This window comes from Bradyrhizobium sp. C9, from assembly GCF_002532045.1.
Lineage (GTDB): Bacteria > Pseudomonadota > Alphaproteobacteria > Rhizobiales > Xanthobacteraceae > Bradyrhizobium.
This window is the reverse complement of the sequence record NZ_NWTG01000005.1, coordinates 110,404-167,796: the sequence shown is the minus strand read 5'-3', so window position 1 is coordinate 167,796 and position 57,393 is coordinate 110,404. Positions and strand designations below refer to the sequence as shown.

The window sequence follows — 57,393 nt, the reverse complement described above, 5'->3', positions numbered from 1 at the left end:
TGAAGAAGCGGCCACCTCGGGGTGCTGGCGTTGAGCGGATCCGCTGGAGGATTTCGGCCGGGCTCACTCGATCGCGTCTAACGCGCGGCGGATCGCTGCGAAGATCGCCTCGATCTGGTCCTCGGTGATGATCAGGGGCGGGGAGATCATCAATGTATCGGCGGCGGCGCGGATCAGGATGCCGTCCTCATCGTAGCATCGCCGGGCGCATTCGGGACCGCGCACGCCGGTCGCGCCGTCTCGCGGCTTCAGATCGATCGCCGCCAGCAGGCCGATGTTCCTGATATCGATGACATGCGGCGCGTCCCTCAACGCATGCGCGGCCGCCTCCCAGAGCGGGGCGATCTGCCGGGCGCGGTCGAACAGGCCGAGGTCCTGATAGACGTCGAGCGCGGCGAGCCCGGCCGCGCAGGCGAGCGGATGCGCCGAATAAGTATAGCCGTGGAACAGCTCGACGGTGTTTTCCGGGCCGTTCATCAGCGCGGAGTAGACCTTGTCGCTGACGATGACGCCGCCCATCGGGACGGCGGCATTGGTCATGCCCTTGGCGCAGGTGATGAGATCGGGTGTCACGCCGAGCGCATTGGCCGCAAACGGCGCGCCGAGCCGTCCGAAGCCGGTGATCACCTCGTCGAAGATCAGCAGGATACCGTGCTGGTCGCAGATCTTGCGCAGCCGCTCGAGATAGCCTGATGGAGGCGGGTAGACGCCGCCCGAGCCAGTCACCGTCTCGACGATCACGGCCGCGACGGTCGAGGGATCGTGGATCAGCAGGAGCTTGTCCAGCTCGTCGGCGAAATGCGCGCCCCATGCCGGCTGCCCGCGCGAGAATGCGGTGTGCTCGGGATCGTGAGGCAGCGCCAGATGGTCGACCTCGGGCAGCAGCGGGCCGAAATCGCGGCGGTGACGGTACAGGCCGCCCACCGATAATCCACCCCAGCCCATGCCGTGATAGGCCTTGGCGCGCGAGATGAAGCGGATGCGGCTGGCTTCGCCGCGGGCGCGGTGATAGCCGCGCGCGATCTTGAGCGCGGTGTCGACCGATTCCGATCCGGAATTGGTGAAGAACACATGGTCGAGACCTTCAGGCGTGATCTCGGTGATGCGTCCGGCGAGCTCGAACGCGGCCGGATGGCTCATCTGGAACGAGGAGACGAAATCGAGCTTTGCGGCCTGCGCCTGGATCGCCTCGACGATCCGCTTCTGACCGTGCCCGGCATTGACGCACCAGAGGCCTGCCATGCCGTCGAGAATGCGCCGGCCGTCCTGGGTGATGTAGTGCATGCCCTCGGCGCCGGTGAACAGCCGCGGGTTGGATTTGAACTGGCGATTGGGCGTCATCGGCATCCAGAACGGCTCCATCGCCTCGCGGGTGAGGGGCGTGTTGGTTGCCGCGGCGTGCGGTGAATGCATGGAGGCCTCCTGCTACTTGCGGGTGTTGATGCGGCCGTCGGCCGGGTCGTCAGTGACGCGCTTGACCTTTGAGGCGCCTTCGAGATGCCTGCGCATCAGCGCGGCCGCGGCCTCGCGCTCGCCGGCCTCGAGCCGGTCGAGGATCGCAAGATGCTCGCGGCAATTCACCAGCACGCGCTCGTAGCCGAAGGTCCAGTCGTAGTTCGCAAAGCTGCGCAGCCGGTTCTGCTGCTGCACGGCAACCAGCAGGAAGCGGTTGCCGGAGGCCGCCGCCAATCCCTCGTGGAAGGCCGCGTTCATCTCGAAGAAGGCGATGCTCGCAGTATCGCTCCAGGTCTGCTTCATCGCATCCTGATGACGCCGGCGCATCTCGGCGACCCAGGCTGGATCGAGCTGAAAACCCGGCTCCAGCAGGGCGGCCGGCTCGATCAGGATCCGGTAGCGGTAGCTTTCAGCGCGTGCCTGCGCATCGGCAATGATCGGCTGAAATCGCCAGCCATGCCCGGGCTTGCGCTGCACCGCTGCGACCTCCGCAAGCTTGGCCAGCACGCGTTGCACCACCGGACGCGATGCGCCGTAGCGCTGCATCAGGTCGCGCTCGGAGACGTCGGCTGGAAGGCGGCCGCTGCGCCGGTCGCGTGCGATCGCAACGAACAGCCGGTCGGTATCTGCAGGTGTCGGCTTGCCGGCAGTCTTAGGCGCCGGCGGCACCGTGTCCGTCACGAAGTAGCCGCGGCTTGCGCCGACCCGGATCAGGCGGCGGCCTGCCAATAATTTCAGCGCCGCGCGCACCGGCGTGCGCGAAACCTGCAGCCGTTCCGCCAGCGCCACCTCCGCAAGTCGCGTGCCCGGCGCGAGTTTTTCCGCCCGGATCAGTTCCAGGATGCCCGCGGACAGTTCGCGCTGCAGGCGGCTCGGGGCTGCCTTCGCAATGGGCGCAGATTTTTGTTTCATGTACTCACAAAATACATTAGCCTTTGCGGAAACGCAAAAGGAAGTTGGCGCAAACGATGGTCGAACCCTTTCCCCTGATCGAGATTTCCGGCCCGCCGCATGAGCGCGGCAAGCAGTATGGCCGCCAGGCGGCCGATCGCATCCGCAAGGGCACCTCGCACTACTTCTCGCAGCTCAAGGAGCTGTCGCTCGATGCCGCCGGCGTGGCGGGACTGGTCCGCGACTATCTTCCGGTCATCGAGGCGTTCGAGCCGACCTATATCGAGGAGATGCACGGCATTGCCGAGGGCGCCGGCGTTCCGTTCGAGGATATCGTGCTGCTCAACGCCCGCACCGAAATCCTCAAGCTCGCCGAGCCGTCGGTTCGGGCGCGGCTGAAGACGCCGGACGAGCCCGACGGCTGCACCGGCGTCGTCGTGCTGCCGCAAGCGACCGCGTCGGGGCGGCTGATCCACGCCCAGAACTGGGACTGGAAGCGGGAATGCGCCGAGACGGCCGTCGTGCTGAAGGTGCGCCGCGACGACGGTCCCGATCTCATGACGTTTACCGAAGCCGGCGCGCTCGGCCGCTGCGGCTTCAACGCGGCCGGCATTGCCATCACCGCGAACTATCTGCAGTGCGACCGCGACTATCGCCAGATCGGCGCGCCGCTGGCGCTGATCCGGCGCAAGGTGCTGGAGAGCGACCATGTCGCGCTGTCGATGCGCACGGTCTATTGCACCAAGAAATCCGCCGCCAACAACATGATCGTCAGCCACCGCGACGGCGTCGCGATCGACTTCGAGTGTGCGCCGGACGAGACCTTCCAGGTGCACCCTGATCGCGGCCTGCTGGTGCACGCCAATCACTTCGTCAGCCCGGTTGCGCTCGGCAAGCTGAAGGACACCGGCATCGCCAGCACGCCCGACAGCCTCTACCGCGATATCCGGGTTCGCGATTTGCTGCAGCCGCATCTCGGTGCCATCAGCTTCGAGACCGTGAAGTCGGCGCTGTTCGACGATTTCGCCTATCCGTGGTCGGTGTGCCGGCCGCCGCGCCGCAATCTCGGCAACAATCTCAGCGCCACCGTCGCAATGATCCTGATGGAGCCGGCGAGCGGGCTGATGGAAGTCGCGCCGCTGCCGGCGCTGAATCGGCAGTTCACCTCCTATCGACTCGAGGTCACGGCCAGCCCGCGCAATGAGGCCGCGCCGTCGGCGACCGCGAGGACGTCCTGATGGCCCTGAGTCGGCCATCGCGTGCGATGATGGTCGGCCTGCTGGCACTGTCGGCGATGCTGACGGTGGCGCCGCTGCGCGCGGATGCCGAGACGCTGCTGCGGACGCGGCTCAACGCCGACATCCGCTCCACCGATCCCGGCACCAACCGCGACGCCAACACCGACGGCGTGATGGCGCATATCGTCGAGGGCCTGGTCGCGTTCCGCGACGATACCTCGATCGGGCCGATGCTGGCGGACAGCTGGACCGTCTCGGACGACGGCAAGACCTACACCTTCCACCTCCGGCAAGGCGTCAAGTTCCACAACGGCGCCGGCATGACCGCGGATGACGTCATCTGGTCGCTGAAGCGCTGGCTCGATCCGGCCACGCAATGGCGCTGCCTGTCCGAGTTCAGCGCAACCGGCATCGCCCAGATCCAGAAGATCGAGGCGCCTGACGCGCAGACCGTCGCGATCACGCTGGACAGGCCGACGGCGTTGTTCCTGTCGACATTGGCGCGGCCCGATTGCGGGCAGACCGCCGTCATCCACCGCGACTCGGTCGGACCTGACGGCAAGTGGATCGCGCCTGTCGGAACCGGACCGTTCAAGCTCGGTGAATGGAAACGCGGCCAGTACGTCGATCTGGTGCGCTTCGACGGCTACGCCCCGCGCAGCGAGCCGCGCACCGGCTATACCGGTGCCAAGATCGCGCAAGTCGACCGCATCAGGTTCAACATTGTTCCCGACGGCTCGGCGGCCAAGGCGGGCCTGTTGTCCGGTTCGCTCGATGCGATCAGCAATCTTGCGATCCCCGATGTCGAGGACCTCAAAACGCGGTCCGGCGTGCAGCTCAGCATCACGCCGGCGCTCGGTCTCACCGGCATTCTGTTCCAGACCCGCGACCCCTTGCTCAAGGACGTGCGGATCCGGCGGGCGATCGCGCTCAGCCTCGACACCCCGCAGATCATCGAGGCTGTCATGGAGGGCATCGCACGCGCCAACAATTCGGCGCTGCCGATCGGAAGTCCGTTCTATGGCGAGGTCGAGGCCCAAGGCTACACGCAGAATATCGCGGAGGCCAAGAAGCTGCTCGCGCAGGCCGGCTATCACGGCCAGCCGATCAAGATGGTCGCCAACAAGCGCTACAGCTACGTGTTCGATTCCGCCGTGCTGGTGCAGGCGATGGCGCAGGCCGCGGGCATCAATATCGAGATCGAGGTGCTGGACTGGGCTGCTCAGCTCGATCGCTACAACCGCGGCGACTATCAGTCGATGGCCTTCGTCTACTCGCCGCGGCTCGATCCGTCGCTCTCCTTCGAGATGCTGATGGGGCCGAAGGCTGCGCAGCCGCGCAAGGTCTGGGACGATCCGGAGGCGCAGCGGATGCTGCAGCAGTCGATGATGATCGACGACAAGGCGAAGCGCCAGCTTCTGTTCGACGAGCTGCACCGCCGCTTCATCGACGATGTGCCGATGATCGTCCTGTTCAACGGCGCCGAGATCGCCGCCTTGCGCAACAACGTCAAGGGATTTGCCGGCTGGCTGTTCGGACAGCCGCGCTTCTGGGGCGTGAGCCTGCAGTAGGGGAGGGACGCGGCGATGCTGGGCTACCTCGCACGACGGCTGGCCATGACGATCCCGACGCTGCTGCTGGTGGCGGTTGCGGTGTTCACGCTGGTGCGTCTGATCCCGGGCGATCCGGTGCAGGTGATGCTCGGCGACAACGCCGATCCGGCGCAGGCCGCGCAATTGCGCACGCAGCTCGGGCTCGACCAACCTGTGCCGCTGCAATTCCTGTACTGGCTCGGCAAAGTTGCGACCGGCGACCTCGGCCATTCCATCACCAACAATCTTCCGGTGCTGCCGCTGATCCTGGAGCGCTTCCAGGTCTCGGCCACCATCGTGCTGGTGGCGGTCGGCCTTGCCGCCTGCATTGCCGTCGTGGCGGGTCTGATCGCGGCGTGGAAGCAGAACAGCGCGCTCGATCTGGCGATCGTCGGCGGCGCCACGCTCCTGCTGTCGATCCCGAGCTTCTGGCTCGGCCTGCTGCTGCTCTTGCTGTTCGGGTTGAAGCTGAAATGGCTACCGGTGATCGGTTACGTGCCGTTCTCGGAGAATGTCTGGCAGGCGACGCTGTTCATGGTGCTGCCGATCGTGACCCTGACCGCGGTCGAGATCGGCGTGCTGACGCGGATGGCGCGGGCCGCCTCGATCGAGGTGCTGCGGCTCGAATACGTCACGCACGCGCGCGCCAAGGGTGTGCCGGAATGGCTGGTGCTCGGCCGCCACGTGCTGCCGAACGCCTTCGCCCCGACCTGGACCCTGATCGGCCTCGTGCTCGGCCATCTGCTCGGCGGCATCGCCGTGATCGAGACCGTGTTCACGCTGCCGGGACTCGGACGGCTGCTGGTCGATTCGATCTTCGCGCGCGACTACCCGGTGGTGCAGGGCTGCCTGCTGTTCACCGCGGTAATCTATGTCGTCGTCAATCTGATCGTCGATCTCTGCTATCCGCTGTTCGACCCAAGAGTGGCCGTGGCATGAAAAGGGTGGTTGTTGCATGAAATGGCGCATCAACACCGTGATCGGCGGCGCGCTGATCGCCCTGCTGCTCGGCACCGCCGTGACAGCCGCATTGTGGACGCCGTTCGATCCGCTGCGCATTAACCTGAAGGCGCGGCTGCAGGCGCCGTCCGCGCTGCACTGGTTCGGCACCGATGAATTCGGCCGCGACGTGCTGAGCCGGCTGATGGCGGGGGCAGCCGCCAGTGTCGTGGTGGCGCTCGCCACCGTCCTGATCGCCGTCAGCATCGGCGTGCTGGTCGGCGGTGTCGCCGGCTATCTACGCGGCTGGACCGATCGCATCATCATGGCCGTCAACGACGCGCTGCTGGCGTTTCCCGGCATCCTGCTGGCGCTGGCCGTGATGATCGTGATCGGCGCCAACAAGACCGGCCTCGTGCTGGCGCTGGGGCTCGCCTACATCCCGTCGATCGCGCGCGTGGTCCGCGGCACCGTGCTGTCGATCCGCGAGAAGGAGTATATCGAGGCCTCGCGGGTGATCGGCAACTCCGAACTTTATTCAATGCTCCGCCACGTGCTGCCCAACGCGATCGCGCCGGTTGCGGTGCTCGCCACCAGCATGTTCGGCTGGGTGCTGCTGGCCGAGAGCGCGCTGAGCTTCCTCGGTCTCGGCGTGCCGCCGCCGGCGCCGACCTGGGGCAACATGCTGGCGGCGAGCCGGCCGTATATGGAGACCGCAGCCTGGCTCAGCATCGCACCGGGACTGTGCATCGCGCTGACGCTGCTCGGCATCAATCTGCTCGGCGATTCCCTGCGCGATCGCCTCGATCCCAGGATGGCGCACGGATGACCGCGCCGCTGCTGACCGTCGATCATCTGCGCATCGAGGCCGCCAGGACCGGCGCTGTCGTCGTCGACGATGTGTCGTTTGCGATCGAGCGTGGCGAATTCCTCGCCGTGGTCGGCGAGTCCGGCAGCGGCAAGACCGCCGCGGCGCGCGCCATTCTCGGCCTGCTGCCGCCGGGCCTGAGGCGGGTCGGCGGTGCGATCCAGCTCGACGGCGAGGACCTCGCCGATATCGCGCCACGGCGGATGCGCGCGCTGCGCGGCCGCTCGGTCGGCATGGTGTTCCAGGAGCCGATGGTGTCGCTCAATCCGGCGATCAGCGTCGGCGTACAGATGGCCGAGGGCCTTGCCCTGCATGAGAAGCTCACGCGGGCCGAGATCAGGCAGCGCTGCCTCGACATGCTGGTGCGGGTGCAGATCCGCGATCCCGCGCGCACCTTCGATGCCTATCCGCATGAATTCTCCGGCGGGATGCGCCAGCGCATCATGCTGGCCTCGGTGATGCTGTTGAAGCCGAAGCTGCTGCTCGCCGACGAGCCGACCACCGCGCTCGACACGCTGAGCCAGCGCGAAGTGCTCGACTTGATGGTCGAACTGGCGCGCGATCACGGCACCGCGGTGATGCTGATCACCCACAATCTCGGCCTGGTGTCGCGCTACGCGCAGCGCGCGGTGGTGCTGCGCCAGGGCAAACTGGTGGAGACCGGCAGCGTCCGGCAGATCCTCTCTGCGCCGCGCGAGGCCTACACAAGGCAACTCGTCGATGCGCTGCCGCGGCGGAGTGCTGCGAGCGGACGCCGCGTGGCCGGCGACCCGCTGATCAGCGTGCGTGGCTTGAAGGTTTCGTTCGGCGGGCGGCAGCGGCTGTTCCGCAGGGATGCTGATGTTGCGGCGGTCAATGGTGTCGACCTCGAGATCGGCGCGGGAGAGACCGTCGCCGTGGTCGGCGGCAGTGGCTCGGGCAAGACCACGCTCGGCCGCGCCATGCTGCGGCTGATTCCGGCGGCCGCAGGTGAGATTCGCTTTCAGGGCAGGGACGTGATCGCGACGCGCGACCGCGCGTTTCGTCTGGCCTCGCAGCTCGTGTTCCAGGATCCGTATTCGTCGCTCGACCCGCGCATGCGGGTCGGCGAGATTGTCGCCGAGCCGCTGCGGCATGTCCCGGAGCTGTCGTCGAGCGAGCGAGACCGGCGCGTTGCCGGCATGCTCGACGAGGTCGGGCTTGGCGGCTTCGCCCACCGTTGGCCGCATGAGCTCTCCGGCGGTCAGCGCCAGCGCATCGCGATCGCGCGCGCGATCGTACGGCATCCGTCCTTCGTGGTCGCCGACGAGCCGGTCTCCGCGCTCGACATGACGATCCAGGCCCAGGTCCTGAAGCTGTTCGAACGGCTGCAGGCGCAATACGGCTTCGCCTGCCTGTTCATCAGCCACGATCTCGCCGCGGTCGAGCAGGTCGCCGACCGCGTGGTGGTGATGCAGGGCGGCCGTATCGTCGAGCAGGGTTCGCGCGACGACGTGTTCGACCGCCCGCAGCACGAATACACAAGGGCGCTGCTCGCGGCGACGCCGGTGCTGGATCTTGCCGGGCAAGCTGCCGCGCGTGCGTCGGGCTGACGAAAAGTCAAGATCGATGCGGCTATAGTGCGCGGGCGCGCAGCCTGCTACACTTGCTCGCTCCGATAGAAGCAACATACGCCGCACCCAAACGGCGCAATCGGGGGAACTCCAATGCGAAATCCACGAACGGGCGCGCGATGGATGGTCGCGGCCATTGTCGCGATCGGCGTCGCGGCGTCAGCTCCTGGCCGCGCCGCGTCGGTTGCGCCGGTCGCCGCCGAGAACGGCATGGTGGTATCCGCGCAGCATCTCGCGACGCAGGTCGGCATCGAGGTGTTGAAGCGGGGCGGCAACGCGGTCGACGCCGCGGTTGCGGTCGGCTTCGCGCTCGCGGTGGCATATCCCGCCGCCGGCAATCTCGGTGGCGGCGGGTTCATGACCATCCAGCTTGCCGACGGCCGCAAGACCTTCCTGGACTTCCGCGAGACGGCGCCGAAGGGCGCCACCGCCAACATGTATCTCGACAAGGACGGCAACGTCATTCCCGGCTTGTCGACCAAGGGGCATCTCGCGGTCGGCGTGCCGGGCTCGGTGGCCGGCATGGAATATGCGCGCGAGAAATACGGCACGATGAAACGCGCCGACGTCATCGCGCCGGCGCTGCAACTCGCCGAGGACGGCTTCGTGCTGGACCAGGGCGACGTCAGCATGCTGGAGACCTCGACCAAGGATTTTCAGGACGATCCGGCCTCGGGCGCGATCTTCCTCAACAACGGCAAGCCGTTCAAGGTCGGCGAACGGCTGACGCAGCACGAGCTCGCCGAAACGCTGCGCGAGATCAGCAAGCGCGGCACCGACGGCTTCTACAAGGGCTGGGTGGGCGCGGCGATCGTCGCCTCGAGCCAGGCCGGCAAGGGCCTGCTCACGCAGGAGGATCTCGACAACTACAAGGTTCGTGAGCTCGCGCCGGTCGAATGCGACTATCGCGGCTACCACGTGGTTTCGGCGCCGCCGCCAAGTTCGGGTGGCGTTGTGATCTGCGAGATATTGAACATCCTCGAGGGCTATCCGCTGAAGGAGCTCGGCTACCATTCCGCGCAGGCGGTGCACTACCAGATCGAGGCGATGCGCCACGCCTATGTCGATCGCAACAGCTATCTCGGCGACCCCGATTTCGTGAAGAATCCGCTCGAGCGGTTGCTTGACAAGAATTACGCGGCGAAGATCCGCGCCGTGATCGACCCGGCCAAGGCCGGCGTGTCCAAGGACATCAAGCCCGGCGTTCCGCCGCACGAGGGCAGCAACACCACGCACTATTCGATCGCCGACAAGGACGGCAACGCGGTGTCGGTCACCTACACGCTCAACGACTGGTTCGGCGCCAAGGTGACCGCGGCCAAGACCGGCGTGCTCCTGAACGACGAGATGGACGACTTCACCGCCAAGGTCGGCGTGCCGAACCTCTACGGCCTGGTGCAGGGGGAGGCGAATTCCATCGTCCCCGGCAAGCGCCCGCTGTCCTCGATGAGCCCGACCATCGTCACCAGGGACGGCAAGCCGGTCATGGTGGTCGGAACTCCGGGCGGCAGCCGCATCATCACCGCCGTGCTGCTGACGATGATCAACGCCATCGATTACGGCATGAACGCGCAGGAAGCCGTGGACATGCCGCGCTTCCACCAGCAATGGCTTCCGGATCTGACCAACCTCGAGGACTACACGCTCTCGCCGGACACGCGGAAGATCTTGGAAGGCATGGGCCAAAAGTTCGGGCCGCCGCAGCCGGCCAATCACCTCGCGGTCATCATCATCGGGGCGCCGTCGCTGGGCGGCAAGCCGGTCGGCGATAACCGCTTCTATGGCGCGAACGATCCGCGCCGCAATTCGGGGCTAGCCGGCGGCTACTGATTGCCGTCGTCCGATGGCGTGGTGGCGGCTGGGCGAGGACGCCGCGCCTTGCGAGATCGATCTCGCGTCAGGCGACAGCCGTCGACCTGGCGTCGTCGTGCCCGCTCGTCAGCAGCAGACGCCGGCGGATCGCATCCTCGACCAGGGCCAGCGACTGCTTCGCTTCACGCGCCTCGGCTTCGGCGGCCTGGGCCCGGAATTCGGCCGCGTCGAGCTGCTCCTGCTGGGACTCGATGCGCCGTCGGGCCTCCTCGAGCGCCCGGGACGCGTCCCTCAGCTTGCGCTCGGTGGCGGCGATGATTTCGAGCTGCGCCTGCTCGGCGGCCTCGGCGCGCGCTTCGCCGGCGCGGGCCCGGTCCTCGATGCTGCGGAACAGGTCCGCCGCCTGATAGACGAGATCCAATGCTTCGGTGCCCATCGCCGATGCGGGAGGTCTCGGAAATCCGAGGACGTTCGGGTCGGCCGCAAAAGGCCGTCTAAATCCGCGCAGTGCCATGCAAACCAGCCCTCGCGAGTCGCGTGTATGACAACAACTTGCGGTAGTTATGCTTAATAAACCATTAATCCCGTCGACCCGCCGGCACTGTCCACCGGTTTCTGACGACACGGTGCCTGGAACGGCAGCCGGGTAGTGAAACCGCTCGGTCCGGCCTGCGCTTTTCTTTCGCAACCGGCTCGCCGCGCAAGCGCGGCGATTGGAGACCGGCGTGCCGTCTGCCGGGCGCGCGCCGGCGAATCGGAGGACGAAGGGCTCGAGGTCGATGCGGTCCCGCGGAGCGTCCGAACAGCGGGGAGGGCCTGATTTGGCCGCGCGCACGAGCCGGGCTCTATGGCATAAGTTTGACGCCTGGCGCGCTTTAATTCTCCTGTGTTGAATTGCAGGTCCATGGTGCGACCGATATACCGGGCGACCTAAGTGGCACGCAGCGCACTCAGAACGAGCGACGTATTCGCCACGGAAAATCTGGTCGATGAAATTTCTGTTGCGGTTCTTCGGGTTCCTGTTCACCGCAGGAACCATCCTGTTCCTGGCTGGTCTCGCCGCGGTCGCAGGGCTGTTCTGGCATTTTTCCAAGGACCTGCCCGACTATTCGCAGCTCCAGAACTACGAGCCGCCGGTGATGACCCGCGTGCACGCGGCCGACGGATCGCTGCTGGGCGAATTCGCCAAGGAGCGCCGGCTCTATCTGCCGATCCAGGCCGTGCCGAAGCTCGTGATCAACGCGTTCCTCGCGGCCGAGGACAAGAATTTCTACGAGCACGGCGGCATCGACTATACCGGCATGGCGCGCGCCGGCGTCTCCTACATCCAGAACTTCGGTTCCAACCGCCGTCCGCAGGGTGCTTCCACGATCACCCAGCAGGTCGCCAAGAACTTCCTGTTGACAAACGAGGTGTCGTTCACCCGCAAGATCAAGGAAGCCCTGCTGGCGATGCGAATCGAGCGGGCCTATTCCAAGGACAAGATCCTCGAGCTCTATCTCAACGAAATCTACCTCGGCCTCGGTGCCTACGGCATCGCGGCGGCCTCGCTGGTCTATTTCGACAAGTCCGTCAATGAACTGACGGTCGCGGAAGCGGCCTATCTGGCGGCGCTGCCGAAAATGCCGGCCAGCCTGCATCCGGTGCGCAACCGTGCGCGCGCCATCGAGCGGCGCAACTACGTGATCGACCGCCTGCAGGAGAACGGCTGGATCACCGCTGCCGACGCCGACAAGGCGCGCAAGGACCCGCTGACGGTCACCAACCGCAGCAACGGCGCGCACACCTTCGCCGGTGAATATTTCTCCGAAGAGGTCCGTCGCGACATCTTCGAGCGCTACGGCGAGAAGAAGCTCTACGAGGGCGGCCTGTCGGTACGCACCACGCTCGATCCCAAGGTCCAGGTGATGGCGCGCAAGGCCATGGTGGCGGGGCTCGTGAACTATGACGAGCAGCAGGGCTATCGCGGCGCGATCCAGAAGCTCGACCTCACCAGCGACTGGGGCGTTCCGCTCGCGGAGATCAAGTCGCTCTCGGACATCTCGCCGTGGCGGATGGCGGTGGTGCTGGAGAGCAACGACCAGTCGGCGCGGATCGGCTTCCAGCCCGGCCGCGAGCTCGGCGGCGCCATCAGCAAGCAGCGCGAGACCGGCATCATCACGATGGACGGCGTGCGCTGGGCCAGGACCAAGGGCAAGACGCCGACCGCGGTCTCGCAGGTGCTGCAGCCGGGCGACGTGATCTACGCCGATCCGCTGTTCAAGGACGGCAAGGCGGTCGAAGGCCAGTACCGGCTGCGCCAGATTCCCGAACTGTCGGGTGCGATGGTGGCGATGGATCCGCACACCGGCCGCGTGCTCGCGATGGTCGGCGGCTTCTCGTTCGACCAGAGCCAGTTCAACCGCGCGACGCAGGCCTATCGGCAGCCCGGCTCGACCTTCAAGCCGATCGTCTATTCGACCGCGCTCGACAATGGCTACACCGGATCGACCGTGATGATCGACGGGCCGATCGAGATCGACCAGGGGCAGGGCAACATCTGGCGGCCGGAGAACTTCTCCACCGGCAAGTATCAAGGCCAGGTCACGCTGCGTAACGCGCTGCGCCTGTCGCTCAACACCGTGACGGTGCGGCTGGCGCAGGAAATCGGCATGCCTGTAATCGGCGAGTATGCCAAGCGCTTCGGCGTCTATGACGAGCTGCCGAACTATCTCGCCTATGCGCTCGGCGCCGGCGAGACCACGGTAATGCGGATGGCCACGGCCTATTCGATGATCGCCAATGGCGGCGTCCGCGTGAAGCCGACCCTGATCGACCGCATCCAGGACCGCTACGGCCACACCATCTTCAGGCACGACCAGCGCGAATGCCGCGGCTGCGACGCGCCGGAAGGTTGGAAGAACCAGCCCGAGCCGCAGCTCGTCGACCGCCGAGAGCGGGTGCTCGACGCGATGACCGCCTACCAGATCACCTCGCTGATGGAGGGCGTGATCCAGGCCGGCACCGGCACCGCGCTGAAGGAGGTCGGCAAGCCGCTCGCCGGCAAGACCGGCACCTCGAACGAGGCCAAGGACCTCTGGTTCGTCGGCTTCTCGCCGGACCTCGTGGTCGGCCTCTATGTCGGCTACGACAAGCCGCGCTCGCTCGGCCGCAACGCCCAGGCCGGCCATACCGCCGCGCCGATCGCGCGCGACTTCCTGAAGCTCGCGCTGGCTGACAAGCCCGCCACCCCGTTCAAGCAGCCGGTCGGCATCCGCCTGGTGCTGGTCGATGCCAAGACCGGCCTGCGCGCCTCGTCTGGTCAGAACCGGGGCGTGGTGCTCGAAGCCTTCAAGCCGGGCCAGGCGCCGCCATACTATGATCCGACGTTGGTCGCCGGCACCGATGTGATCGACGGGACCCAACAGGCAATCCCGCCGGACGCGGGCCGTGCGGTCATGCAGTCAAGTCCGAGCGGGCTGTACTGAGGCCCGGCCGCAAGCGACTAAATCAATTCAGTCTCGTGCAAAGCCGCGACAACGTGGCGGTGCGGCGCTTTGTCCGAGCGCATCACGCCGCCGTGGTTGAACGCGTCGCGCGCGGCGCCGACCCAAAATAGAGTCCTCGACCGGAGAACCCCAGAAACGCGGCGCGTCTCCATTCGCGTCCGCGGGTGTCGAGGCGTGGATCTCGATGGTCAAGGCGTTCCTTGTCACAGTACGGCTGATCTGGACCGTTCTCGTGGTTGGGGCGGCCACCTTGGTGGGCGCGGTCCTTGGATGGGAATGGCACGGCTGGATTGGTGCCATCGCGCTCGGCACCGTAGGATTTGGCCTTGGAGCCCTGCTTGCAGCCTGCCCCGAAGTGCTGCTTGAACTGCTCGCTGAAATGTAAACCTCTGGCCGACGCTGATCGCACGTCACGGCCGTGATTTTCACGCCTAATCCCCGCCATCAATGCTTGCCAAGCGTGGGACCAAGCAGGTAGAAGGTCGCACTCGCGCGGGCGCTGATTTGGCAGGCGAACCCGCTGTACCGAGATGTCCAGTCATCCAGCTAAGCTGTTGATACCACGGACAATTCTTGGGGAATGGTGTAACGGTAGCACAACAGACTCTGACTCTGTTTGTCTTGGTTCGAATCCAGGTTCCCCAGCCAATCTGCCTCAATGGCGCGATCATCCTCCAAATCCCGACGACTTTGCCGGGCGCGGCTAGCGCCTGAAGCGGGACCGATCGTGATGCGATGCGCGCCATCACGGCATCGAGGGTGGATTAGCCCGGCGCAATCCACCATGGTCCCGCGCGTGCAGCCTGTTGCGACAGAGGTTTGAGGTGATGGACGAAATTCTTTATGCCCGCGAGCCGTCGATCGGCGTCGACGAGTACATCGAGGTGCTGCGCCAGTCGGGCCTCGGCGACCGGCGGCCGCTGGCGGATGCCGACCGCATGGCGCGCATGATCGCCAATGCGAACCTGATCGTGACGGCACGCAAGGCGCACCGGCTCGTCGGCGTCTCGCGCGCGCTGACCGATTTCGCCTATTGCTGCTATTTGTCGGACCTTGCGGTCGATCGGGCGTATCAGGGGCACGGCATCGGCAAGCGCCTGATCGCGGAAACGCGGCGCCACGCCGGACCTGAATCGATGTGCCTGTTGCTGTCGGCGCCCGACTCGATCGGGTTCTACAAGACCATCGGCATGCCGCAGCCGGACAACGCGTTTCTCTACAAGCGCGAGCGCTAGCGGCGGGCAAAGCCCTGCCACGCGCTATCTGATCTCCGCCTTCAGCAGCAGCGCGAGGCAATCGGCCAGCCGTTGCTCGATCTCCCTGTCGCGCAGCGACAGCGGGCCGGGATCGTTGAGGATCGCGTTGACGAGCGTGCCCAGCACGACCTGGAAGCCGAAGGCGATGGCGCGGGTCTTCGCCGCCTTGCGGCCCTTGCCCATCGCAGGCAGCAGCAGCGGTGTGGCGTGCTCGGTGGTCTCGCGCGCAAGGCCTTTGAATGTCGTCCACTTGTCCGGCCTGGTGTCGTCGTGCTGGAGCGCGGCGCGCAGCACGCCTTCATGGGCGCGGATCCAGCCGATGATACCAGACACGACGCGGCGGCAGAGCTCATCGAGCGCGAGCTCGCTAGCGGGGCTGTCCATCCGGGAGAGACGCCGCGCGCCATCCTGCGCCGCCAGCGCAATCAGCGCGTTGAAGTAGGCTTCCTTGCTCTCGAAGCGGCTGTAGAACGCGCCGACGGTGGCGCCGACCTTGCCGCACAAGGCTTCGATCGACAGCTCCGCCAGGCTCCGTGTCCGCAACAGCTCGGCGCCGGCTTCGAGCAGCGCCAGCGTCGTCTCGCGGCTGCGCTTCTGCCGCGAGGGCGTCACGCCGGGGAGGTCGAACTGGGCTGAAAGCCGCGGCATTTGCGCTTGCGTCTCCTGATTTTCATAATCATAATTCGGATTATTATTTGAAGCAATCCGGCCGCATCGTGCCGGAACGGGCCGCGGGTCAACCGCGGCGAGGACAGGGAGAGCACGATGAACGGGCATCGGAAGCCGCCGTTCGGCGGCAGCATCGGCAAGACGGTTGCGGCCTCCAAGCCTTGGTGGCCCGACACGCGCCAGCCGCCGGCCGGCGCGCCGAACATCCTGGTCGTGCTGTTCGACGACGTCGGCTTCTCCGATTTCGGCTGCTACGGCTCGCCGATCCGGACGCCGACCATCGACGCCCTCGCCGCCGGGGGCCTGCGCTACAGTGGCTTCCACACCACCGCGATGTGCTCGACCACGCGCGCCGCGCTGCTCACCGGGCGCAACCATCATTCGGTCGGCGTCGGCTGCCTCGCCAATTTCGATTCCGGTTATCCCGGCTATCGCGGCAAGATCGCGCGCGAGGCGGGGACGCTTGCCGAGATGCTGCGGCAGCACGGCTATCGCAACTACATGGTCGGCAAATGGCACGTCACGCCGTTGACCGAGAGCGGGGCCACCGGTCCGTTCGACGGCTGGCCGCTCGGCCGCGGCTTCGACCGCTTCTACGGCTTCCTCGACGCGGAGACGGATCAATATGCGCCGGAGCTGGTATCCGACAACACGCAGATCGATCCGCCGGGGACTTACGAGAGCGGCTATCATCTGACATCCGATCTGGTCGACCAGTCGATCCGCTTCATCGCCGACCACGTGGCCGATCGTCCCGATCTGCCGTGGCTGACCTGGCTTGCGCTCGGCGCCTGCCACGCGCCGCATCAGGCACCCGCTGACATCATCAGGAGCTACGACGCGACCTTTGCCCACGGCTGGGACGTCGAGCGCGAACAGCGGATGGCGCGGCAGAAGGCGATGGGGCTGGTGCCGGAAGCCACCAAGATGCCGGCGCGAAACGACGGCGTGAAGGCGTGGGATGCGCACTCCGCCGACGAGCAGCGCGTGTTCACGCGGTTGCAGGCGGCCTATGCCGCCATGCTCGACCATGCCGACCGGCATCTGGCGCGGCTGATCGCGTTCCTCGACAGGGCCGGCATCCGCGACAACACGCTGGTCATCGTGATGTCCGACAATGGCGCGAGCCAGGAGGGCGGGCCGCTCGGCTTCGTCAATGCGATGGGGCCGTATAATTTTCGGCCCGAGCCGATGCCGGTGAAGTTGCAGCGGATCGACGACATCGGCGGACCGGACACGCACTCCAACTTTCCGCATGGCTGGGCGATGGCCTCCAACACTCCGCTGCGGCGCTACAAGCAGAACACCCATGGCGGCGGTATCCGCGATCCCTTCGTGATGAGCTGGCCGAAGCGCATCAAGGCCAAAGGCGAGCTGCGCCATCAGTTCGTGCACGCCTGCGACCTGACGCCGACGCTGCTCGATTTGATCGGAATTTCAGCCCCGGCGGAGATCGCCGGCTGTCCGCAGATGCCGCTCGAGGGCGAAAGCTTTGCGCCCTCGATCGACGACGCCTCGGCGCCGTCGAAGTCATCGGCGCAGTATTTCGAGATGTTCGGCCATCGCGGCCTCTGGAAGGACGGCTGGAAGGCGGTGTCGTTTCATCCCTCCGGCACACCGTTCGAGAACGATACGTGGGAGCTGTATCATCTCGATCGGGACTTCTCAGAGGTCGACGACCTTGCAGCGAAGCAACCCGAGCGTCTGGAGCAGATGACGAAACTGTGGTGGAGCGAGGCCGAGGCGCACAATGTGTTGCCGCTCGACGACCGCTTCGGGCCGCGCTTTGCCGAGAATGCGGCGCGCTTTCATGGTGCGCGGACCAGGTTCACCTTTCATGCCGGCATGGGCCACGTGCCGACCGACGTCGCGCCTGACGTCCGCAGCCGCAGCTACACCATCGAGGCGCATGCCGAGATCGCCGAGGACGCGAGCGGTGTGCTGATCGCGCATGGCGACGCCACCTCGGGCTACAGCCTCTACATCAAGGATGGCGTTCTGGTGCACGATCTGAATGTCGGCGGCGGCCATGAGATCGTCACCTCCAGCCGCAAGGTGCCTGCGGGTGCCCACCGGCTCGGCGTGCATGTCGAGCGGCTCGTGCGCAAGGAGCCGCCGGCCAAGGGCGCGCGGACCGGCGTCACCGAATACACGCTGACGATCGACGGCGAGCCGGTGGGGTCGATGCAGACCCAGCTCGGCTTCCACAATTTCATCTCATGGTCCGGGCTCGACATCGGCCGCGATCGCGGCAGCCCGGTCTCGCACTATGTGGCGCCGTTCGAATTCACCGGCAGGCTGTTGCAGGTGACGGTCGTGATGCATGACGACCAGAAGCTCGATGGCGACGGCGTCGGGAATGCGCAGATGGCGCGGCAGTAGGCGAACGCCTGCGTCGCAGGCGTAGGGTGGATTAGCGAAGCGTAATCCACCATTCTTCCGTGAGGGTAGACGGCGGGTTACGCTTCGCTGACCCGCCCTACAGTTCCGCGCTCTACTTGATCTTGTCGTACACCGTCGCGAAGTCCGCGAGCGGCATCGGGATGCTGATGGTTTCTTTGCCGAGATTCTGGAACGACACCTTGAGCTGCTTGCCGGTCTTCAGCTGGTTCAGCACGTCGGCCGCGATCGGCGCATTGATGTAGCAGCCGCGCGCCTCGCAGGTCTGGATCGGCACGTCGACGGCCTTGCCGTCGTCGACCTGCAGCTTGGCACCGACGGGCAGGTTCAGGCCCAGCGGAAGCTGGATCAGCGCAACCGGCGTGCGGGTGTCGCCGGGGACGCGGAGATTGACCAGCACGATGAGCTGGCCGGTCTTGGTGAGAACCGCGCTCTGCTCCATCGCGCATTCGAGCGGTGCGTCGCGGCTCGCGCTGGTGCAGCGCGCGACCCAGCCGGTGTTGTTGGGGGGTGCGGCCTCACCTTGCGCCGCGGCGGGCGCCGCTGCCGGAGCCGGAGCCGGAGCTGGCGCATTCTTGGCCTTGGGGGTCTGGGCGTGGCCGAGACCAGTGCCAAGACCAATGCCTGCGATGACGAACACGGTGAACAGGACCACAAGCGACTTTGCGACAATCTTCACGATACCGGCTCCGAAATGAACATCCTTCGGGTGTGCCGGTATACGGGCAAAAGTCAAGTCACTCGGCGGCCTGCTTGACCGATCCGTCCTCGCCATCGTCGACATCATGGTCGGCGCGCGGCGAGCGGCCCCAGTTCGCAAACGCGTTGGAGAGCCGGTCGAGATAGAGATAAACCACAGGCGTCGTGAACAATGTCAGCGCCTGGCTGACGATCAGGCCACCGACCATCGCGTAGCCGAGCGGCTGGCGGATTTCGGAGCCGGTGCCGGTCCCTAACATCAGCGGCACGCCGCCGAGCATCGCGGCCATCGTGGTCATCATGATCGGGCGGAACCGGAGAAGGGCCGCCTGGCGGATCGCCGCCACCGGCTCCATGTGCTGATCGCGCTCGGCGGCGATCGCGAAGTCGACCATCATGATGCCGTTCTTCTTCACGATGCCGATCAGCAGGATGATGCCGATCAGCGCGATCAGCGAGAAGTCGAAGCCCGCGGCCATCAGGATCGCCAGCGCGCCGACGCCGGCCGAGGGCAGCGTCGACAGAATGGTGATCGGATGGATGTAGCTCTCGTAGAGAATGCCGAGGATCAGGTAGACGACCACGAGCGCCGCCAGGATCAGCAGTGGCACGGTCGACAGCGATTGCTGGAACGCCTGCGCGGTGCCCTGGAAGCTTGAGCTCAGGGTCGGCGGCGCGCCAAGGTCGATCATCGCCTTCTGCACCGCGTCCGTCGCCTGGCCGAGCGCGACACCCTGCGCGAGGTTGAACGAGATGGTGATCGCGGGAAACTGGCCCTGGTGGCTGATCGACAGCGGCCGCACCGGAACGGTGGTCCACTTCGCAAAGGTCGACAGCGGCACCTGTTCGCCGGTCAGCGGCGACTTGATGTAGATGTTGTTCAGCGTGTCGATCGAGCCCTGCAGCTCCGGCAGCACCTCGAGGATGACGTGGTAGCTGTTGAGCTGGGTGAAGTATTGCGTGACCTGGCGCTGGCCGAACGCGTCGTAGAGCGTGTCGTCGATCAGCTGCGGCTGAATGCCGTAGCGCGAGGCGGTGTCGCGGTTGATCTTCAGCTCGACCGTGGTGCCGTTGGTCTGCTGGTCGGTGGCGACGTCGCGGAGCTGCGGCAGCGTCTGCATCTTGCCGAGGATCTTCGGCGCCCATTCGTTCAGCTCGGCGAGGTTGGCGTCCTGCAGGGTGAACTCGAACTGGGTGCGGGTCGGGCGACCGCCGAGGCGGACGTCCTGCGCGGCCTGCATGAACAGCCGGGCACCGAGCACCTTCTCCAGCTTCGGCCGCAACCGGCCGATGATCTGCTGCGCGTTGGCATCGCGCTGGTTCAGCGGCTTGAGTGTGATGAACATGTTGCCGTTGTTGCCGGCCCGGCCGCTGCCGCCGATCGCCATCGCCACCGTCGCCACGCCGGGATCCTGCATGACGATCTTGCTGAGCTCCTCCTGCTTGCCCTTCATCTCGGCGAACGAGATGTCCTGGCTGGCCTCCGAGGTCGCGGTGATCAAGCCGACGTCCTGCTGCGGGAAGAAGCCCTTCGGGATGATGACGAACATGTAGATCGACAGCGCCAGCGTCGCAAAGAAGATCATCAGGGTCGTGAACTTCCAGCGCAGCGCGAGGTCGAGCCCGCTCTGGTAGCCGCGCAGCATGGCGTCGAAGCCGCGCTCGCTGAGCTTGTAGAGACGACCGTGCCGTTCCTCATTGTGGGCGCGCAGAAAGCGCGAGGCCATCATCGGCGTCAGCGTCAGCGACACGAACATCGAGACGAAGATGGTCATCGCCAGCACGACCGCGAATTCGCGGAACAGCCGGCCGATGATGCCGCCCATCAGCAGCAGCGGGATCAAAACCGCGACCAGCGAGATGCTGATCGAGACGATGGTGAAGCCGATCTCCTTGGAACCCTTGAAGGCGGCGGCCATCGGCCGCTCGCCTTCCTCGATGTAGCGGCTGATGTTCTCCAGCATCACGATGGCGTCGTCGACCACGAAGCCGACCGCGATGGTCAGCGCCATCAGCGACAGATTGTCGAGCGTGTAGCCGAAGATCCACATCAGCGCGCAGGCGCCCAGCAACGCCAGCGGCACGGTCACGGCCGGGATGACGGTGGCCCAGAAGCTGCGCAGGAAGGCGAAGATCACCATCACGACCAGGAAGATGGTCAACAGCAGGGTGAACTGGACGTCCTCCACCGCGGCGCGGATCGTGGTGGTGCGGTCGCTGATGACCTCGATCTTGACCGCCGGCGGGATGGCCGCGACCAGCCGGGGCAGGGCCGCCTTGATCTTGTCGACGGTGTCGATGACGTTGGCGCCCGGCTGCTTGAAGATGACGAGAAAGACGCCGCGCTTGCCGTTGGCCCAGGCGGCCTGCTTGGCGTCCTCAGGTCCTGTCACCGCCTGGCCGATGTCGCGGATGCGCAGCGGCCCGCCATTGCGGTAGGCGATGATGACGTCGTTCCACGGGTCCGCCGTCAGCAACTGGTCGTTGGCATAGATGGTGTAGGCACGGGTGGCGCCGTCGATATTGCCCTTCGGGCTGTCGACGGTTGCGATGTTGATCGCGGCGCGGACGTCCTCCAGCGACAGACCTTTCGCCACCAGCTTGGCCGGGTCGATCTGGACGCGAACCGACGGCTTCTGCTGGCCGCCGATGATGACCTGCGCGACGCCGGAAATCTGGCTGATCTGCTGGGCAAGCTGGGCGTCGACGGAATCGCTGACCGTGGTCAGCGGCAGCGTGTCCGATGTCGCCGACAGCAGCATGATCGGCGCGTCGGCCGGATTGACCTTGCGATAGGTCGGCGGCGAGGGAAGGTTCTTCGGCAACTGGCCGCTGGCGGCGTTGATGGCGGCCTGCACGTCGTTGGCGGCGCCGTCGATCGAGCGGTTGAGGTCGAACTGGATGGTGACCGACGCGGTGCCCAGATAGCTCGTCGAGGTCATCTGCGCGATGCCGGGGATCTGCGCGAACTGGCGCTCCAGCGGCTGGGCGACCGAACTCGCCATCGTCTCCGGGCTGCCGCCCGGCAGCGTCGCGGTGATCTGGATGGTCGGGAAGTCGACTTGCGGCAGTGGCGCGACCGGCAGCAGGGGATAGGCGACGAGGCCGACGAACAGGATGCCGGCCATCAGCAGCGAGGTGCCGATCGGGAAGCGAATGAATGGTGCGGAAATTCCGTCGCTCATTCCTGCGTAACCTTCGACTGGGACGGGTCCGTGCTCGCTACCGCCGTCGTCACCAGGGTTCCCGGTGAGACCTTGTACTGGCCCGCGGTGATCACCTGCTGTCCCGGCGACAGGCCATCCTCGATCACCGACTTGCCGTCGATCGACTGGCTGACCTTGAGCTTGCGAAGCTCGGCCTTGTTCTCCTGATTGACTGAATACGCGTACAGGCCCTCGGTGCCATGCTGCACCGCGTCATCCGGGACGACGGTGGCATCCTTCAAGGTTCGGACCAGAAGCCGCGTCGAGACCGACTGACCCGGCCACAGCGCATGGTCCTTGTTATCAAACACCGCCTTCAGCCGGACAGTCCCGCTGGTCGTGTCGACCTGATTGTTGATCAGCGCGAGGGTTCCGGTGGACAGCACCCGCTTGCCGTCGGTGGTCAGGGCAATGGTCTTCGGCGGCGCCACCGCCAGTGCCGCCTTGATATCGGGCAGCTGGTCTTCCGGCGCGGTGAAGATCACCGTGATCGGCTCGATCTGGGTGATCGTCACGATGCCGGTCTGGGCCGAGGCGTTGACGATGTTGCCGATATCGACCAGTCGCAGGCCGACGATGCCGTCGATCGGGGACTTCACGGTGGCGTAGTCGAGCTGGGTCTGAGCGTTGAAGATGGCGGCGTCGTCGGCCGCGATCTGGGCCGTGAGCTGGGCCACGGTGGAGCGCTGGGTGTCGAGCTGCTGGCGCGTCGCGAACTCGCCGAGCTTGGTGTAGCGCTGCAGGTCGAGATTGGCGTTGGCGAGGTTGGCCTCGTCCTGGGCCTTCTTGGCCTTGGCCTGGTCGAGCGTCGCCTGATAAGGCCGCGGATCGATCTCCACCAGCGTGTCGCCGGCCTTGACGAACTGGCCTTCCTTGAAGGCGATCCTGGTGATCTGGCCGTCGACCCGGGTGCGAACCTGGACGGTGTTGAACGCCTGCACCGTGCCGAGACCGGTCAGGTAGACCGGAAAGTCGGCCTTCTCGACCGGCGAAATCTTGACCGGAACGGCCGGACGTTGCTGGGCGGCACGCTTCTGCGCGGCCTCAGCCGCCAGCTTGTTGTCGGAGTATTTTTGCCAGCCGAAATAACCGGCGGCGCCAACCGCAGCGATCACTAAAACCCAACCGATGGTGCGTGACTTTGACATGCGGACTCTTGGGCTCGACGTAACAATAAAGGGTGATCGAAACGGTTCACAGAGCTTGCGGATATAATATGCGTGCACTTAATGTGTAAACACACCAAGGCTTGAGAATCCTAAACATTTGGAAAGGTTTAGGCCAGAAACGAGCAGAAACATTCCGACCGGGAAACGCTCCGAGGACCACCATGTCGCGCGATCTCAAACGCCAGTTCATTGCGCAGCTCGTCGAGAGTTCCAGGCTGCTGCGCAACTATATCGATCATCGCGCCAAGGCGCGAGGCACCACGCGCGCACAATGGATTGTACTGTTCCGCCTGCGCGAGCAGGAGGGGCTGTCCCAGGTCGATCTCGCCGACGTGCTCGAGTTGCAGCCGATCTCGCTGGTGCGGCTGCTTGACCGTCTCGTCGAACATGGCCTGCTCGAACGCCGTCCCGATCCCAGGGATCGCCGCGCCAATCGGCTGTTCCTGACGAAGAGCGGGCGCCGCCTCGTCGACGATCTCGACAGTCTGCGCGATGAGATCGCCGGCGACGTGCTCCGCGACGTATCGGACAAGCATGTCGAGAGCGGACTGGCCACGCTGCGCGAGGTCAAGGATCGCATCAAGGCGCTCGGTGAGGATGCCGAGCACATCGCCGCGAAATAGCGCGCGCCTCGCAGGGTTCTGACCTGCTCTCCATCGGCTCACCTGATGCGGTTTGCGCGACGCGGTTGAAACACCGCGGGATGTCGTCCATATCGCGCAGCGACGATGCGAGAGGATGAGGGTTGCGATGGATGAGTTGAACGGGCGCATGATGGCATGCCAGATCCTGGTCACCGGGTTGATCGCGCGCGTCGCCAACGAGCAGCGTGACCCGCTGCGCTTTCTCACCGACTTCCGCGACGAGATCAAAGCCGTCGTCGATGGCGTCAACATCGCCGGCCTCGAGAACAGCGATCGCGTGCGGCAGGTCGCGCAGCGGACCATCGATGAGCTGTTCTCGCTGATGAAGCCACCAAGCGCCGAGTGATTGGTGAGGCGCGTTGGCAGCAATTTAGAACTATTATTAGAACGCTTAAAAACTAGAGTTTAGAACGATTTCAAACCATAGATTAGAATCGCTTTGAATTGGGGCGATTCAAGCCAATTGTGGCGCTGATCGCATTGATAAAAAAAGTCGCGCTCGATAACCGAAAGAGACAGTTCGTCGCACGGGTGATTTCGCGAACGAACTTGCTCTTCTGGGGGCGTGCAAGAAATGAGCAATGTGAAGGCGCCGAGATCGCTGCGCTTCGATGCAGCGATGGGGTCGGCTGATGATACCGGTTATTCCGCCACGAAGGTCTCCGCTGTTGCGAGCCTGATCGCGGTGGCGTCGTTTTCGGGGGCTGCGGAGGCGCAGCAGTCCAGCCTGCCGCCGGTGAATGTCGACGCCCCGGTCGCGCGCCCGCGGCCCGTCTCGTCGAAGCCCACATCGGACCAGGTGCGCGCCCGCAACGCACTGCGCCGCGCCGCGCGCCGCAGCAACCAGCAGGCCCAGCAGGCGCCGGTGCCGTTTCCCAATGCCGGCGGTCTTCCCGCCGATCGCGACCGCTATGCGGATCCGGCCGCGCCGTACAAGGGCGACCGCTTGCAGGCGTCCGGCAAATATCCCGAGCCGATCCTGAACACGCCGAAGTCGGTCACGGTGCTGACCAAGGACGTGCTCGAAGACAAGAACGCCACCTCGCTGAAATCGGCGATCCTGTCGACGGCCGGCGTCACGCTCGGCACCGGCGAGGGCGGCAACGCGTTCGGCGATCGCTTCTTCATCCGCGGCTTCGATGCGCGCAACGACATCTTCATCGACGGCGTGCGCGACGCCGGCGTCAGCGTCCGCGAGAACTTCTTCACCGAGCAGGTCGAGATCCTGCGCGGCCCGGGCTCGTCCTTCGCGGGCCGCGGCACCACCGGCGGCGCGATCAACATCGTCACCAAGCAGGCGACCACGGAGAACAGCTTCTACAACATGGACACCTCGTTCGGCACCGATCGCACCAAGCGGGTGACGCTCGATGTCAACCAGGTGATCAGTCCGACGCTGGCGATCCGCGCCGGCGGCCTGTTCCAGGATGCCGGCGTCGCCGGCCGCAGCTATGTCACCGACAACCGCGATGGCGCGTTCGTGGCAGGAACGTGGAAGCCGGTCGATGCGGTGAAGATCACCGGCAACTACATCCATACCGAGCTCACCGGCATTCCGGATTTCGGCGTGCCTTACTACCGGCCGAGCACCGCGAGCACGGCCGGCGGCCCGTTCCCGGACTTCGGCGTCAACCGCAATAATTTCTACGGCTTCGTCAATCGCGACTTCTTCCGGACCGGGCAGGACATCGGCACGATCAATGCCGAGGTTCAGATCACGCCGGACCTGACGATCAGCAACAAGATCCGGGAATCGCGTTCGACCCAGAACTATATCGGCACGCTGCCGGAATCGCCGACGCTGGCCGCCGGCGCGCCGTTCACGAGCTATACGCTCACGACCAACCCGCAAAGCCGCTACCAGGTCACCGACGTGTTCGCCAACCAGACCGAGGCGACCTACAAATCGGTCGACGGTCTTGGGTTCAAGCACACCACGACGGCCGGCGTCGAATACGACAACGAGCGGTCTTCGATCGACAGCTACACCGGCCTTGCCTCCGAGATCACGACCGGCACATCGTCCTTCACGGGGAGCGGCTCGCTCTCCGGTGTCAGCGTATTCAACCCGGTCAACACCAATCAGCCGTTCGGAATCCCGTCGCTCATGGGACGACCGACCAGGATCGGTATCGACACCGTGAGCGGATACGTGATGGATTCCGCCAACTACAACGACTTCGTCATCCTCAATGGCGGCGTCCGTTACGACGACTACAAGATCAACACGTCCGCGTTCGCGACGAATGGCACGCTCGGTCAGCAGTCCGCCCAGTTCGGGATGCCGAACTTCAACGTAGGTCTCACGCTGAAGCCGCTGCCGAACGGCAGCGTCTATGCGGCGTACGCGACCTCGTCCAACCCTGTCGGCGCCGAGTTCGACGGCACCAGCACAGCCTATGGCGGCATCAATCCCAACCTTGCCGGCGGCAACACCCAGATCTTCGGGCCGGAAAAGAACAAGGCCATCGAGGTCGGCACCAAGTGGGAGCTGTTCGACCGCCATCTTCTGGTGACGGCGGCGTTGTTCCAGACCGAGAAGGAAAACGCCCGCGAAGCGCAGAATATCAACACCTCGACCCCGGCCGGGTCGATCCCGGCAGGGTGCTCCGTTCCCGCCGGGACCGTCGGTAACGTGTCCTGTATTACCGCAGGCGCCGCTTACCGTATCCGCGGCATCGACCTCGGCGTCGGCGGCAAGATCACCGATAAATGGAGCGTGTTCGGCGGTCTCGTGCTGATGCAGTCGGCAGTGACGCAGTCGATGGCGCCGCCTGCCAACACGGCTTTGTATGGGACGTCTAACGTCGGCCTGCCGCTCGCCAACGTCGCGCATCAGTCGTTCAGCATGTTGACGAAGTACCAGCTCACCGACATGTGGGAGCTGGGCGGGCAGGCGGTGTATCGCTCGAAGGTCTATGGCGGCACGCTGCTCGCGGCCAACCAGGGCACGTCGATCCCGAGCTATTGGCGCTTCGACGCCTTTGCCGAGGCCAAGATCGACAAGCACTGGACCATGAAGCTGTTCGTCAACAACATCTTCGACAAGCGCTACTACGACGCGCTGTACCAGAGCGCAGCACCGTTCGTGCTCGAAGCGCCGGGACGCGCGGCGTATCTGGTCGTTTCTGCGCGTTACTGACGGAGGCTTCGCGGCACAAGATGCTGGTCTGTATTCCCGACGTATTGAGCAAGGCTGATGTGGCGGACTTCCGCCGCATCATGGACGCCAGCGATTGGGAGGACGGCCGCTCGACCGCGGGTGCCGCGTCCGCGATGGTCAAGCGCAACGAGCAGCTGCCGCCCGACAGCGAGGTCGCGCGGCAGCTCGGCACCCGGATCCTGTCGGCGCTGTCGGCAAGCCCGCGGTTCATCTCCGCGGCGATCCCGCTTAGAATCTTTCCACCCTTGTTCAACCGCTATGCCGCAAGCGACGGGCACCATTTCGGCCTGCACGTCGACAATGCGGTGCGGGGCGACAGGCTGACGGGCATGCGGATCCGCACCGACCTGTCGGTCACGCTGTTTTTATCGGAGCCCGAAGAGTACGATGGCGGCGAGCTCGTCATCGAGGACCTCTACGGATCCCATGAAATCAAGCTGCCGGCAGGCGATCTCGTGGTTTATCCTGCGTCCAGCTTGCATCTGGTCACGCCGGTCACGCGGGGGACCCGCGTAGCGTCTTTTTTCTGGCTGCAGAGCATGGTACGGGATGCCCACGCGCGCAGCCTGATCTTTGATCTCGATACTGCGATCCAGGCTCTGGTGGAGCGGCTGGGCCGCGATGACCCTGAAACGGTCAAATTGACCGGGATTTATCACAACCTGATCCGTCACTGGGCTGAAGTGTAACTGATGATGACATTCAAGTTTCCCGCTGCATCCGCCATGGTCGCCTCGCTGGCGATGCTGATGCTGGCCGCGCCGTGTTCGGCGCAGCAGCAAACGGCGCCTGCCGCGCAGCCCGCGCCCGTGATCCGGGCCCAGTCCGCACCCGTGGCTCAACCACAGGCTGCCCCTCCTGCGGCGGCTGCCCCGGCCGCGCCCGCGGCGCCGCAAGCCCAGGCCGCGCCGGCACCTGCCGCAGCAGCTCCCGTACCGACCGCACTCGATGTGTCGCCGGCCGCGTCTGCGAACGGCGATGGCAAGGTGCTGAAGTCGACCTCGACCGGCCTGCACGAATTGTCGCCGTGGAACATGTTCCTGAACGCCGACATCATCGTAAAGGCGGTGATGCTCGGTCTGGCGTTCGCATCGCTGGTGACCTGGACGGTGTTCATCGCCAAGATGGTCGAGCTGACTGTGGCGCAGAGCAAGCTGCGCGGCGCGCTCGCCAAGATCGCTGAATCGCGGTCGCTGGCGGAAGCGCAGTTCGCCCTCGGCGCCAAGGGCAGCGTGCTGTCGTCGTTCATTGCAGCTGCGATGCGCGAGGGACGACTGTCGGCGGGCATCTCCGGCGACGCCGGCATCAAGGAGCGCGCGGCATCGAGCTTTGCCGAAATCGTGCGCGCGGAAGCCCGCAAGATCCGCGTCGGCATGGGCCTGCTCGCGACCATCGGCGCGACGTCGCCGTTCGTCGGCCTGTTCGGCACGGTCTGGGGTATCATGAACAGCTTCATCGGCATTTCGAAGTCGCAGACGACGAACCTTGCCGTGGTGGCGCCCGGCATCGCGGAAGCGCTGCTCGCAACCGCGATCGGCCTCGTCGCGGCGATCCCGGCGGTGATCATCTACAACCATTTCTCGCGCGTCACGAAGGTCTATCTCGAGCTGGTCAACCGCGCCTCGGGCGCGGCGGGACGGCTGCTGTCGCGTGATCTCGACCGCACCCATGGTGACGTTCCGCGCACCGCGCTTCCGCGCGCTGCGGCGGCGGAGTAGGCGATGGCCGTCTCGATCTCCGAGAACGATGGCGACGACGATTTCGCGGAATCCCACGAGATCAACGTCACGCCATTCATCGACGTGATGCTGGTGCTGCTGATCATCTTCATGGTGGCGGCGCCGCTCTCGACCGTCGATTTGCCGATCGATCTGCCGACCTCCAGCGCAACGCCGCAGAAGAAACCGGACAAGCCGACCTATGTCAGCATCAAGCCGGACCTGACACTGGCGATCGGCGAGAACGCCGTGAAGCGGGCCGACCTGGTCAATTCGCTCGATGCGGTGCCCGACATGAGCCGCGACAAATACGTGTTCCTGCGCGCCGATCGCATGGTGCCCTATGGCGAGCTGATGGGCGTGATGGAGCTGTTGCGCTCCGGCGGCTACACGCATGTCAAGCTGGTTGCGCTCGAGGGCGTTCCGGGAACGCCCGCACCGGCGCAGGCCGAGCCGGCAAAACCCTGACGGCGAACAGCGATGTCCACCAACCCCGATCTTGACCTGCGGACGTCGAAGCGGCTCTGGGTGATCGCCGCGGTGACGGCGGTCGGGCTGCATCTCGGCGGCGCGGCGCTGGCGCTGACGAATTTGCGCGGCGACGATGGTGATGAAGGCCTTGGTGCCGCCGGCGCGGAATACGCCGTCGAGCTCGCCTCTCCCGACGTGCCCGATGACGCCGCACCGCCAGGTGCGCCGGCTGACGAGCAACAGGCCGTGCAGGAGATGGCGCAGCAGAAGGCAGAGGTGAAGGACACCGACCTGCCGCAGGCCAAGCCGATGGAGGCCGACGACCCCGATCGCATCGTGACGGAAGACACCGCCAAGAAGCAGAAGGAGGACGAGGCCAAGGTCGCCAAGGTCGAGACCAACGCTCAGGAAGCACAGCAGGCTTCAGAAGCCGCTGCGCCGACCAAGCTGGAGGACGCGCGCCAGTCGGAGACGACGAAGGCGCCGAATCCCGGGATTGGCAAGGACAAGCTCGCGCTGACCGCCAAATGGGGCAAGAAGATCAGCGCCTATCTCGACCTGCACAAGAAATTCCCGGAGAACGGCAAGGCGAAGGAGGGCAAGGTGAAGCTTGCCCTGGTGCTCAATCGTCTCGGCAAGGTCTTGTCCGTTGCGGTGATGGAAACGTCGGGAGACGTTGCGTTCGATGACGCCGCGGTCTTGATGGTCCACCGCTCCGATCCGGTGCCGGCGCCGCCGGCCGGACTGACCGAGGACCAGTTCTCCTTCACGCTTCCCGTTACCTTCAACAAACCGAAGAAGTAACCGTGGTCATTCCGGGGCGCGACAAAGTCGCGAGCCCGGAATCCATGGTGCCGCATGCTCGGCGGATCGTTGAACTCCGGGCGCTCGCGCCGCGAAGCCCGGAATAACGAGGCCTCAGCTCTTCTTCACCAGCGGGCAGGCGCTCTTCTCGAGCGGCAGGAAGGCTTCATCCGCGGGGATGGTCGCCATCAGCTTGTAATAGTCCCACGGATATTTCGACTCCGACGGCTTCTTCACCTCGAACAGATAGGCGGGGTGGATCTTGCGGCCGTCGATTCGGATCGATCCTTTGCCGAACAGCGGATCGTCGGTCGGCAGCTCCTTCATCTTGGCGACGACGGCGCGGCCGTCATGCGGATTGCCGCCGAGCGCTTCCAATGCCTTGAAGTAATGGATCAGCGAGGCGTAGACGCCGGCCTGCACCATGGTCGGCGGGTTCTTCTTGAACCGCTCCATGAAGCGCTTCGAGAACGCGCGGGTCTGGTCGTTCATGTCCCAGTAGAACGTCTCGGTGAAGTTCAGGCCCTGCGCAACGTTGAGGCCGAGCGCATTGATGTCGGTAATGAACAGCAGCATGCCGGCGAGCCGCTGGCCGCCCGAGACGATGCCGAATTCGGCAGCCTGCTTGATCGCGTTGGTGGTGTCGCCGCCGGCATTGGCAAGGCCGACGATCTTGGCCTTCGAGCTTTGCGCCTGCAGCAGGAAGGACGAGAAGTCCGCGTTGTTGAGCGGATGCTTGACGCTGCCGAGCACCTTGCCGCCATTCGCGGTGACGACATTCGAAGTGTCGCGCTCCAGCGCCTGGCCGAACGCGTAGTCCGCGGTGAGGAAGAACCAGGTGTCGCCGCCGGATTTCACCAGCGCCTTGCCGGTGCCGTTGGCGAGCATGTAGGTGTCGTAGACCCAGTGCACCGTGTTCGGCGAGCACTGCGCACCCGTGAGGTCGGACGAGGCAGAGCCCGAGTTCAAATTGACGACGTTCTTCTCCTTGGCGAGGTTGGCGATCGCAAGCCCGACATTGGACGCCGCCAGATCGACGAACACGTCGACCTTCTCGACATCGATCCACTGCTTGCCGATGTTGACCGCGACGTCGGGCTTGTTCTGGTGGTCGGCCGAGATCAAATCGATCTTCCAGCCCTTCGCCAGTAGCCCCGAATCCTCGATCGCCATCTGCGCAGCCACCGTCGAGCCGGGGCCGCCGATGTCCTGATAGAGACCGGACTGATCGCCGAGGGCGCCGACCTTGGCGACCTTGTCCATCGTCTGCGCCGATGCACCGCCCACGAAGACGAGGGTCGTCGTCATGATCAGGGCTGCAATGGAACGCTTCATCTTTCCTCCAGTATGATTTTTGTTCTTGAGTTCCTCATTATGCCCGGCATCGGGCGTATCGCCTAGGGCACAGGCGCGATCGATCGCGCGCGATATTCCACGCTGCGGCGATTGAGCGGCCTGTGACACGCGACGCGACGCCGCAGCGTCTGCGCGCGTTCATGAGGAAGGCGGGAATGGCTTGAAGCGAAGCCGCGCTATTTCCAGTAGTAGCGGATCGCGACGTAGACCACGACGAGGCAGGCGAAGATCAGCGCCACCGGCATCGGACGTTTGGCGTTCGGGGCGGAGGCGGCCGCCTTCTTGGTGGGCAGGCGGCGGAACGCCGTGACGTTGCCGGTGTCGGCGGCCGGTTCGCGCGAGCGTGCCGGAACTTCGGGCGCCTTGCCTGCGCCGCCCATCTCCGCATAGTAGGTGCGGTACATCTCCAGGATCGTCGCCTCGCTGGCCTCGCCGTCGCTCATCTGATCCAGCAGCCTCTTGTAGATGGCCAGGAAATTCTGCGCCTCCGGCGGCAGGGCGGAGGCGCCGTTCAGCTTCGCCATCATCTTCCAGGTTGCAAAGTCAGCCCGCGCACGCGTATCGGCGCGTCGTGCAATCAGCATATCGGCAGCTTTGATCACCATGGCCTCGAAGCGTTCCCGTCCTTGCGCATGTTCCGGAAAGTGGCACCGATTTCCGGTTACACCATGCGCCAGATCAAAGGCTATGTGTTTCCGGTAATGAGGAGAAGGGCATTGATCACATAGCCGGTCAGAGTTCGCAGTATCGTTGAAATAACATCAAGATTTAGGCCGACTTGCCTGCCAATCACGGGCAGCAGGATCAGAAGTCCGACCAGGATCAGCATGCCGTAGGGCTCCAGCCGGGCCAGCGGGATTGCCAGCGGCCGCGGCAGCAGCCCGACCGCGACCCGGCCGCCGTCCAGCGGCGGGATCGGCATCATGTTGAAGATCGCGAGCACGATGTTGATCAGGAACGCGTTTTTCAGATTGTCCGCGGTCCACTTTGCGGCATCGGCTGGAACCAATGGCAGCGCGTGGAATGCCAGCGCCGCCGCGGTCGCCAGGATGATGTTGGTGACCGGACCGGCCAGCGCCACCCAGACCATGTCGAGCTTGGGATGGTTGAGCTTGCGGAAGTTCACCGGCACCGGCTTGGCGTAGCCGAACAGGAACGGCGAATGCGCGAACAGCAGCATCGCGGGCAGGATCAGCGTGCCGAACGGGTCGATGTGCTTCAGCGGGTTGAAGCTGACGCGGCCGAGCTTCCAGGCGGTGTCGTCGCCGAGCCGGTGCGCGACGAAGCCGTGCGCGGCTTCGTGAAACGTGATGGCGATCACCAGCGGCAGCACCCACACGGAGACGTCATAGAGGGAAATGTTCAACGCGCGCCGCCTCGGGTTGGCCTGGACCGGAGTCTCAGGCTAGCACGGATTCGCGGACGGCCTTGCCGGTGCGTGGCCGCAGGTCAGTGTGCGTCGGGCGCGACGACGCGTGCCTGTTGCGGCTCGGTCGTCGCGATCCAGATGCCGACGAAAACGGTGACGATGCCGGCGATCAAATTCCAGCTCAGCGGCTCGCCGAGCAGCGCCGCGCCGACCAGCGAGGCGGCAATCGGATTGACGGTGACCGAGATGGCCACCCGGGTCGGCGTGGTCCGTTCCAGCGCGAAGGCCCACAGATAGAAGGTGAGTGCTGCGCCGAACGCGCCGAGATAGGTCGCGCCGAACCATTGCGGCACACCGAACTCCGCAACCGGTGCGAAACTGCCGCGCAGCAGCGAGCCTGTTATCAGGACCGCGGCCCCGGCCGCCATCGCGAGTGTGGTGAAGGTGATCGGGCCGGAGCGGCGGATGTAGGGCTTCGACCAGATGCTGTAGAGCGCCATGCACAGCGCGGCTCCGACCATCAGGAGATCACCGCGCCAGGCACCCGGCGGGGCCGTGGCGAGGCCTGAGAGCAGCGCCATCGAGACACCCAGGATCGTGACCAGCACGCCTGTGGTCTTTCGCGCGGTGAGCGGCTCGGCACCGAGCGCCGCAGCAACCAGCATGGTGAGCAGCGGCAGCGTCGAGAGCGCGAGCGCGCCGCGGGCGGCGGTGGTGAAGATCAGCGACGCGTTGAACAAGATCGGAAACGCCGCAAAGAACAAGAGGCCGAGGCCGGCGACACCGGGCCAGTCGCGTCGCGACGGCCAGCTTCCACGTTGCAGCAGCGCCAGCGGCAGCAACAGCAGCACGCCGATGCCGAAGCGGAATGCGCCGATCGCCAGCGGATCGATGGTGCCGGCCAGAAACCGCGTTGCCCCGATCGAGGTTCCGCCGAGCGCACTCGACGCGACCGCGGCCAACACCCCCCAAATCTCGCCCATCCCGCTCCGATCCCGCTGTTTTGCTTGCACAATCTAGGGAACGGTCGATAATCAGTGAATGCAATAAATTTGATCAAGCAAATCACGGATTCTGATGAGTGCGCCCGTCCTCGACCCGGATCTCTTGCAGGCCTTTGTCGCGGTGGCGGATCATCGCTCCTTCACCCGCGCCGCCGCGGCGCTGAACCGGACACAATCCGCCGTCAGCATGCAGGTGAAGCGGCTGGAGGAGCGGTTGCAGGCCGAGCTGTTTCGCCGCAGCACGTCCAGCGTCGATCTGAGCGCGGCCGGCGAGGGGCTGCTCGGTTATGCCCGCCGAATTCTGAGCCTCAACGCCGAGGCGGTCGGCCGGGTTCGCGAGCACGGCATCGACGGGCGGGTCCGCCTTGGCGTGATGGACGATTACGGGACGCTGATCGTCCCGCCGCTGCTGAAGGAGTTCATCGCCAATTATCCGCTGATCCATGTCGAGATGGAAACCGGGCTGACCTCGTCGATGACGGACCGGCTCGGCGAAGCCTATGACCTCGTGATCGCAATGCACCCCGAGGGGCGCGGCGAGGGCGAGTTGCTGCGCACGGAGCAGGCGGTGTGGGCCGCGAGTGCCACACATCGCGTCGAGGAGCTCGACCCGTTGCCGGTTGCGCTCTATCCGCAGGGCTGTCTGTTTCGGAGCTGGGCGATGCAGGCGCTCGACCAAGCGAGCCGGCCGTGGCGGCTCGCCTTTGTCAGCCACAGCCTGTCCGCGGTCGAGGCGATCGCGGCGCAGGGTCTTGCCGTGACGGTCGTGAAGTCGGGCACCTTTCCGCCGACGTTGCGGCGACTGACCGCGCGCGACGGCATGCCGCGACTGCCGCGAGCCGAGATCCGGTTGCATCGCGCGCCCAACCTCGCGCGCGCGGCGTCATTGCTCGCCGATCATCTTGTCACGGCGCTTCGGCAGCCAGCGAGGCGAGGGAGTTAGTACGTCGCCCGGCCGCCGGAGATGTCGAACACCGCGCCGGTCGAGAACGCGCAATCCTCTGAGGCCAGCCACGCCACCATCGAGGCCAGCTCCTCGACCTGCACGAAGCGGGCCTTCGGAATCTTCGACAGCATGAAGTCGATGTGCGCTTGCGTCATCTGGTCGAAGATCGCGGTCTTCGCCGCGGCCGGCGTCACCGCGTTGACCAGGATGTCGTGCTGCGCGAGCTCCTTGCCGAGCGATTTCGTCAGTGCGATCAGGCCGGCCTTCGACGAGGAATAATGCGCGGCGTTCGGATTGCCTTCCTTTCCGGCGACCGAGGCGATGTTGACGATGCGGCCGTATTTCTGGCCGATCATGGTCGGCACGATCGCCTTACAGCAGATGAAGGGTCCCTCGAGATTGATGCGCATCACCCTGCGCCAATCGTCGAGCTCGGTCTCCCATACCGGCTTGTTGGCTCCGGTGATGCCGGCGTTGTTGACGAGGATGTCGATCTTGCCGAATGCCCGCAGCGTCTGATCGCGTGCGGCGTCGACCGCAGCGGGATCGGTGACGTCGGTCTTGATTGCGATCACGTTCTCGCCGATTGCCCGCGCGGTCTTCTCTGCCAGCGGCTGGTCGAAGTCCCAGATCGCGACCCTGGCGCCGGATGCAACGAAGCGCTCGGTGATGGCGCGGCCGAACCCTTGCGCGCCGCCGGTGACGACGGCGCAGCGGTCGTTGAGATCGATCTTGTTCATTGCTTTGGTCCTTTGACGTTTCCTCGGTGCGGCCGCACGGACGTTCTGCTCCCTCGCCCCGCACTTGCGGGGAGAGGGGTGGGGTGAGGGGTTGTCTCCACATACTGGTGCGGAGGTATTGTGCCTCGCCCCTCACCCGGAAGCTTCGCTTCCGACCGCTCCCCGCAGAAGGGCGGGGAGAGGTCGAGATCACAGCATGAAGCCGCCGTCGACGACCATGTCGACGCCGGTCGTGAATGCGGCCTCGTCGCTTGCAAGGTAGACCGCCATAGCGGCGATTTCCTCGGCGGTGCCGAGCCGGCCCATCTTCTGGCGAGCGACGAACTTTTCGCGTCCGTCCGGGCCTGCCGCAGCGGCGCGATCAAGCATCGAAGGCGTTTCCACGGTACCCGGGCAGATGCTGTTGCAGCGGACGCCCTGAGTGATGAAGTCGAGCGCAACCGCGCGCGTGAGCAGCGAAACTGCCGCCTTCGACGCGCTGTAGACATAACGGTTGGCCGGCGGCCGCAACGCCGCGCAGGACGAAATGTTGACGATGCTGCCGCCGCCGCCCGCCAGCATCGCAGGCAGAAACGCCTTGATGGTCCGGTGCATGGATTTGACGTTGAGATCGAACGAGAAGTCGAAGTCTTCGTCTGAGCATTCCAGAATGGTGCCGTGATGCACGAAGCCTGCCGCATTAAGCAGGATGTCGATCTTGCCGACGCGCTTGGCGAAATCGTTGACGTCGGCGGTGCTGCGAACGTCGAGCCGGGCGGTCTCGGCGATGCCGTCCTTGCCGAGGCTGGCGATGCCGCTTTCGTTGATGTCGGTGGCGATCACGGTGGCGCCTTCACGCGCGAATGCGATCGCGCATGCGCGCCCGATACCTGCCGCCGCGGCGGTGACGACGGCGCGCTTTCCCTTCAGTCGATTGGACATGCGTTTCTTCCTTCGGTTCTCGTATGTTTTTTGCTGCCATGCGCGGCTTGACCCGCGCGTCCATCTTTCGAAGAGCGATGGATTGCCGGGTCAAGCCCGGCAATGACGGTCCTGCAGATCAGTGATTGTCCCGCGCCACGCCGACCTTGCCGGCAATGTCGTGGTAGCGCGTCGCGAGCTCGAGGCAGGCGCCGGTGGCGTGCTGGCCGACGGTCTGGCGGTAGAGCTCCTGCCACGGCGTCTGGTTGGCCGGGTGCGGGAAGCCGCCCTTGGCCTTCAGCTCGGCGCGGCGGGTGCGCAGCTCATCCTCGGAGATCATGATGTTGGCGCTGCCCTTGTTGAGGTCGATACGCACCTTGTCGCCGCTCCTCAGGATCGCGAGCCCGCCGTCGGCCGCCGCTTCCGGCGAGGCGTTGAGGATCGAGGGCGAGCCCGAGGTGCCGGACTGCCGGCCGTCGCCGATGCAGGGCAGGGACAGGATGCCGCGTTTGATCAGCGCCGCCGGCGGCTGCATGTTCACCACCTCGGCGCCGCCGGGATAGCCGATCGGGCCGGTGCCGCGGATGAACAGGATGCAGTGCTCGTCGATGTCGAGCGCGGAATCCTCGATCCGCGCGTGATAGTCTTCCGGGCCCTCGAACACGACGGCGCGGCCCTCGAAGGCGTTGAGGTCCTTCGGGTTGGACAGATAGCGGTCGCGGAATTCCTTCGAGATCACGCTGGTCTTCATGATCGCGGAATCGAAGAGATTGCCGCGCAAGACCAGGAAGCCGGCGTCTTTCACCAGCGGCTTGTCGTAGCCCCAGATCACGTCGCCGTCGGGCTTCGGCGCTTCCTTGCAATTCTCGCCCATGGTGCGGCCGTTGACGGTGAGGGCGCCTTCGTGGATGCGCTTGTGCTTGATCAACTCGCGCACCACCGAGGGCACGCCGCCGGCGCGGTGATATTCCTCGCCGAGATAGAAGCCCGCCGGCTGCATGTTGACCAGCAGCGGCACGTCGTGGCCGTATTTCTGCCAGTCGTCGATCGACAGCTCGACGCCGACATGGCGCGCCAGCGCATTGATGTGGATCGGCGCATTGGTCGAGCCGCCGATCGCGGAGTTGACCACGATGCAGTTCTCGAACGCCTCGCGGGTCAGGAAGTCCGACGGCTTGAGGTCGTCCCAGACCATGTCGACGATGCGCTTGCCGGTCTCGTAGGCGATCTGGCCGCGCTCGCGATAGGGCGCCGGGATCGCCGCGCAGCCCGGCAGCGAGAAGCCGAGCGCCTCGGCGAGCGAGTTCATCGTCGAGGCGGTGCCCATGGTGTTGCAATGGCCGACCGAGGGCGCCGAGGAGGCCACGATCTCGATGAACTGCTCATAGTCGATCTCGCCCGCGGCGAGTCGCTCGCGCGCCTTCCAGACCACCGTGCCGGAGCCGGTGCGCTGGCCCTCGTGCCAGCCGTTCAGCATCGGGCCGCCCGACAGCACGATCGCCGGCAGGTTGACGGTCGCGGCCGCCATCATGCAGGCCGGTGTGGTCTTGTCGCAGCCGGTGGTCAGCACGACGCCGTCGAGCGGATAGCCGAACAGGATCTCGACCAAGCCGAGATAGGCGAGGTTACGGTCGAGCGCCGCGGTTGGGCGCTTGCCGGTCTCCTGGATCGGATGGGTTGGAAACTCCATGGCGATGCCGCCAGCGGCGCGGATGCCCTCGCGGACGCGATGCGCGAGCTCGAGGTGATGCCTGTTGCAGGGCGACAGGTCATTGCCGGTCTGGGCGATGCCGATGATCGGCTTGCCCGACTGCAATTCCTCGCGGGTCAGGCCGTAGTTCAGGTAGCGCTCGAGATAGAGCGCGGTCATGCCCGGATTGTGCGGGTTGTCGAACCATTCCTGGGAGCGGAGCCTGCGGCCCTTGCCCTTGTTGGTCTCGCCTGCGGCGCTGTGCCCGTTGGTGTGGGGTTTTGTCATTGGTTTCTCCCGCAATGCAAACTTTTGATGGGCCCATTCAAGGGCTCTGGTTCAACTCTGTTCTACCTTGCGCAAATCGTCGCGCACTACAAACCTCGACGATCACGCACGGGTGTTTCGGTGGATGGATTGGACCTTAGTTGAAGGGACTTGGTTGCGCTACCATTTTGTCATTTTTTGCGTGTCTTATGACGGGCTGGTGTCGGGCGGATGTCAGCTGCGTCGTGCCGAACTCTGGCGTTCCATGACGCTGAAGCCCAGATCGACAACGGGCTCGGCGGGGCGGCGTCCTTCCAGCGTTTCGATCACCATCATGGCAGCGTTTCTGCCCATTTCGTAGCGATTGGTGCGCACGCTGCTCAGCGTCGGCTCGCTCGATGCCATGAATTCGAGGTCGTTGAAGCCGACGATCGCCATCTGCTCCGGCACCGCCATGTGGCGACGCTTGCATTCGAACAGCGCGCCGAGTGCAAGGTCGTCATTAACGCAGAACACCGCGTCGATGTCGGGCGCCTTGGCGAGCAGGTCGGCAAACAGCGTCCCGCCCAGCGTCACCGAGGTCGGTATCGCCGTGGTGACGATGAGCTGCGGATCAAACAGGGCGGCCTCGGTCATCGCGGCGCGATAGCCGTCAAGCCGCCGCTGCACCCGCGGATCCATTCGCGCGCCGAGGAAGCCGATCCGCCGGTAGCCCTGCGCAAGGAGGTGAGCGATCGCGGCTTTTGCCGCGTCAAAATGCGAGAATCCGATCATCATGTCGATCGGCGAGGGGCCGACCTCCATGATTTGCACGATCGGGCAATCCACTGCCTCCATGACACGGCGGGAATCGGCGGTCTGGTTGATGCCGGTGATGATCAGCCCGGCCGGCTTCTGTGCCAGAAAAAGACGCAGCAGGCGCTCTTCCTGCAGGATGCTGTAGCGGGTGTTGGCGAGCTGAATGCTGTAGCGGCTGCCATCGAGCGCGTCATAGATGCCGCGCAGCACGTCGGCGAACACATTGTTGGTCAGCGACGGGATCAGGACACCGATCACTTCGGTGCGCTGCGACGCAAGCGCGCGTGCCGCGAGATTGGGCACGTAGCCGAGTTCTTTTGCCGCACTCTCGACCCGGGCGCGCTTGCCGGCCGAGAGTGCGTCCGGATTCCTGAAGAAGCGCGAGGCCGTAATCGGACTGACGCCGGCAAGCTTCGCGACTTCGGCGAGCCGGATCTTGCCTGGCGTGATATGTTTTCGGGCCATTTGCCGCTCATATCACGACGTTCGTCGCAGACAAACCGATATTGACAGCGCTACCAAGCGATTGCTAATCGAACGATTGCCAAAACCAGATAAACTGCGGACAATAACGCAAGTCCAACGGAGCCGCGTACCCAGCGTGGCCGGAACAAAACAGAGCGGTGGCGGCACTCGTCGTACGCCGTCGGGAACTTGAGGGAGGGAAGTGGATGTCGTCGGTCCAGATTCGCGACGTGCGGAAGTCATTCGGCAATTTTGAAGTCCTGCACGGCGTGTCGATCCCGATCGAGGACGGCGAGTTCGTCGTTCTGGTCGGCCCTTCCGGTTGCGGCAAGTCGACCCTGCTGCGCATGCTGGCGGGACTTGAGAACATCACCTCTGGAACGATCTCGATCGGCGACCGCGTCGTCAACAATGTCCAGCCCAAAGAGCGCGACATTGCGATGGTGTTCCAGAACTACGCGCTCTATCCGCACATGACGGTCGCCGACAATATGGGCTTCTCGCTGAAGCTGCGCGGCGCCAAGCCCGAGGAGATCTCGACCGGCGTCAAGCGCGCGGCGGAAATCCTCGCGCTGACGCCGCTGCTCGAGCGCTATCCGCGCCAGCTCTCCGGCGGCCAGCGCCAGCGTGTTGCGATGGGCCGCGCCATCGTGCGCGATCCCCAGGTGTTCCTGTTCGACGAGCCGCTGTCGAACCTCGACGCCAAGCTGCGCGTCGCCATGCGCACCGAGATCAAGGAATTGCATCAGCGGCTGAAGACCACGACCGTCTACGTCACCCACGACCAGATCGAGGCCATGACCATGGCCGACAAGATCGTGGTGATGCATGACGGCATCGTCGAGCAGATGGGCTCGCCGCTCGAGCTCTACGACAAGCCGGAGAACCAGTTTGTGGCCGGTTTCATCGGCTCGCCCGCGATGAATTTCCTCAAGGGCAAGGTCAACGGCGCCGCCTATTTCGAGGGACCGAACGGCGTCAAGCTGCCGCTGAAATCGGCGCCGGCCAATTCCGACGGCCAGCCCGCGGTCTACGGCGTGCGGCCCGAGCATTTCACCATTGCCGATGACGGCGCCGAAGCCGAGATCGTGGTGGTCGAGCCGACCGGCTCGGAGACCCAGGTGTTCGCCAAGCTCGGCGGCGAGCAGGTGGTCGCGGTGTTCCGCGAGCGCCATCAGTTCAACCCGGGCGACAAGGTCCGGCTCAAGCCGGATCCGGCGCTGGTCCATCTGTTCGACGATTCGACGGGGAAACGACTGAATAGCTGACCGACTGATCGATCTGAATGGCCGACCAACAGGCCAGATCAAAAACAAGAAAAACACAGTCAATTGGGAGGAAGGACGATGCACGATTTTACTCGCCGTTCGCTACTTCAGGGCGGCACCGCGCTGGCCGCAACCGGGATGCTGACCGGGCCGGCGCTGTTTGACTTCGCCAAGGCCTGGGCGCAGACCGCGCCCTGGAAGGTGGAGCCCGGCGCCAAGCTCACCGTGATGCGCTGGAAGCGCTTCGTGCCCGCGGAAGACGATGCCTTCAATGCCATGGTGGCGGCTTTCAAGGCGGCAACCGGCACCGAGATGAACGTGTTCAGCGAGTCCTTCGAGGACGTGCAGCCGAAGGCCTCGGTCGCCGCCAATACCGGCTCGGGTCTCGACCTTGCCTGGGGCCTGCACACGCTGCCGCAGCTGTTCCCGACCAAGGTCCTCAAGATGAACGACGTTGCCGATTATCTCGGCAAGAAGTACGGCGGCTGGACCGAGGCCGCAGCCAAGACCTGCAAGCAGGGCGATGACTGGCTCGGCATTCCCGTCGCGACCATCGGCGGCTATCTGACCTATCGCAAGTCGGCGGTCGAGAAGGCCGGCTTCAAGCAGGTGCCGTCCGACTTCCCGGCCTATCTCGAACTCTGCAAGGCGCTGAAGAAGAACAACACGCCGGCCGGCTTCGCGCTCGGCCACGCCACCGGCGACGCCAATGCCTGGGTGCACAACATCCTCTGGGGCTTCAACGGCTGGACCGTCGACAAGGACGACAAGGTCATCATCAACTCGCCGGAGACGATGAAGGCGCTGGAATACGCCAAGGCGCTGTCTGATACCTTCATTCCAGGCGTCGCATCCTGGAACGACTCCTCCAACAACAAGGCGTTCCTCTCGGGCGAATTGTACCTGACCTCGAACGGCATCTCGATCTACGTCGCGGCCAAGGACGACCCGAGCAAGAAGGAGCTCGCCGAAGACATCGACCACGCACTGTGGCCGGTCGGCCCGATCGGCAAGCCGACCGAGCTGCAGCTCGCGGTTCCGATCCTTGCCTTCAACTTCTGCAAATATCCGAATGCGGCTAAGGCGTTCATCGCCTACATGCTGGAGAAGGAGAATTTCGAGAAGTGGCTATCGGGCGCGCGGGGGTATCTCACCCACACGCTCAACGCCTACGACACCGCGCCGGTCTGGACGGCCGACCCGAAGAACGCGGTGTTCGGCCAGGCCTCGAAGCGCGCGCTGCCGGCTTCCGGCATCGGCACGCCGGGCGAGAAGGCGGCCACCGCGATCGCCGACTTCATCGTGGTCGACATGTTCGCGAACTACTGCACCGGCGCCAAGGACGGCAAGACCGCGATGGCGGAAGCCGAGCGGCAGCTGAAGCGGATCTATCGCTGATGTGATGGTCGCGGGCGGCGAGAACCGCCGCCCGCGCTATCGTTGGAATGCCATCACTGGAATATTGCGTAGTCATGCTCAATCCTTTGAGCAATCGGGACATCGCCTATGGCTGACATCGCCCTTGCGCCGCGACGTGCGAAGACCGAAATCCGCGAAGCGACCGCCTGGGATCAGCTGCGCCACAACAAGAACTGGCTCGGCTTCTGGTTCATGTTGCCGGCGATGGCGTTCCTGATTTTCTTCCTGGCCTACCCGCTGGGGCTCGGGGTCTGGCTGTCCTTCACCGACACCCGCATCGGCCGGGTCGGTCATTTCATCGGCACCGAGAACTATGAGTGGCTGTGGGACGATTCCATCTTCTGGCTGTCGGTGTTCAATACGCTGCTCTACACTTCCATCGCGAGCGCGGTGAAGTTCGCGGTCGGGCTCTATCTCGCGCTGCTGCTCAACGAGCGCATGCCGTTCAAGGCGCTGCTGCGCGCCGCGGTGCTGATCCCGTTCATCGTGCCGACCGTGCTGTCGGCGCTGGCGTTCTGGTGGATCTTCGATTCGCAGTTCTCGATCATCTCCTGGTCGTTGAAGCAGCTCGGCCTGATCACCCAGAACATCAACTTCCTCGGCGACACCACCTGGGCCCGCATCTGCGTGATCTTCGCCAATATCTGGCGCGGCGTACCGTTCGTCGCAATCACGCTGCTGGCAGGCCTGCAGACCGTGCAGCCTTCGCTCTACGAGGCGGCGACGCTCGATGGCGCCTCGCGCTGGCAGATGTTCCGCTTCATCACCTATCCCTTGCTGACGCCGATCATCGCGGTCGTGATGACGTTCTCGGTGCTGTTCACCTTCACCGACTTCCAGTTGATCTGGGCGATGACCCGCGGCGGCCCGGTCAACGCCACCCATCTGATGGCGACGCTGTCCTACCAGCGCGCGATCATCGCCGGACAATTGGGCGAGGGCGCTGCGATCTCGAGCGCGATGATCCCGTTCCTGCTCGCCGCGATCATGGTGTCCTGGTTCGGCCTGCAGCGCCGGAAGTGGCAACAGGGTGAAAACAATGACTGATCTTCCTGCCCAAAAGGTCGATCTCAAGTCCATCCTGTCGACGTCGGCGCGCGTCGACAACAGCGAGGGCATGAGCTATCTGCAGTCGGTGCCGCGGCGGATCGTGACGCTCTACATCCCGCTGTCGATCATCGTGATCATCCTGCTGTTCCCGTTCTATTGGATGGGGCTGACCGCGATCAAGCCGGATGACCAGCTGCTCGACCTCGACAAGTACAATCCGTTCTGGACCTGGAATCCGACCTTCAAGCACATCCACAAGCTGCTGTTCGAGAGCTATTATCCGCACTGGCTCTGGAACACGATGTACGTGGCGATCGGCGCCACCGTGCTCTCGATCATCGCGAGCGTGCTCGCGGCCTATGCCATCGTGCGGCTGCGCTACAAGGGCGCCAACGTCGTCGGCGGCCTGATCTTCCTGGCCTATCTGGTGCCTCCGTCGATCCTGTTCATTCCGCTCGCGACCGTCGTGTTCCAGTACGGTCTATTCGACTCGCCGATGGCGCTGATCCTGACCTATCCGACGATCCTGATCCCGTTCTCGACCTGGCTTTTGATGGGCTATTTCAAGACCATTCCGTTCGAGCTCGAGGAGTGCGCGCTGATCGACGGCGCCAGCCGCTGGCAGATCCTGATCAAGATCGTGCTGCCGCTGGCGATTCCCGGCCTGATCTCGGCCTTCATCTTCTGCTTCACGCTGTGCTGGAACGAGTTCATCTACGCGCTGACGTTCCTGCAATCGACCCCGAACAAGACCGTGCCGGTCGCCATCGTCAATGAATTCGTTGACGGTGACATCTATCGCTGGGGTTCCCTGATGGCAGGGGCGCTATGCGGCTCGCTGCCGCTGGTTATTCTTTACGCCTTCTTCGTTGAGCATTATGTCTCGGCGATGACGGGTGCCGTGAAGGAATAAGCGCGCAAGGCCCGCAGCTGAATTCGAGCAAGAGAAGAAAAGGAGCAGGGTCGTGCACATTCTGATTCTGGGCGCCGCCGGCATGGTCGGCCGCAAGCTGACCGAGCGTCTGTTGCGTGAGGGCCGGCTCGGCAAGCAGGACATCAGCAGGATGACCTTGCAGGACGTGGTGGCGCCGGCCAAGCCCGCCAACGCCGCGATTCCGGTCAATGTCGTCGCTTCCGATTTCGCCGATGCCGGCGCCGCGGCGCCCCTGATCGCCGAGCGCCCGGATGTGATCTTCCATCTCGCCGCGATCGTGTCGGGCGAGGCGGAGGCCGAGTTCGACAAGGGTTACCGCATCAATCTCGACGGCACCCGCTATCTGATCGACGCGATCCGCGCCGTCGGCGGCGGCTACAAGCCGCGGCTGGTGTTCACCTCCTCGATCGCGGTGTTCGGCGCGCCGTTCCCCGAGAAGATCGGCGACGAGTTCTTCCATACGCCGCTGACGAGCTACGGCACGCAGAAGTCGATCTGCGAGCTGCTGATCAACGATTACACCCGCAAGGGTCTGCTCGACGGGATCTCGATCCGGCTGCCGACGATCTGCGTCCGGCCGGGCAAGCCGAACAAGGCCGCGTCGGGTTTCTTCTCCAACATCATCCGCGAGCCGTTGGCGGGCGAGGAGGCGGTGCTGCCGGTGTCCGAGGATGTGCGGCACTGGCACGCCTCGCCGAAATCGGCGGTCGGCTTCCTGGTTCACGCCGGCACGATGGACCTCAATGCGATGGGGCCGCGGCGCAATCTCAGCATGCCCGGAATGTGCGTCAGCGTCGGCGAGCAGATCGCCTCGCTGGAGCGCGTTGCCGGCAAGAACGTCACCGCGCGGATCAAGCGGGTGCCGGATCCGACCATCATCGGCATCGTCTCGGGCTGGCCGCGCGATTTCGCCACCGATCGCGCGCTGAAGCTCGGCTTCACCACCGCCGAGAAGACGTTCGACGACATCATCCGCATCCACATCGAGGACGAGCTGGGCGGCAAGTTCGCCGCCTAGCTCGGCTCAGGCACGCGGGTCTTGGCATGACCAGGGTCGCCAGCATCGGCGAATGCATGATCGAGTTGCGCCAGGCTCCGGGCGGCCAGCTCGGAGGGCTGTATTCGCGCGCCTTTGGCGGCGACACGCTCAACACCGCCGTCTATCTGTCCCGGCTCGGCGTCCACATCGACTATATCACCGCGCTGGGCGATGATGTGCTGAGCGATGAGATGATCGCGGGGTGGGCGAGCGAAGGCATCGGCACCAAGCATGTCGCGCGATTGGCAGGCAAGCTGCCGGGGCTCTATCTGATCCAGACCGACGACAAGGGCGAGCGGCGCTTCTTCCACTGGCGCGACAGCGCCGCCGCGCGTGAGCTGATGGACCTGCCCGAGACGGCCGATATCCTGAACTCGCTCGCGACGTACGACCTCGTCTATCTCTCTGCAATCACGCTCTCGATCCTGCGCGAGGATGGACGGGAGCGGTTGATGGCGGCGCTGAAGCGGGCGCGGCTGCTCGGCACGCGCTTTGCGTTCGACACCAATTTCCGCGCCCGCGGCTGGCCGGACCTGAATGTCGCGCGAACAGTCTTCAGCAGCGCGTTCGAGACCGCCGATATCGTGCTGGCCTCGACGGAAGATCTGGCGCCGCTCTATCCCGGCGAGAGCAACACGGCGCTGCTCGCCGGCATCTCGAGCCCCGAGGTGGTGCTGAAGCTGGCCGAGCCCGCCTGCATCGTGCGCTCCGCCGGCGGAACGCGCGAGGTGAGGGCGGAGCCGCTGCCGAAACCGGTGGTCGATACCACGGCAGCCGGCGATAGTTTTGCCGCGGCCTATCTGGCCGCGCGGCTCGGCGGCGCCGAGCCTGAGGAGGCGGCGCGCGCAGGCCATCGTCTGGCCGGCGTCGTGGTGTGCTATCCCGGTGCGATCATTCCCCGCTACGCCATGCCGCCGAAGAAGGCGCCTCGTCCCCCACCATCCCGCAAGGCCTCGCAATGACGACGACATCAAAGCAGGACCGGATCGCCGAGCTGATCCGCCAGGCCACCGTGATCCCGGTGCTGACCATCGAGCGGCTTGCCGACGCCGTGCCCCTCGCGAGGGCGTTGGTCGCGGGAGGCGTGCGGACGCTGGAGGTGACGCTGCGTACCGCGGTCGCGGCCGATGCGGCCAAGGCCATCATCGCGGAGGTGCCCGACGCGGTGGTCGGGATCGGCACCATTCTCAATGGCGACGATCTGGCGCGCGCCGAGGCGCTCGGCGCCAAATTCGGCATCAGCCCGGGGGCGACGCCCGAACTGCTGAAGGCGGTCGCAGCCAGCGGGCTGCCCTTCGCGCCGGGGATCGCAACCGCCTCCGAGTTGATGCAGGCATTGGCGCACGGCTTCGACGTCGTCAAATTCTTCCCGGCCGAGCAGGCCGGCGGTATCAAGGCACTGCGCGCCTTGGCCGGTCCATTCCCGAACGTCAGGGTCTGCCCGACCGGAGGCATCGGCGAGGCCAACGCTGCGACCTGGCTTGCCGAGCCCAATGTGCTGGCAGTCGGCGGCTCCTGGCTGTGCCCGGCGGCCGATATCCGCGCCGGCAACTGGGCGGGCATAACCGCCATGTGCGCGAAGGCGATGAAAACGCTGAAAGCCGGCTGAAGATACGCTACATAACTCCCGAACAGGAACAGGGAGATACGGCCATGACAGCAGCCAGCATTGTGGGTTGGGCGCACACGCCATTCGGAAAGTTTGACGCGGAGACCGTCGAGGGTCTCGTCGTCAAGGTCGCCAACGAGGCGCTCGCTGATGCCGGCATTGCCGCGTCCGACGTCGACGAGATCATGCTCGGCCATTTCAACGCCGGCTTCTCGCCGCAGGATTTCACGGCTTCGCTGGTGCTGCAGGCCAATCCGGCGCTGCGCTTCAAGCCGACCACCCGGGTCGAGAACGCCTGCGCCACCGGTTCAGCCGCCGTGCATCAGGGCATTCGCGCCATCGAGGCGGGCGCTGCCAAGATCGTGCTGGTGGTCGGCGTCGAGCAGATGACCAAGACGCCGGGGCCGGAGATCGGCAAGAACCTCCTGAAGGCATCGTATCTGCCCGAGGACGGCGACACGGTCGGCGGCTTCGCGGGCGTGTTCGGCAAGATCGCGCAGTCCTATTTCCAGAAATACGGCGACCAGTCGGACGCGCTGGCGATGATCGCCGCCAAGAACCACAAGAACGGCGTCGCCAATCCCTATGCGCAGATGCGCAAGGATTTCGGCTTCGAGTTCTGCCGCGCCGAGAGTGAGAAGAACCCCTATGTCGCCGGCCCCTTGAAGCGCACCGACTGTTCGCTGGTGTCGGATGGCGCCGCCGCGCTGGTGCTGGCCGATGCCGAGACCGCCAGGACCATGGGCAAGGCGGTGAACATCCGCGCGACCGCGCATGCACAGGATTTCCTGCCGATGTCCAAGCGCGACATCCTGCAGTTCGAAGGCTGCACCGTTGCCTGGCAGCGCGCGCTGGACAAGGCTGGCCTGAAGCTCTCCGATCTGTCCTTTGTCGAAACCCACGACTGCTTCACGGTCGCCGAGCTGATCGAATATGAAGCGATGGGTCTGACGCCGAAGGGGCAGGGTGCGCGCGCCATCATGGAAGGTTGGACCCAGAAGGACGGCAAGCTGCCGATCAATCCGTCCGGCGGCCTCAAGGCCAAGGGCCATCCGATCGGCGCCACCGGCGTCTCCATGCACGTGATGAGCGCGATGCAGCTCGCCGGGCAGGCGCCCGAGGGCATGCAGCTCAAGAACCCGCAGATCGGCGGAATCTTCAACATGGGCGGCGCTGCGGTCGCCAACTACGTCTCGATCCTCGAGCCGGCGAAGTAGCTTGAACATTGCCGAATGGCTGGCGGCGACGGCGCGGGCGCGACCCGACGCGCCGGCGCTGCTGACCGGCTTCGACCTCGACGCCGACTACGCAACCTTCGCCCGCCGCGCCGCCTCGATCGGGGCGGCGCTGGCGCGCGATCACGGCATCGCCGCCGGCGACCGCATTGCGCTGTTTGCATCGAACTGCACGCAATATCTCGAATGCCTCTATGGCATCTGGTGGATCGGCGCCGCCGCGATCCCGATCAACGCAAAACTGCACGGCCGCGAGGCGGCATGGATCTGCGGCAATGGCGGCGCCAAACTGGCCTTCGTGTCCGATGACACGATCGGTGCGCTGCTTGAGGCGAAGGACGACTGCCCCGCCGGCATGACCATGCTGTCAGTCGACAGCGACGCCTACAGGGCGATGCGGAGCGGAGAGGGGGCACCTGCGCCGCTGCCGCGCGAAACCAACGATCTCGCCTGGCTGTTCTATACGTCCGGCACCACCGGCCGCCCCAAGGGGGTGATGCTCAGCCACGGCAATCTGGTTGCGATGTCGCTGTGCTATCTCGCCGACGTCGATCCGGCGACGCCGAACGATGCCTCGCTCTATGCGGCGCCGATCTCGCATGGCGCTGGGCTGTACAATTTCCCGCATGTCCGGATGGGCGGCCGCCACGTCGTTCCCGAAACCGGCGGGTTCGATCCGGACGAGGTGCTCAACCTCGGCCGGCAGCTCGACAATGTCGTGATGTTCGCGGCGCCCACCATGGTGCGCCGTCTGGTCGATGCCGCCAAGAAGCGCGGCGAGGTCGGCGAGGGGCTGCGCACCATCATCTATGGCGGCGGGCCGATGTACACGGCCGACATCACCGACGCGATCGCGACGATGGGCCAGCGTTTCGTGCAGATCTACGGCCAGGGCGAGTCGCCGATGACGATCACTGCGCTGTCACGTGACTGGCATCGCGCGAGCGATCATCCCCGTTATCTCGAGCGGCTGGCGTCGGTCGGCACCGCCCAGAGCGTCGTCACCGTGCGCATCACCGGCAAGGACGGTAAGCCGCTGCCCGCCGGCGAGACCGGCGAGATCGAGGTCAAGGGCTTAACCGTGATGCTCGGCTACTGGAACAATCCGAAGGCCAATGCCGAGACGCTGAAGGACGGCTGGCTGCGCACCGGCGACGTCGGCCGGCTCGATGCCGACGGCTTCCTGACGCTGTCGGACCGCTCCAAGGACGTGATCATCTCCGGCGGCACCAACATCTATCCGCGCGAGGTCGAGGAAGCGCTGCTGACGCATCCTGACGTCCGCGAGGTCTCGGCGATCGGTGTGCCGGATCCGGAATGGGGCGAGATCGTCGTCGCCTGCGTCGTGCTCGAGGAGGGTGCTGCCGCCGACGACGGCAGGCTCGATGCGCATTGCCTGGCCTCGATCGCCCGCTTCAAGCGGCCGAAGCGCTATGTCTATCTCGATGCCCTGCCAAAGAACAATTACGGCAAGGTGCTGAAGACGGCGCTGCGGGAGATGATGGCCCGAGGGTAGGCCAAAGGATCGGCCAAGGAATCTGCAAAGGGATAGGCCGCGGCCTCCGGCCGCGCTAAGCTGCTCGCGCCTGTCACCGGGAGAACGGACCATGGGTATCGAGACGTCCCTGTCGCTGTCGGAATTGAACGATCGCATCGCAATCCTCCGGGACAATATCAGGCAGCTGATCGAGCAGGCCGCGGGCGCCGCCGGCGCCGAAGTCGAGGAGCGCATCGCCGAGCGGCTCGAGCAGCAGAACGCGGAACTGGAAAAGTTCCTGAAGGCGCGCGAGGCGATGACCGGGCAGTAGCCGGCAGCGAGCCGGCGGTGGCGCACTTCGTCTCGTCCGCCCTGCGTTCCGCCGCGCGGAAACGATCCGGCCGCCGCCGCGCATACGCCCATACGCCCGGCGCAGCTTGATCTCGGCAAAGACCTCCCGTTACTAGGATTCAATCCAGAACATCCGGGAGCGAACAGCACGATGGGACCACTGCAGGGTATCAAGGTCGTCGACATGACGACCGTGCTGATGGGGCCCTATGCCACCCAGATGCTTGGCGATTACGGCGCCGACGTCATCAAGGTGGAATCGCCTGACGGCGACGTGACGCGGCAGATCGGTCCGACGCGGCATCCCGGCATGGGGCCGGTCTTCCTCAACACCAACCGCAGCAAGCGTTCGGTCTGCCTCGATCTGAAGAAGCCGGCCGGGCGCGAGGCGGTGCTGCGGCTGATCGCGCAGGCCGACGTGCTGGTCTACAATGTGCGGCCGCAGGCGATGGCGCGGCTGCAGCTCGGCTACGACGTCGTCGCCAAGGTCAATCCAAAGCTGATCTATGCCGGCGTGTTTGGCTTCGGCCAGGAAGGACCATACGCCGCCAAGCCCGCCTATGACGACCTAATCCAGGGCGCCACCGCGCTGCCGGCGCTGATGGCGCAGACCTCCGACGGCGTGCCGCGCTATGTCCCGAATGCGCTGGTCGATCGCATCGTCGGGCTGACCGCGGTCGGCGCGATCTGCGCGAGCCTCGTGCATCGCGACCGCACCGGGCAGGGCCAGCGTGTCGACATTCCGATGTTCGAGACCATGGCCGGCTTCGTGATGGGCGACCACATGGGCGGCCTGACCTACGATCCGCCGCTCGACAAGGGCGGCTACGCGCGCCATCTGTCTCCGGACCGGCGGCCCTACAAGACCTTGGACGGCTATATCTGCGTGATCGTCTACAACGACAAGCAGTGGGAGAATTTCTTCAAGGCGACCGGCCGCGATGATCTGCGCAGCGATCCGAAATTTGCGACCTTCGCCGGCCGCGCCACCAACATCGACGTCGTCTACGCCGAGCTCGCGCGCATCCTGCAGACCAAGACTACGGCCGAGTGGAACGAGATCCTCGAGACGGCCGACGTGCCCGTGATGCCGATGCATGATCTCGAGAGCCTGCTGGAGGACCCGCACATGGTCGCGACCGGCGTCTTCCCGGTGGTCGACCACCCGACCGAGGGCCGTATCCGCAGCATGACGCCGTCGGCACGCTGGTCGGAAACCAAGGTCGAGCCAAGCCGGCTGGCGCCGCGGCTCGGCGAGCACAGCACGGAGATTTTGCAAGAAGCAGGTTTCTCCATTGACGAGATTGCGGCGATGGTGCGCGACGGCGCGGCCAAAGCGGCGAAGGCATAGGAGCACGACAGATGGATTTCGCACTCTCGGCCAACCAGGAATCGATCCGCGACGCCGTCGCAAAAATCTGCTCGCGCTTTGACGAGGCCTATTGGCTGAAGAAGGACAAGGAGGGCGGCTATCCGGCCGACTTCCACCGCGCGCTGGCCGATGCCGGTTGGCTCGGCATCTGCATTCCCGAGGAATATGGCGGCTCCGGGCTCGGCATCACCGATGCTGCGATCATGATGCGCACGATCTCCGAATCCGGCGCCGGCATGTCCGGCGCATCGGCGGTGCACATGAACGTGTTCGGGCTCAATCCGGTCGTCGTGTTCGGCACCAAGGAACAGTGCCAGCGCATGCTGCCGCCGATCATCGACGGCCGCGACAAGTCCTGCTTCGCGGTGACCGAGCCCAACACCGGCCTCAATACCACCCAGCTCAAGACCCGCGCCGTGCGCCAGGGCGACAAATACATCGTCAACGGCCAGAAGGTGTGGATCTCGACCGCGCAGGTCGCCAACAAGATCCTGCTGCTCGCGCGCACCACGCCGCTGGAGGAGGTGCGCAGCCCGACCCACGGCCTCAGCCTGTTCTACACGGATTTCGACCGCAAGCGCGTCACCGTGCACGAGATCGAGAAGATGGGCCGCAAGCCCGTCGATTCCAATGAACTCTTCTTTGAGAATTTCGAGATCCCGGTCGAGGACCGTATCGGCGAGGAGGGCCGCGGCTTCGAATACATCCTGCACGGCATGAACCCCGAGCGCATCCTGATTGCGGCCGAAGCCGTCGGCCTCGGCCAGATCGCGCTGAAGCGGGCATCGGAATATGCCAAGGGCCGTATCGTGTTCAACCGCCCGATCGGCATGAACCAGGCGATCCAGCATCCGCTGGCGAAATGCTGGATGGAGCTGGAAGCAGCCTGGCTGATGGTGCTGCGCGCCGGCTGGCAGTACGACCAGAACCTGCCGTGCGGCCCAGCCGCGAACTCGGCGAAGTATCTCGCGGCGGAAGCCGGCTTCCACGCCTGCGAGCAGGCGGTGATGACCCATGGCGGCTTCGGCTACGCCAAGGAATATCACGTCGAGCGTTATTTGCGGGAGTCGCTGATTCCGCGCATCGCGCCGATCAGCCCGCAGCTCATCCTCAGCTTCATCGGCGAGAAGGTGCTCGGCCTTCCGAAGTCGTATTGATGTTAACCCGTCATTCCGGGGCGATGCGGAGCATCGAGCCCGGAATCTATTCCCCGATGCGCAATTGCGCATCTGCGGTCTGGTCCTTCGGGCCATCCCGGAATGACAGCGGATCGAGGTGAACAGATGAGCTTCGTCACCGGCGTCGGCCTCACGTCCTACGGCAAGCATGAGGGCCTGTCCTCGCTCGACCTGATGAGCAAGGCGGCCGAGCTTGCGATCTCCGATGCCGGGCTGAAGCGCGCCGACATCGACGGCATCTTGTGTGGCTACTCCACCGTCTCGCCCCACATCATGCTGGCGACGGTTTTCGCCGAGCACTTTGGTATTCGTCCGTCCTATGCCCACGCCGTACAGGTCGGCGGCGCGACGGGCCTCGCGATGACCATGCTGGCGCATCATCTGGTCGATGCCGGCGTGGCCAAACACGTGCTGGTGGTCGGCGGCGAGAACCGGCTGACCGGGCAGAGCCGCGACGCCTCGATCCAGGCGCTGGCCCAGGTCGGCCATCCCGACTACGAGGTCACGCTGGGGCCGACGATCCCGGCCTATTACGGCCTGGTCGCGACGCGCTACATGCATGAATACGGGCTCACGCAGGAAGACCTCGCCGAGTTCGCAGTGCTGATGCGCAAGCACGCATTGACGCATCCTGGCGCGCAATTCCACGAGCAGATCACGGTTGCCGACGTGCTGGCCTCGAAGCCGGTGGCGATGCCGTTGAAACTGCTCGACTGCTGCCCGGTCTCCGACGGCGGCGCGGCCTGCGTAGTCAGCCGCGAGCCGACCGGCGAGCGGCGGGTGCAGGTCCGCGGCTGCGCCCAAGCGCACACCCACCAGCACGTCACGGCCGCGCCCGCGCTGAGTGAGCTCGGCGCCGAGATTTCGATCACGAAGGCGAAAGCAGTGTCGGGCATCGCGATATCGGACGTGCGTTACGCCGCGGTCTACGACAGCTTCACGATCACGCTCGCGATGCTGCTGGAAGATCTCGGCCTCGCCAGGCGCGGCGAAGCGGCTGCGCGGGTGCGCGCCGGCTACTTCAATCAGGATGGCGAGATGCCGCTCAATACCCATGGCGGCCTGCTCAGCTACGGCCATTGCGGCGTCGGCGGCGCGATGGCGCATCTGGTCGAAACCCATCTGCAGATGACCGGCCGTGCCGACAATCGCCAGGTGCGCGACGCCTCGGTGGCGCTGCTGCATGGCGACGGCGGCGTGTTGTCCTCCCATGTCAGCATGTTCCTGGAGCGGGTGCGATGAGCGGACCGATCGCGGACTGGACCAAGGGTGCGGAAGCCATCGTCTACCAGACCTGCAACGCCTGCGGCGCGCGGCAATATTTCCGCCGCAGCTTCTGCGCGGCGTGCGGCTCGCCTGACCTCGCCGAGCATCGCGCGAGCGGGGCAGGGACGGTGTATGCGACGTCGCTGGTCTGCCGCGCCGCGACGCCGGAGACCCGGGCGCATGTGCCCTACAACATCGTGCTCGTGGATGCCGACGAGGGCTTTCGCATGATGGCGCATGGCGACAACGACCTTGCCATCGGCGACAAGGTCTCGGCGCGCTTCAGGCAATTCGCCGGACGGCTGGTTCCGTATTTCGCAAAGGCAGAATGAGGGGCTGAGCGATCCAGTCAGTACGCAAGACCAGTCTGATCAGGTTCGCCCTTGCCCCTCCAGTTGCAGATACTATCGCCAATAAAAGACAAAGCTGGCGATGACGAGCATCGCCGTCACCGCCAGCATTTGCGCAAGCGCTTCCGAGGCCGCCCTCTTGGTGGCTTCCTTCATGCGTTTCCCCTAGACTTGGGCATGACTCATCGTGGCGCAAATTGCGCGCACGACGGCCAGATTTTGTACTCGGAACACCCCGCGTCGAGCATTCGCTTTTGATGAGTCCCCACTCAGCGAACGTCGACTGTGTCAGGGTTGTCTGGGAATGCGGCGGCAATTTGACTCGCGCGTGTTGCTCCTGCGACGGTCGGCGGATACTGTTTCGGAACCGGACAGAAACGACAGAGATCAAGGTTAGGAAATGGCCCGTATCGACTACTCCGATCCCGCGAAGGCAAGCCCGCGCACGCGCGAGATCCTCGACAAGAACCGCAACGCCAACATCTTTCGCATGATGGCGCATTCGCCTGCTTACTTTGAGCAGTACTGCCGGCTCGGCGGCGCGATCCGTCACAAGGGCGAGCTCGATCCGGTGGTGCGCGAACTCGCGATCACGCGCACCGGCATTCTATGCGAGGCGCCTTACGAGATCGTCGCGCACAAGCGCATCGGCAAGAACGTGGGCGTCACCGACGAGCAGAATGCCGCGCTGGAGAACTGGCAGCAGGCTACCTGCTTCAACGAGGTGCAGCGTGCGGCGCTGACTTTCACCGACGAGATCGTCAAGCTGAAGAAGCCGACCGATGCGACCTTCAAGGCGATCGCGGCGCTGCTCTCGCCGGCCGCGCTGATCGAGCTCCAGCTCTCGGTCGGCTTCTACATCATGACGTCGAAGTTCCTCGAGACGTTCGAGATCGACATGCAGCCGGTGACGGAAGTGGTGAGCTAGACGTCGAGCCGTGCGGCTCCTGCCTCGCCCCGCGAAGGGCGGGGCTAAGGGGTGCTTGCGCGATTTCGGAATAATGGAAAAATATCACTGAGTTGCCCGACGTGTCAAGTTGCCATGTCGAACGCCGGCAGCCGCCGGCTACTTTGCATGGGGTTGTTTTCGATATTTTGGCCGGGCGCGCCTGCGACGGCAGGCTATAGCTACCCCGACGTCAGCAGATCGACCTTCGCATTGGCCACGATCAGACGCTCGGCGAGGATCTGCGCGAGGTTGCGCATGATCCGCTCGCCGGCGCGCGGATGCTGCTCGCGGAAGCGCTCGAAATCCCCGATCGCGACCTCATAGGCGGTGGCCGACATGTCGGCGACCACGTCGGCCGACCGCTTCGGCTCCAGCAGCGCCATCTCGCCGAATGCCATGCCGGCAGTCAGCGTCGCGAGCCGGATGCCGTCGGGCAGGGTGACGTGGACGACGCCGCTGCGCAGAAAGAACAGCGAGGTCGCCTCATCGCCGGCGGCGATGATCTTTTCATTCGGTCGGTAGGCCCTGATCGCGCAGAGTGAGGTGAGGTCGGCGATCTCGGCTTCGCTCAATCCGGCGAGCAGCGGCTGCTCGGCAAGCTCCGTGGTCTCGAGAAAGTCGATCGAGCCGCCATAGCGATAGACGATCTGGTCCTCGGCCCATTCGATCGCAGTGTCGAGCAGATAGAAATCCCTGATGTTGCCGAGCCGGTTGGTCCACTCGCTGATCGTGGTCCATTCCCGCGAGGTCCGCTTGATGCCGGACAGGATCACGGTGACGCCGAGCTCGGCCAGCTCCTGGAAGGCTTCCGCCACCAATCGCGCGCCGGCGCGGGTCGTCGCGGTGACGCGGCGCAGGTCGAAGATCACGAACTCCGGTCGCGGGCTGCCGGCGAGGCGGCGCGAGACGTAATCGACATTGGAGAGCGACAGCGTGCCGACCAGCTCGATCACGCGCACCTCCTGGAAGTGCTTTGCGAGGATCTCCTGCTCCTGCGGCCGCCGCACCCGGCGTGACGGGTTCTTGCCGATATTGTAGTCGGCGATGATGCTGTGGCGGGCGTCGTCGCTGCGGTTCAGCATGTGCAGATCGTAATGCGCCGACAGTGCCTCGCAGACCTTGATGCCGCGCACGCTGTTGCCGTGCTTGTCGAGCTTCGGCGAGTAGCTGCCGAGCCCGAGCCGCGCCGGCAGCGCCGCCAAAATGCCGCCGCCGACGCCGCTCTTGGCGGGGATGCCGACGCGGTAAATCCACTCGCCGGCGTAGTCGTACATGCCCGACGAGGTCATTACCGACAGCGTGCGTGCGATCGCGTAGGGCGTCACCACCTGCTCGCCGGTCAGCGGATTGATGCCGCGGTTGGCCAGGGTCGCCGCCATCACGGCGGTGTCGCGCGCGGTGACGAGGATGGCGCATTGCCGGAAATAGACGTCGAGCACCGCTGGCACATTCTCGGTGATCACGCTGTTGGTGCGCAAGAGATAGCCGATCGCCCGGTTGCGGTCGCCGGTGGCGCTCTCGGAGGCGTAGACAGCCTCGTCGACATCGAGCTCACGGCCGGCGAAGCGGCCGAGCGCCTGGCGGATGTAGTCGAATGCGCCGTCGCCCTTGTCGGCGTGGAGCAGGCCGGAGCAGGCGATCGCTCCCGCGTTCACCATGGCATTGAAGGGGTGGTTCTCGGCATTGAGCCGGATCGAATTGAAGGGGTCGCCGGACGGCTCGACGCCGATCACGCTTTCCACCCGCTCGGCGCCCAGCGTGTCCAGCGCCAGCGCGAACACGAACGGCTTCGACATCGACTGGATGGTGAAGGGCACCCGGGTCTCGCCGACCTCGTAGACATGGCCGTCGAGCGTCGCGAGGCTGATGCCAAAATGGGCAGGATCGGCCTTGCCGAGCTCGGGGATGTAGTCGGCCACCGCGCCGGTAACCTCCGGCAGGAAGTCTGCGTAACATGTGTGCAGAAACCGCAGCAGCGGCGGCTTCGAGCTGGACCAGGCCGTGGTGGTGGCGGTGACGGGAGGAGGCGATCGTTTCATCGCCTCCTGTTGTGCAACGCAATCAGGGCGCGCGCAACTGGTTCGGGACCAGCGCCTGGCGGCGGACCAGCGCCAGCGCGATCAGGACAGTCGGGACGAGGATCGCAAGCCCCAGCATCGTCACCTGCAGCTGCGACAGCGGATTGATGCCGCCGCCGGGCGTCGCCAGCACGAAGCCGCCGATCACCAGCAGCACCCGCAGCGGCCATTCCAGGGCACCCGCGCCGCGCAGGTCGCCGACGAAGGGT

General features: G+C 65.1%; 50 protein-coding genes and 1 tRNA gene (1 of these 51 only partly in view). 34 read left to right on the top strand and 17 right to left on the bottom strand.

Features of this window, described 5'->3' with window-relative positions; genetic code table 11:
* Positions 1–63: 63 nt before the first annotated feature.
* Positions 64–1,413 (bottom strand): omega-aminotransferase AptA, encoded by a 1,350-nt coding sequence (gene aptA, locus CO675_RS13715; RefSeq protein WP_245452743.1) that lies wholly within the window; start codon positions 1,411–1,413, stop codon positions 64–66.
* A 12-nt stretch (positions 1,414–1,425) separates the two neighbouring features.
* On the bottom strand, positions 1,426–2,367 hold the full coding sequence (locus tag CO675_RS13710) for a GntR family transcriptional regulator (RefSeq protein ID WP_097672435.1): 942 nt from the start codon (positions 2,365–2,367) through the stop codon (positions 1,426–1,428).
* 56 nt (positions 2,368–2,423) lie between these two features.
* On the opposite strand from CO675_RS13710, the gene CO675_RS13705 reads away from it, so the two are divergent.
* From CO675_RS13705 to ggt, 6 genes are all read left to right on the top strand, one after another.
* Positions 2,424–3,584 carry a C45 family autoproteolytic acyltransferase/hydrolase gene (locus CO675_RS13705; protein WP_097672434.1) on the top strand — a complete coding sequence of 387 codons (1,161 nt, stop codon included), beginning with the start codon at positions 2,424–2,426 and terminating at the stop codon, positions 3,582–3,584.
* Positions 3,584–5,155 carry an ABC transporter substrate-binding protein gene (locus CO675_RS13700; protein ID WP_198964597.1) on the top strand — a complete coding sequence of 524 codons (1,572 nt, stop codon included), beginning with the start codon at positions 3,584–3,586 and terminating at the stop codon, positions 5,153–5,155. The genes CO675_RS13705 and CO675_RS13700 overlap by 1 nt, the downstream gene beginning before the upstream one ends.
* A gap of 15 nt (positions 5,156–5,170) precedes the next feature.
* Positions 5,171–6,115: an ABC transporter permease gene (locus CO675_RS13695; RefSeq protein WP_097672433.1), complete on the top strand. Its 945-nt coding sequence runs from the start codon at positions 5,171–5,173 to the stop codon at positions 6,113–6,115.
* 16 nt (positions 6,116–6,131) lie between these two features.
* On the top strand, positions 6,132–6,944 hold the full coding sequence (locus CO675_RS13690) for an ABC transporter permease (RefSeq protein ID WP_097672432.1): 813 nt from the start codon (positions 6,132–6,134) through the stop codon (positions 6,942–6,944).
* Entirely contained in the window at positions 6,941–8,554 is a 1,614-nt protein-coding gene (locus CO675_RS13685) for an ABC transporter ATP-binding protein (RefSeq protein WP_097672431.1), read from the top strand. Before CO675_RS13690 ends, CO675_RS13685 begins: the two co-directional genes overlap by 4 nt.
* Positions 8,555–8,698: 144 nt before the next feature.
* A complete protein-coding gene (ggt, locus tag CO675_RS13680) occupies positions 8,699–10,405 on the top strand; it encodes a gamma-glutamyltransferase (RefSeq protein ID WP_502693381.1) in 1,707 nt (568 codons plus the stop codon).
* Positions 10,406–10,472: 67 nt separating this feature from the next.
* Here the strand turns inward: ggt and CO675_RS13675 are convergent, their stop codons facing one another.
* Positions 10,473–10,901, bottom strand: coding sequence for a hypothetical protein (locus CO675_RS13675; RefSeq protein ID WP_245452742.1), 429 nt, complete (start codon positions 10,899–10,901; stop codon positions 10,473–10,475).
* Positions 10,902–11,376: 475 nt separating this feature from the next.
* Here CO675_RS13675 and CO675_RS13670 point away from each other — a divergent pair, with 475 nt between their 5' ends.
* The 4 genes from CO675_RS13670 to CO675_RS13655 all read left to right on the top strand — a co-directional run bounded on the left by CO675_RS13670 (position 11,377) and on the right by CO675_RS13655 (position 15,110).
* Positions 11,377–13,854, top strand: a complete 2,478-nt coding sequence (locus tag CO675_RS13670; protein WP_097672428.1) for a penicillin-binding protein 1A — start codon at positions 11,377–11,379, stop codon at positions 13,852–13,854.
* Positions 13,855–14,059: 205 nt separating this feature from the next.
* Entirely contained in the window at positions 14,060–14,260 is a 201-nt protein-coding gene (locus CO675_RS13665) for a hypothetical protein (protein ID WP_097672427.1), read from the top strand.
* A 189-nt stretch (positions 14,261–14,449) separates the two neighbouring features.
* Positions 14,450–14,523, top strand: a tRNA-Gln gene (locus tag CO675_RS13660).
* A 179-nt stretch (positions 14,524–14,702) separates the two neighbouring features.
* Positions 14,703–15,110: a GNAT family N-acetyltransferase gene (locus CO675_RS13655; protein WP_097672426.1), complete on the top strand. Its 408-nt coding sequence runs from the start codon at positions 14,703–14,705 to the stop codon at positions 15,108–15,110.
* Positions 15,111–15,134: 24 nt separating this feature from the next.
* On the opposite strand, the gene CO675_RS13650 is transcribed toward CO675_RS13655, so the two are convergent.
* Complete coding sequence (locus CO675_RS13650) at positions 15,135–15,779, bottom strand: TetR/AcrR family transcriptional regulator (protein ID WP_097672425.1); 645 nt, start codon at positions 15,777–15,779, stop codon at positions 15,135–15,137.
* A gap of 117 nt (positions 15,780–15,896) precedes the next feature.
* Between CO675_RS13650 and CO675_RS13645 the strand changes: the two genes are divergently transcribed.
* Positions 15,897–18,182 (top strand): arylsulfatase, encoded by a 2,286-nt coding sequence (locus tag CO675_RS13645; RefSeq protein ID WP_097672424.1) that lies wholly within the window; start codon positions 15,897–15,899, stop codon positions 18,180–18,182.
* Between the two features lie 112 nt (positions 18,183–18,294).
* Here CO675_RS13645 and CO675_RS13640 read toward each other — a convergent pair whose 3' ends face one another.
* The 3 genes from CO675_RS13640 to CO675_RS13630 are packed head-to-tail and all read right to left on the bottom strand — an operon-like array spanning position 18,295 to position 23,253.
* The gene (locus CO675_RS13640; protein ID WP_097672423.1) at positions 18,295–18,879 is read right to left on the bottom strand and encodes an invasion associated locus B family protein; all 585 of its coding nucleotides are present in this window, start codon (positions 18,877–18,879) and stop codon (positions 18,295–18,297) included.
* A gap of 58 nt (positions 18,880–18,937) precedes the next feature.
* The gene (locus CO675_RS13635) at positions 18,938–22,084 is read right to left on the bottom strand and encodes an efflux RND transporter permease subunit (RefSeq protein WP_097672422.1); all 3,147 of its coding nucleotides are present in this window, start codon (positions 22,082–22,084) and stop codon (positions 18,938–18,940) included.
* Positions 22,081–23,253 (bottom strand): efflux RND transporter periplasmic adaptor subunit, encoded by a 1,173-nt coding sequence (locus tag CO675_RS13630; protein WP_097672421.1) that lies wholly within the window; start codon positions 23,251–23,253, stop codon positions 22,081–22,083. Before CO675_RS13630 ends, CO675_RS13635 begins: the two co-directional genes overlap by 4 nt.
* A 182-nt stretch (positions 23,254–23,435) precedes the next feature.
* Here CO675_RS13630 and CO675_RS13625 point away from each other — a divergent pair, with 182 nt between their 5' ends.
* The 7 genes from CO675_RS13625 to CO675_RS13595 all read left to right on the top strand — a co-directional run bounded on the left by CO675_RS13625 (position 23,436) and on the right by CO675_RS13595 (position 30,074).
* Positions 23,436–23,897: a MarR family winged helix-turn-helix transcriptional regulator gene (locus CO675_RS13625; protein ID WP_097672420.1), complete on the top strand. Its 462-nt coding sequence runs from the start codon at positions 23,436–23,438 to the stop codon at positions 23,895–23,897.
* A 127-nt stretch (positions 23,898–24,024) separates the two neighbouring features.
* A complete protein-coding gene (locus CO675_RS13620) occupies positions 24,025–24,264 on the top strand; it encodes a hypothetical protein (RefSeq protein ID WP_092112999.1) in 240 nt (79 codons plus the stop codon).
* 228 nt (positions 24,265–24,492) lie between these two features.
* Positions 24,493–27,060, top strand: coding sequence for a TonB-dependent receptor (locus tag CO675_RS13615; RefSeq protein ID WP_097672419.1), 2,568 nt, complete (start codon positions 24,493–24,495; stop codon positions 27,058–27,060).
* A gap of 20 nt (positions 27,061–27,080) precedes the next feature.
* The gene (locus CO675_RS13610; RefSeq protein WP_097672418.1) at positions 27,081–27,770 is read left to right on the top strand and encodes a Fe2+-dependent dioxygenase; all 690 of its coding nucleotides are present in this window, start codon (positions 27,081–27,083) and stop codon (positions 27,768–27,770) included.
* Positions 27,771–27,773: 3 nt separating this feature from the next.
* Positions 27,774–28,799 carry a tonB-system energizer ExbB gene (gene exbB / locus CO675_RS13605; RefSeq protein ID WP_097672417.1) on the top strand — a complete coding sequence of 342 codons (1,026 nt, stop codon included), beginning with the start codon at positions 27,774–27,776 and terminating at the stop codon, positions 28,797–28,799.
* Positions 28,800–28,802: 3 nt separating this feature from the next.
* Positions 28,803–29,267 (top strand): TonB system transport protein ExbD, encoded by a 465-nt coding sequence (gene exbD / locus CO675_RS13600; RefSeq protein ID WP_097672416.1) that lies wholly within the window; start codon positions 28,803–28,805, stop codon positions 29,265–29,267.
* Positions 29,268–29,279: 12 nt separating this feature from the next.
* Positions 29,280–30,074 (top strand): energy transducer TonB family protein, encoded by a 795-nt coding sequence (locus CO675_RS13595; protein WP_097672415.1) that lies wholly within the window; start codon positions 29,280–29,282, stop codon positions 30,072–30,074.
* 114 nt (positions 30,075–30,188) lie between these two features.
* Here CO675_RS13595 and CO675_RS13590 read toward each other — a convergent pair whose 3' ends face one another.
* The 4 genes from CO675_RS13590 to CO675_RS13575 form a co-directional block, all read right to left on the bottom strand.
* Positions 30,189–31,409, bottom strand: a complete 1,221-nt coding sequence (locus CO675_RS13590) for an ABC transporter substrate-binding protein (protein WP_097672414.1) — start codon at positions 31,407–31,409, stop codon at positions 30,189–30,191.
* A gap of 197 nt (positions 31,410–31,606) precedes the next feature.
* Entirely contained in the window at positions 31,607–32,014 is a 408-nt protein-coding gene (locus tag CO675_RS13585) for a hypothetical protein (protein WP_097672661.1), read from the bottom strand.
* A 101-nt stretch (positions 32,015–32,115) separates the two neighbouring features.
* Positions 32,116–32,796, bottom strand: coding sequence for a site-2 protease family protein (locus tag CO675_RS13580; protein ID WP_097672413.1), 681 nt, complete (start codon positions 32,794–32,796; stop codon positions 32,116–32,118).
* 83 nt (positions 32,797–32,879) lie between these two features.
* A complete protein-coding gene (locus tag CO675_RS13575; RefSeq protein WP_097672412.1) occupies positions 32,880–33,782 on the bottom strand; it encodes a DMT family transporter in 903 nt (300 codons plus the stop codon).
* Between the two features lie 94 nt (positions 33,783–33,876).
* Here CO675_RS13575 and CO675_RS13570 point away from each other — a divergent pair, with 94 nt between their 5' ends.
* Complete coding sequence (locus CO675_RS13570) at positions 33,877–34,746, top strand: LysR substrate-binding domain-containing protein (protein WP_097672411.1); 870 nt, start codon at positions 33,877–33,879, stop codon at positions 34,744–34,746.
* On the opposite strand, the gene CO675_RS13565 is transcribed toward CO675_RS13570, so the two are convergent.
* The 4 genes from CO675_RS13565 to gntR form a co-directional block, all read right to left on the bottom strand.
* Positions 34,743–35,489 (bottom strand): SDR family NAD(P)-dependent oxidoreductase, encoded by a 747-nt coding sequence (locus CO675_RS13565; protein WP_097672410.1) that lies wholly within the window; start codon positions 35,487–35,489, stop codon positions 34,743–34,745. The genes CO675_RS13570 and CO675_RS13565 overlap by 4 nt on opposite strands.
* A 189-nt stretch (positions 35,490–35,678) precedes the next feature.
* Entirely contained in the window at positions 35,679–36,410 is a 732-nt protein-coding gene (locus CO675_RS13560) for an SDR family oxidoreductase (protein ID WP_097672409.1), read from the bottom strand.
* A gap of 118 nt (positions 36,411–36,528) precedes the next feature.
* Positions 36,529–38,367: an IlvD/Edd family dehydratase gene (locus CO675_RS13555; protein ID WP_097672408.1), complete on the bottom strand. Its 1,839-nt coding sequence runs from the start codon at positions 38,365–38,367 to the stop codon at positions 36,529–36,531.
* 213 nt (positions 38,368–38,580) lie between these two features.
* On the bottom strand, positions 38,581–39,609 hold the full coding sequence (gene gntR, locus CO675_RS13550) for an HTH-type transcriptional regulator GntR (protein ID WP_097672407.1): 1,029 nt from the start codon (positions 39,607–39,609) through the stop codon (positions 38,581–38,583).
* A 206-nt stretch (positions 39,610–39,815) separates the two neighbouring features.
* Here gntR and CO675_RS13545 point away from each other — a divergent pair, with 206 nt between their 5' ends.
* The 15 genes from CO675_RS13545 (at position 39,816) to CO675_RS13475 (ending at position 55,085) form a co-directional block, all read left to right on the top strand.
* Positions 39,816–40,877, top strand: a complete 1,062-nt coding sequence (locus CO675_RS13545; RefSeq protein ID WP_097672406.1) for an ABC transporter ATP-binding protein — start codon at positions 39,816–39,818, stop codon at positions 40,875–40,877.
* 78 nt (positions 40,878–40,955) lie between these two features.
* Positions 40,956–42,275 (top strand): ABC transporter substrate-binding protein, encoded by a 1,320-nt coding sequence (locus tag CO675_RS13540; RefSeq protein ID WP_097672405.1) that lies wholly within the window; start codon positions 40,956–40,958, stop codon positions 42,273–42,275.
* Between the two features lie 108 nt (positions 42,276–42,383).
* The gene (locus tag CO675_RS13535) at positions 42,384–43,343 is read left to right on the top strand and encodes a carbohydrate ABC transporter permease (RefSeq protein WP_097672404.1); all 960 of its coding nucleotides are present in this window, start codon (positions 42,384–42,386) and stop codon (positions 43,341–43,343) included.
* Positions 43,336–44,259, top strand: a complete 924-nt coding sequence (locus CO675_RS13530) for a carbohydrate ABC transporter permease (RefSeq protein ID WP_097672403.1) — start codon at positions 43,336–43,338, stop codon at positions 44,257–44,259. The genes CO675_RS13535 and CO675_RS13530 overlap by 8 nt, the downstream gene beginning before the upstream one ends.
* A 52-nt stretch (positions 44,260–44,311) precedes the next feature.
* Positions 44,312–45,298, top strand: coding sequence for a D-erythronate dehydrogenase (gene denD, locus CO675_RS13525; protein WP_097672402.1), 987 nt, complete (start codon positions 44,312–44,314; stop codon positions 45,296–45,298).
* A gap of 26 nt (positions 45,299–45,324) precedes the next feature.
* On the top strand, positions 45,325–46,281 hold the full coding sequence (locus CO675_RS13520; RefSeq protein ID WP_097672401.1) for a sugar kinase: 957 nt from the start codon (positions 45,325–45,327) through the stop codon (positions 46,279–46,281).
* Positions 46,278–46,928: a bifunctional 4-hydroxy-2-oxoglutarate aldolase/2-dehydro-3-deoxy-phosphogluconate aldolase gene (gene eda / locus CO675_RS13515; protein WP_097672400.1), complete on the top strand. Its 651-nt coding sequence runs from the start codon at positions 46,278–46,280 to the stop codon at positions 46,926–46,928. The genes CO675_RS13520 and eda overlap by 4 nt, the downstream gene beginning before the upstream one ends.
* Positions 46,929–46,972: 44 nt before the next feature.
* On the top strand, positions 46,973–48,145 hold the full coding sequence (locus tag CO675_RS13510) for an acetyl-CoA acetyltransferase (protein ID WP_097672399.1): 1,173 nt from the start codon (positions 46,973–46,975) through the stop codon (positions 48,143–48,145).
* 1 nt (position 48,146) lies between these two features.
* Entirely contained in the window at positions 48,147–49,679 is a 1,533-nt protein-coding gene (locus CO675_RS13505) for a class I adenylate-forming enzyme family protein (protein WP_097672398.1), read from the top strand.
* Positions 49,680–49,770: 91 nt separating this feature from the next.
* On the top strand, positions 49,771–49,971 hold the full coding sequence (locus CO675_RS13500) for a hypothetical protein (RefSeq protein ID WP_097672397.1): 201 nt from the start codon (positions 49,771–49,773) through the stop codon (positions 49,969–49,971).
* Between the two features lie 171 nt (positions 49,972–50,142).
* Positions 50,143–51,342 carry a CaiB/BaiF CoA transferase family protein gene (locus CO675_RS13495; RefSeq protein WP_097672396.1) on the top strand — a complete coding sequence of 400 codons (1,200 nt, stop codon included), beginning with the start codon at positions 50,143–50,145 and terminating at the stop codon, positions 51,340–51,342.
* A gap of 11 nt (positions 51,343–51,353) precedes the next feature.
* Entirely contained in the window at positions 51,354–52,520 is a 1,167-nt protein-coding gene (locus CO675_RS13490) for an acyl-CoA dehydrogenase family protein (protein WP_028344637.1), read from the top strand.
* Positions 52,521–52,646: 126 nt separating this feature from the next.
* Positions 52,647–53,783 carry a thiolase family protein gene (locus CO675_RS13485; RefSeq protein WP_097672395.1) on the top strand — a complete coding sequence of 379 codons (1,137 nt, stop codon included), beginning with the start codon at positions 52,647–52,649 and terminating at the stop codon, positions 53,781–53,783.
* Positions 53,780–54,139, top strand: a complete 360-nt coding sequence (locus CO675_RS13480) for a Zn-ribbon domain-containing OB-fold protein (protein ID WP_097672394.1) — start codon at positions 53,780–53,782, stop codon at positions 54,137–54,139. Before CO675_RS13485 ends, CO675_RS13480 begins: the two co-directional genes overlap by 4 nt.
* A 418-nt stretch (positions 54,140–54,557) precedes the next feature.
* Positions 54,558–55,085, top strand: coding sequence for a carboxymuconolactone decarboxylase family protein (locus tag CO675_RS13475; protein WP_097672393.1), 528 nt, complete (start codon positions 54,558–54,560; stop codon positions 55,083–55,085).
* A 200-nt stretch (positions 55,086–55,285) separates the two neighbouring features.
* On the opposite strand, the gene glsA is transcribed toward CO675_RS13475, so the two are convergent.
* Positions 55,286–57,145 (bottom strand): glutaminase A, encoded by a 1,860-nt coding sequence (glsA, locus tag CO675_RS13470; protein WP_097672392.1) that lies wholly within the window; start codon positions 57,143–57,145, stop codon positions 55,286–55,288.
* 22 nt (positions 57,146–57,167) lie between these two features.
* A protein-coding gene (locus tag CO675_RS13465) for a TRAP transporter permease (RefSeq protein ID WP_198964596.1) crosses the window boundary here: on the bottom strand, positions 57,168–57,393 show its final stretch. It continues 1,838 nt past the right edge of the window; 226 of the gene's 2,064 nt are visible here — the last part of the coding sequence; its start codon lies off the right edge, out of view; the stop codon is at positions 57,168–57,170.

Excerpts from the sequence above, each read along its gene's own strand:
- aptA (WP_245452743.1), bottom strand. The coding sequence starts at position 1,413 with ATGCATTCACCGCACGCCGCGGCAACCAACACGCCCCTCACCCGCGAG.
- CO675_RS13710 (WP_097672435.1), bottom strand. The coding sequence starts at position 2,367 with ATGAAACAAAAATCTGCGCCCATTGCGAAGGCAGCCCCGAGCCGCCTG.
- CO675_RS13705 (WP_097672434.1), top strand. The coding sequence starts at position 2,424 with ATGGTCGAACCCTTTCCCCTGATCGAGATTTCCGGCCCGCCGCATGAG.
- CO675_RS13700 (WP_198964597.1), top strand. The coding sequence starts at position 3,584 with ATGGCCCTGAGTCGGCCATCGCGTGCGATGATGGTCGGCCTGCTGGCA.
- CO675_RS13695 (WP_097672433.1), top strand. The coding sequence starts at position 5,171 with ATGCTGGGCTACCTCGCACGACGGCTGGCCATGACGATCCCGACGCTG.
- CO675_RS13690 (WP_097672432.1), top strand. The coding sequence starts at position 6,132 with ATGAAATGGCGCATCAACACCGTGATCGGCGGCGCGCTGATCGCCCTG.
- CO675_RS13685 (WP_097672431.1), top strand. The coding sequence starts at position 6,941 with ATGACCGCGCCGCTGCTGACCGTCGATCATCTGCGCATCGAGGCCGCC.
- ggt (WP_502693381.1), top strand. The coding sequence starts at position 8,699 with ATGGTCGCGGCCATTGTCGCGATCGGCGTCGCGGCGTCAGCTCCTGGC.
- CO675_RS13675 (WP_245452742.1), bottom strand. The coding sequence starts at position 10,901 with ATGGCACTGCGCGGATTTAGACGGCCTTTTGCGGCCGACCCGAACGTC.
- CO675_RS13670 (WP_097672428.1), top strand. The coding sequence starts at position 11,377 with ATGAAATTTCTGTTGCGGTTCTTCGGGTTCCTGTTCACCGCAGGAACC.
- CO675_RS13665 (WP_097672427.1), top strand. The coding sequence starts at position 14,060 with ATGGTCAAGGCGTTCCTTGTCACAGTACGGCTGATCTGGACCGTTCTC.
- CO675_RS13655 (WP_097672426.1), top strand. The coding sequence starts at position 14,703 with ATGGACGAAATTCTTTATGCCCGCGAGCCGTCGATCGGCGTCGACGAG.
- CO675_RS13650 (WP_097672425.1), bottom strand. The coding sequence starts at position 15,779 with ATGCCGCGGCTTTCAGCCCAGTTCGACCTCCCCGGCGTGACGCCCTCG.
- CO675_RS13645 (WP_097672424.1), top strand. The coding sequence starts at position 15,897 with ATGAACGGGCATCGGAAGCCGCCGTTCGGCGGCAGCATCGGCAAGACG.
- CO675_RS13635 (WP_097672422.1), bottom strand. The coding sequence starts at position 22,084 with ATGAGCGACGGAATTTCCGCACCATTCATTCGCTTCCCGATCGGCACC.
- CO675_RS13630 (WP_097672421.1), bottom strand. The coding sequence starts at position 23,253 with ATGTCAAAGTCACGCACCATCGGTTGGGTTTTAGTGATCGCTGCGGTT.
- CO675_RS13625 (WP_097672420.1), top strand. The coding sequence starts at position 23,436 with ATGTCGCGCGATCTCAAACGCCAGTTCATTGCGCAGCTCGTCGAGAGT.
- CO675_RS13620 (WP_092112999.1), top strand. The coding sequence starts at position 24,025 with ATGGATGAGTTGAACGGGCGCATGATGGCATGCCAGATCCTGGTCACC.
- CO675_RS13615 (WP_097672419.1), top strand. The coding sequence starts at position 24,493 with ATGAGCAATGTGAAGGCGCCGAGATCGCTGCGCTTCGATGCAGCGATG.
- CO675_RS13610 (WP_097672418.1), top strand. The coding sequence starts at position 27,081 with ATGCTGGTCTGTATTCCCGACGTATTGAGCAAGGCTGATGTGGCGGAC.
- exbB (WP_097672417.1), top strand. The coding sequence starts at position 27,774 with ATGATGACATTCAAGTTTCCCGCTGCATCCGCCATGGTCGCCTCGCTG.
- exbD (WP_097672416.1), top strand. The coding sequence starts at position 28,803 with ATGGCCGTCTCGATCTCCGAGAACGATGGCGACGACGATTTCGCGGAA.
- CO675_RS13595 (WP_097672415.1), top strand. The coding sequence starts at position 29,280 with ATGTCCACCAACCCCGATCTTGACCTGCGGACGTCGAAGCGGCTCTGG.
- CO675_RS13590 (WP_097672414.1), bottom strand. The coding sequence starts at position 31,409 with ATGAAGCGTTCCATTGCAGCCCTGATCATGACGACGACCCTCGTCTTC.
- CO675_RS13585 (WP_097672661.1), bottom strand. The coding sequence starts at position 32,014 with ATGCTGATTGCACGACGCGCCGATACGCGTGCGCGGGCTGACTTTGCA.
- CO675_RS13575 (WP_097672412.1), bottom strand. The coding sequence starts at position 33,782 with ATGGGCGAGATTTGGGGGGTGTTGGCCGCGGTCGCGTCGAGTGCGCTC.
- CO675_RS13570 (WP_097672411.1), top strand. The coding sequence starts at position 33,877 with ATGAGTGCGCCCGTCCTCGACCCGGATCTCTTGCAGGCCTTTGTCGCG.
- CO675_RS13565 (WP_097672410.1), bottom strand. The coding sequence starts at position 35,489 with ATGAACAAGATCGATCTCAACGACCGCTGCGCCGTCGTCACCGGCGGC.
- CO675_RS13560 (WP_097672409.1), bottom strand. The coding sequence starts at position 36,410 with ATGTCCAATCGACTGAAGGGAAAGCGCGCCGTCGTCACCGCCGCGGCG.
- CO675_RS13555 (WP_097672408.1), bottom strand. The coding sequence starts at position 38,367 with ATGACAAAACCCCACACCAACGGGCACAGCGCCGCAGGCGAGACCAAC.
- gntR (WP_097672407.1), bottom strand. The coding sequence starts at position 39,609 with ATGGCCCGAAAACATATCACGCCAGGCAAGATCCGGCTCGCCGAAGTC.
- CO675_RS13545 (WP_097672406.1), top strand. The coding sequence starts at position 39,816 with ATGTCGTCGGTCCAGATTCGCGACGTGCGGAAGTCATTCGGCAATTTT.
- CO675_RS13540 (WP_097672405.1), top strand. The coding sequence starts at position 40,956 with ATGCACGATTTTACTCGCCGTTCGCTACTTCAGGGCGGCACCGCGCTG.
- CO675_RS13535 (WP_097672404.1), top strand. The coding sequence starts at position 42,384 with ATGGCTGACATCGCCCTTGCGCCGCGACGTGCGAAGACCGAAATCCGC.
- CO675_RS13530 (WP_097672403.1), top strand. The coding sequence starts at position 43,336 with ATGACTGATCTTCCTGCCCAAAAGGTCGATCTCAAGTCCATCCTGTCG.
- CO675_RS13520 (WP_097672401.1), top strand. The coding sequence starts at position 45,325 with ATGACCAGGGTCGCCAGCATCGGCGAATGCATGATCGAGTTGCGCCAG.
- eda (WP_097672400.1), top strand. The coding sequence starts at position 46,278 with ATGACGACGACATCAAAGCAGGACCGGATCGCCGAGCTGATCCGCCAG.
- CO675_RS13510 (WP_097672399.1), top strand. The coding sequence starts at position 46,973 with ATGACAGCAGCCAGCATTGTGGGTTGGGCGCACACGCCATTCGGAAAG.
- CO675_RS13500 (WP_097672397.1), top strand. The coding sequence starts at position 49,771 with ATGGGTATCGAGACGTCCCTGTCGCTGTCGGAATTGAACGATCGCATC.
- CO675_RS13495 (WP_097672396.1), top strand. The coding sequence starts at position 50,143 with ATGGGACCACTGCAGGGTATCAAGGTCGTCGACATGACGACCGTGCTG.
- CO675_RS13490 (WP_028344637.1), top strand. The coding sequence starts at position 51,354 with ATGGATTTCGCACTCTCGGCCAACCAGGAATCGATCCGCGACGCCGTC.
- CO675_RS13485 (WP_097672395.1), top strand. The coding sequence starts at position 52,647 with ATGAGCTTCGTCACCGGCGTCGGCCTCACGTCCTACGGCAAGCATGAG.
- CO675_RS13480 (WP_097672394.1), top strand. The coding sequence starts at position 53,780 with ATGAGCGGACCGATCGCGGACTGGACCAAGGGTGCGGAAGCCATCGTC.
- CO675_RS13475 (WP_097672393.1), top strand. The coding sequence starts at position 54,558 with ATGGCCCGTATCGACTACTCCGATCCCGCGAAGGCAAGCCCGCGCACG.
- glsA (WP_097672392.1), bottom strand. The coding sequence starts at position 57,145 with ATGAAACGATCGCCTCCTCCCGTCACCGCCACCACCACGGCCTGGTCC.